This window comes from Microvirga sp. 2TAF3, assembly GCF_052114965.1.
Classification (GTDB): Bacteria; Pseudomonadota; Alphaproteobacteria; order Rhizobiales; family Beijerinckiaceae; genus Microvirga.
This window is the reverse complement of record NZ_JBFRFT010000022.1, coordinates 1-53,672: the sequence shown is the minus strand read 5'-3', so window position 1 is coordinate 53,672 and position 53,672 is coordinate 1. Positions and strand designations below refer to the sequence as shown.

At 63.0% G+C, this 53,672-nt stretch carries 61 protein-coding genes and 1 tRNA gene (1 of these 62 running past the window's edge); 32 read left to right on the top strand and 30 right to left on the bottom strand.

Annotated elements, in window-relative coordinates; all coding sequences use genetic code 11:
- The 3 genes from thrS to AB4Y97_RS18560 all read right to left on the bottom strand — a co-directional run.
- Window positions 1-1,800, bottom strand: partial view of a threonine--tRNA ligase gene (gene thrS, locus AB4Y97_RS18570; RefSeq protein ID WP_442000535.1) — the 5' portion only. It extends 213 nt beyond the left edge of the window; 1,800 of the gene's 2,013 nt are visible here — the first part of the coding sequence; its start codon is at window positions 1,798-1,800; its stop codon lies off the left edge, out of view.
- 74 nt (window positions 1,801-1,874) lie between these two features.
- Window positions 1,875-2,204 (bottom strand): membrane protein insertion efficiency factor YidD, encoded by a 330-nt coding sequence (yidD, locus tag AB4Y97_RS18565; protein WP_442000534.1) that lies wholly within the window; start codon window positions 2,202-2,204, stop codon window positions 1,875-1,877.
- Window positions 2,205-2,651 (bottom strand): iron-sulfur cluster assembly scaffold protein, encoded by a 447-nt coding sequence (locus tag AB4Y97_RS18560; RefSeq protein ID WP_442000533.1) that lies wholly within the window; start codon window positions 2,649-2,651, stop codon window positions 2,205-2,207.
- A 153-nt stretch (window positions 2,652-2,804) separates the two neighbouring features.
- On the opposite strand from AB4Y97_RS18560, the gene folE reads away from it, so the two are divergent.
- The 4 genes from folE to AB4Y97_RS18540 all read left to right on the top strand — a co-directional run bounded on the left by folE (window position 2,805) and on the right by AB4Y97_RS18540 (window position 6,465).
- The gene (folE, locus tag AB4Y97_RS18555; RefSeq protein ID WP_442000532.1) at window positions 2,805-3,437 is read left to right on the top strand and encodes a GTP cyclohydrolase I FolE; all 633 of its coding nucleotides are present in this window, start codon (window positions 2,805-2,807) and stop codon (window positions 3,435-3,437) included.
- Window positions 3,438-3,645: 208 nt separating this feature from the next.
- Window positions 3,646-4,056: a phosphoribosyl-AMP cyclohydrolase gene (gene hisI / locus AB4Y97_RS18550; RefSeq protein WP_442000531.1), complete on the top strand. Its 411-nt coding sequence runs from the start codon at window positions 3,646-3,648 to the stop codon at window positions 4,054-4,056.
- A gap of 180 nt (window positions 4,057-4,236) precedes the next feature.
- Entirely contained in the window at window positions 4,237-5,361 is a 1,125-nt protein-coding gene (locus AB4Y97_RS18545; protein WP_442000530.1) for an MFS transporter, read from the top strand.
- A 96-nt stretch (window positions 5,362-5,457) separates the two neighbouring features.
- Complete coding sequence (locus AB4Y97_RS18540) at window positions 5,458-6,465, top strand: patatin-like phospholipase family protein (protein WP_442000529.1); 1,008 nt, start codon at window positions 5,458-5,460, stop codon at window positions 6,463-6,465.
- Here the strand turns inward: AB4Y97_RS18540 and AB4Y97_RS18535 are convergent, their stop codons facing one another.
- Together AB4Y97_RS18535 and AB4Y97_RS18530 are read right to left on the bottom strand one after the other, a co-directional pair.
- The gene (locus AB4Y97_RS18535; RefSeq protein WP_442000528.1) at window positions 6,466-6,897 is read right to left on the bottom strand and encodes a CBS domain-containing protein; all 432 of its coding nucleotides are present in this window, start codon (window positions 6,895-6,897) and stop codon (window positions 6,466-6,468) included.
- 134 nt (window positions 6,898-7,031) lie between these two features.
- The gene (locus AB4Y97_RS18530; protein ID WP_442000527.1) at window positions 7,032-7,850 is read right to left on the bottom strand and encodes a rhomboid family intramembrane serine protease; all 819 of its coding nucleotides are present in this window, start codon (window positions 7,848-7,850) and stop codon (window positions 7,032-7,034) included.
- Between the two features lie 310 nt (window positions 7,851-8,160).
- Here AB4Y97_RS18530 and AB4Y97_RS18525 point away from each other — a divergent pair, with 310 nt between their 5' ends.
- The gene (locus tag AB4Y97_RS18525; protein ID WP_442000526.1) at window positions 8,161-8,838 is read left to right on the top strand and encodes a transglutaminase-like cysteine peptidase; all 678 of its coding nucleotides are present in this window, start codon (window positions 8,161-8,163) and stop codon (window positions 8,836-8,838) included.
- Window positions 8,839-8,905: 67 nt separating this feature from the next.
- Here the strand turns inward: AB4Y97_RS18525 and AB4Y97_RS18520 are convergent, their stop codons facing one another.
- From AB4Y97_RS18520 to cysE, 3 genes are all read right to left on the bottom strand, one after another.
- Window positions 8,906-9,436 (bottom strand): gamma carbonic anhydrase family protein, encoded by a 531-nt coding sequence (locus tag AB4Y97_RS18520; protein WP_442000525.1) that lies wholly within the window; start codon window positions 9,434-9,436, stop codon window positions 8,906-8,908.
- A 179-nt stretch (window positions 9,437-9,615) separates the two neighbouring features.
- The gene (locus AB4Y97_RS18515) at window positions 9,616-9,828 is read right to left on the bottom strand and encodes a DUF3126 family protein (protein ID WP_442000556.1); all 213 of its coding nucleotides are present in this window, start codon (window positions 9,826-9,828) and stop codon (window positions 9,616-9,618) included.
- A 93-nt stretch (window positions 9,829-9,921) separates the two neighbouring features.
- Window positions 9,922-10,758 carry a serine O-acetyltransferase gene (gene cysE, locus AB4Y97_RS18510; RefSeq protein WP_442000524.1) on the bottom strand — a complete coding sequence of 279 codons (837 nt, stop codon included), beginning with the start codon at window positions 10,756-10,758 and terminating at the stop codon, window positions 9,922-9,924.
- A gap of 79 nt (window positions 10,759-10,837) precedes the next feature.
- Here cysE and AB4Y97_RS18505 point away from each other — a divergent pair, with 79 nt between their 5' ends.
- Window positions 10,838-11,638: an enoyl-CoA hydratase gene (locus tag AB4Y97_RS18505; protein WP_442000523.1), complete on the top strand. Its 801-nt coding sequence runs from the start codon at window positions 10,838-10,840 to the stop codon at window positions 11,636-11,638.
- Here the strand turns inward: AB4Y97_RS18505 and AB4Y97_RS18500 are convergent.
- Window positions 11,625-12,158: a class I SAM-dependent methyltransferase gene (locus AB4Y97_RS18500; RefSeq protein WP_442000522.1), complete on the bottom strand. Its 534-nt coding sequence runs from the start codon at window positions 12,156-12,158 to the stop codon at window positions 11,625-11,627. The genes AB4Y97_RS18505 and AB4Y97_RS18500 overlap by 14 nt on opposite strands.
- A gap of 145 nt (window positions 12,159-12,303) precedes the next feature.
- On the bottom strand, window positions 12,304-13,098 hold the full coding sequence (locus AB4Y97_RS18495) for an alpha/beta fold hydrolase (protein WP_442000521.1): 795 nt from the start codon (window positions 13,096-13,098) through the stop codon (window positions 12,304-12,306).
- 324 nt (window positions 13,099-13,422) lie between these two features.
- On the opposite strand from AB4Y97_RS18495, the gene AB4Y97_RS18490 reads away from it, so the two are divergent.
- The 3 genes from AB4Y97_RS18490 to AB4Y97_RS18480 all read left to right on the top strand — a co-directional run bounded on the left by AB4Y97_RS18490 (window position 13,423) and on the right by AB4Y97_RS18480 (window position 14,998).
- The gene (locus AB4Y97_RS18490; protein WP_442000520.1) at window positions 13,423-13,680 is read left to right on the top strand and encodes a zinc-finger domain-containing protein; all 258 of its coding nucleotides are present in this window, start codon (window positions 13,423-13,425) and stop codon (window positions 13,678-13,680) included.
- A 4-nt stretch (window positions 13,681-13,684) separates the two neighbouring features.
- Window positions 13,685-14,866, top strand: coding sequence for an FAD-dependent oxidoreductase (locus AB4Y97_RS18485; RefSeq protein ID WP_442000519.1), 1,182 nt, complete (start codon window positions 13,685-13,687; stop codon window positions 14,864-14,866).
- A 46-nt stretch (window positions 14,867-14,912) separates the two neighbouring features.
- A tRNA-Leu gene (locus AB4Y97_RS18480) sits at window positions 14,913-14,998 on the top strand.
- A gap of 257 nt (window positions 14,999-15,255) precedes the next feature.
- On the opposite strand, the gene AB4Y97_RS18475 is transcribed toward AB4Y97_RS18480, so the two are convergent.
- The 4 genes from AB4Y97_RS18475 to AB4Y97_RS18460 all read right to left on the bottom strand — a co-directional run bounded on the left by AB4Y97_RS18475 (window position 15,256) and on the right by AB4Y97_RS18460 (window position 16,947).
- Window positions 15,256-15,504, bottom strand: coding sequence for a DUF6894 family protein (locus AB4Y97_RS18475; protein ID WP_442000518.1), 249 nt, complete (start codon window positions 15,502-15,504; stop codon window positions 15,256-15,258).
- A gap of 257 nt (window positions 15,505-15,761) precedes the next feature.
- Window positions 15,762-15,989 (bottom strand): DUF6894 family protein, encoded by a 228-nt coding sequence (locus AB4Y97_RS18470; protein ID WP_442000517.1) that lies wholly within the window; start codon window positions 15,987-15,989, stop codon window positions 15,762-15,764.
- A 90-nt stretch (window positions 15,990-16,079) separates the two neighbouring features.
- Window positions 16,080-16,514 carry a hypothetical protein gene (locus tag AB4Y97_RS18465; RefSeq protein WP_442000516.1) on the bottom strand — a complete coding sequence of 145 codons (435 nt, stop codon included), beginning with the start codon at window positions 16,512-16,514 and terminating at the stop codon, window positions 16,080-16,082.
- A 178-nt stretch (window positions 16,515-16,692) separates the two neighbouring features.
- Window positions 16,693-16,947, bottom strand: a complete 255-nt coding sequence (locus AB4Y97_RS18460) for a hypothetical protein (RefSeq protein WP_442000515.1) — start codon at window positions 16,945-16,947, stop codon at window positions 16,693-16,695.
- Window positions 16,948-17,248: 301 nt separating this feature from the next.
- On the opposite strand from AB4Y97_RS18460, the gene AB4Y97_RS18455 reads away from it, so the two are divergent.
- Both AB4Y97_RS18455 and AB4Y97_RS18450 read left to right on the top strand, forming a co-directional pair.
- Entirely contained in the window at window positions 17,249-17,500 is a 252-nt protein-coding gene (locus tag AB4Y97_RS18455) for a hypothetical protein (protein WP_442000514.1), read from the top strand.
- 217 nt (window positions 17,501-17,717) lie between these two features.
- Window positions 17,718-18,095: a COG4315 family predicted lipoprotein gene (locus AB4Y97_RS18450; protein ID WP_442000513.1), complete on the top strand. Its 378-nt coding sequence runs from the start codon at window positions 17,718-17,720 to the stop codon at window positions 18,093-18,095.
- Between the two features lie 96 nt (window positions 18,096-18,191).
- On the opposite strand, the gene AB4Y97_RS18445 is transcribed toward AB4Y97_RS18450, so the two are convergent.
- The 6 genes from AB4Y97_RS18445 to AB4Y97_RS18420 form a co-directional block, all read right to left on the bottom strand.
- Window positions 18,192-19,499 (bottom strand): porin, encoded by a 1,308-nt coding sequence (locus tag AB4Y97_RS18445; protein ID WP_442000512.1) that lies wholly within the window; start codon window positions 19,497-19,499, stop codon window positions 18,192-18,194.
- A 335-nt stretch (window positions 19,500-19,834) separates the two neighbouring features.
- Window positions 19,835-21,190 carry a porin gene (locus tag AB4Y97_RS18440; protein ID WP_442000511.1) on the bottom strand — a complete coding sequence of 452 codons (1,356 nt, stop codon included), beginning with the start codon at window positions 21,188-21,190 and terminating at the stop codon, window positions 19,835-19,837.
- A gap of 333 nt (window positions 21,191-21,523) precedes the next feature.
- Entirely contained in the window at window positions 21,524-21,817 is a 294-nt protein-coding gene (locus AB4Y97_RS18435; protein WP_442000510.1) for a hypothetical protein, read from the bottom strand.
- Window positions 21,818-21,945: 128 nt separating this feature from the next.
- Window positions 21,946-23,505, bottom strand: a complete 1,560-nt coding sequence (locus AB4Y97_RS18430; RefSeq protein ID WP_442000509.1) for an AMP-binding protein — start codon at window positions 23,503-23,505, stop codon at window positions 21,946-21,948.
- Window positions 23,506-23,526: 21 nt separating this feature from the next.
- Entirely contained in the window at window positions 23,527-24,033 is a 507-nt protein-coding gene (gene gpt, locus AB4Y97_RS18425; RefSeq protein WP_442000508.1) for a xanthine phosphoribosyltransferase, read from the bottom strand.
- 36 nt (window positions 24,034-24,069) lie between these two features.
- Window positions 24,070-24,816, bottom strand: a complete 747-nt coding sequence (locus AB4Y97_RS18420; protein WP_442000507.1) for a competence/damage-inducible protein A — start codon at window positions 24,814-24,816, stop codon at window positions 24,070-24,072.
- A 301-nt stretch (window positions 24,817-25,117) separates the two neighbouring features.
- Here AB4Y97_RS18420 and AB4Y97_RS18415 point away from each other — a divergent pair, with 301 nt between their 5' ends.
- The 5 genes from AB4Y97_RS18415 (at window position 25,118) to queE (ending at window position 28,799) form a co-directional block, all read left to right on the top strand.
- A complete protein-coding gene (locus AB4Y97_RS18415; RefSeq protein ID WP_442000506.1) occupies window positions 25,118-26,020 on the top strand; it encodes an alpha/beta hydrolase in 903 nt (300 codons plus the stop codon).
- A gap of 81 nt (window positions 26,021-26,101) precedes the next feature.
- Complete coding sequence (sfsA, locus tag AB4Y97_RS18410; RefSeq protein ID WP_442000505.1) at window positions 26,102-26,827, top strand: DNA/RNA nuclease SfsA; 726 nt, start codon at window positions 26,102-26,104, stop codon at window positions 26,825-26,827.
- A gap of 168 nt (window positions 26,828-26,995) precedes the next feature.
- Window positions 26,996-27,706: a 7-cyano-7-deazaguanine synthase QueC gene (gene queC / locus AB4Y97_RS18405; protein WP_442000504.1), complete on the top strand. Its 711-nt coding sequence runs from the start codon at window positions 26,996-26,998 to the stop codon at window positions 27,704-27,706.
- A gap of 8 nt (window positions 27,707-27,714) precedes the next feature.
- Window positions 27,715-28,071 carry a 6-carboxytetrahydropterin synthase QueD gene (queD, locus tag AB4Y97_RS18400; RefSeq protein ID WP_442000555.1) on the top strand — a complete coding sequence of 119 codons (357 nt, stop codon included), beginning with the start codon at window positions 27,715-27,717 and terminating at the stop codon, window positions 28,069-28,071.
- Window positions 28,068-28,799, top strand: a complete 732-nt coding sequence (gene queE, locus AB4Y97_RS18395) for a 7-carboxy-7-deazaguanine synthase QueE (protein WP_442000503.1) — start codon at window positions 28,068-28,070, stop codon at window positions 28,797-28,799. Before queD ends, queE begins: the two co-directional genes overlap by 4 nt.
- 26 nt (window positions 28,800-28,825) lie before the next feature.
- On the opposite strand, the gene AB4Y97_RS18390 is transcribed toward queE, so the two are convergent.
- The gene (locus AB4Y97_RS18390; RefSeq protein WP_442000502.1) at window positions 28,826-29,650 is read right to left on the bottom strand and encodes an FkbM family methyltransferase; all 825 of its coding nucleotides are present in this window, start codon (window positions 29,648-29,650) and stop codon (window positions 28,826-28,828) included.
- A 195-nt stretch (window positions 29,651-29,845) separates the two neighbouring features.
- Here AB4Y97_RS18390 and map point away from each other — a divergent pair, with 195 nt between their 5' ends.
- Window positions 29,846-30,667, top strand: a complete 822-nt coding sequence (gene map / locus AB4Y97_RS18385; RefSeq protein WP_442000501.1) for a type I methionyl aminopeptidase — start codon at window positions 29,846-29,848, stop codon at window positions 30,665-30,667.
- Window positions 30,664-31,353, top strand: a complete 690-nt coding sequence (gene radC, locus AB4Y97_RS18380; protein ID WP_442000500.1) for a RadC family protein — start codon at window positions 30,664-30,666, stop codon at window positions 31,351-31,353. The genes map and radC overlap by 4 nt, the downstream gene beginning before the upstream one ends.
- Before the next feature lie 25 nt (window positions 31,354-31,378).
- Here the strand turns inward: radC and AB4Y97_RS18375 are convergent, their stop codons facing one another.
- Together AB4Y97_RS18375 and AB4Y97_RS18370 are read right to left on the bottom strand one after the other, a co-directional pair.
- Window positions 31,379-31,975, bottom strand: coding sequence for an exopolysaccharide biosynthesis protein (locus AB4Y97_RS18375; RefSeq protein WP_442000499.1), 597 nt, complete (start codon window positions 31,973-31,975; stop codon window positions 31,379-31,381).
- Between the two features lie 109 nt (window positions 31,976-32,084).
- Complete coding sequence (locus tag AB4Y97_RS18370; protein WP_442000498.1) at window positions 32,085-32,354, bottom strand: usg protein; 270 nt, start codon at window positions 32,352-32,354, stop codon at window positions 32,085-32,087.
- A 218-nt stretch (window positions 32,355-32,572) separates the two neighbouring features.
- Between AB4Y97_RS18370 and AB4Y97_RS18365 the strand changes: the two genes are divergently transcribed.
- Window positions 32,573-34,033, top strand: coding sequence for a patatin-like phospholipase family protein (locus AB4Y97_RS18365; protein ID WP_442000497.1), 1,461 nt, complete (start codon window positions 32,573-32,575; stop codon window positions 34,031-34,033).
- A gap of 109 nt (window positions 34,034-34,142) precedes the next feature.
- On the top strand, window positions 34,143-34,994 hold the full coding sequence (locus AB4Y97_RS18360) for a methionyl-tRNA formyltransferase (protein ID WP_442000496.1): 852 nt from the start codon (window positions 34,143-34,145) through the stop codon (window positions 34,992-34,994).
- 13 nt (window positions 34,995-35,007) lie between these two features.
- On the opposite strand, the gene AB4Y97_RS18355 is transcribed toward AB4Y97_RS18360, so the two are convergent.
- Window positions 35,008-35,535 (bottom strand): flavin reductase, encoded by a 528-nt coding sequence (locus tag AB4Y97_RS18355; RefSeq protein WP_442000495.1) that lies wholly within the window; start codon window positions 35,533-35,535, stop codon window positions 35,008-35,010.
- 272 nt (window positions 35,536-35,807) lie between these two features.
- On the opposite strand from AB4Y97_RS18355, the gene AB4Y97_RS18350 reads away from it, so the two are divergent.
- The 7 genes from AB4Y97_RS18350 to AB4Y97_RS18320 all read left to right on the top strand — a co-directional run bounded on the left by AB4Y97_RS18350 (window position 35,808) and on the right by AB4Y97_RS18320 (window position 41,957).
- Complete coding sequence (locus AB4Y97_RS18350) at window positions 35,808-36,728, top strand: branched-chain amino acid ABC transporter permease (protein WP_442000494.1); 921 nt, start codon at window positions 35,808-35,810, stop codon at window positions 36,726-36,728.
- A gap of 11 nt (window positions 36,729-36,739) precedes the next feature.
- On the top strand, window positions 36,740-38,155 hold the full coding sequence (gene livM, locus AB4Y97_RS18345) for a high-affinity branched-chain amino acid ABC transporter permease LivM (RefSeq protein ID WP_442000493.1): 1,416 nt from the start codon (window positions 36,740-36,742) through the stop codon (window positions 38,153-38,155).
- Window positions 38,155-38,997, top strand: coding sequence for an ABC transporter ATP-binding protein (locus AB4Y97_RS18340; protein ID WP_442000492.1), 843 nt, complete (start codon window positions 38,155-38,157; stop codon window positions 38,995-38,997). The genes livM and AB4Y97_RS18340 overlap by 1 nt, the downstream gene beginning before the upstream one ends.
- Window positions 38,994-39,767, top strand: coding sequence for an ABC transporter ATP-binding protein (locus AB4Y97_RS18335; protein ID WP_442000491.1), 774 nt, complete (start codon window positions 38,994-38,996; stop codon window positions 39,765-39,767). The genes AB4Y97_RS18340 and AB4Y97_RS18335 overlap by 4 nt, the downstream gene beginning before the upstream one ends.
- Entirely contained in the window at window positions 39,767-40,129 is a 363-nt protein-coding gene (locus AB4Y97_RS18330) for a DUF6867 family protein (RefSeq protein ID WP_442000554.1), read from the top strand. Before AB4Y97_RS18335 ends, AB4Y97_RS18330 begins: the two co-directional genes overlap by 1 nt.
- A gap of 126 nt (window positions 40,130-40,255) precedes the next feature.
- Entirely contained in the window at window positions 40,256-41,383 is a 1,128-nt protein-coding gene (locus AB4Y97_RS18325; RefSeq protein ID WP_442000490.1) for an ABC transporter substrate-binding protein, read from the top strand.
- A gap of 124 nt (window positions 41,384-41,507) precedes the next feature.
- Complete coding sequence (locus AB4Y97_RS18320; protein ID WP_442000489.1) at window positions 41,508-41,957, top strand: NUDIX hydrolase; 450 nt, start codon at window positions 41,508-41,510, stop codon at window positions 41,955-41,957.
- Window positions 41,958-42,003: 46 nt separating this feature from the next.
- Here the strand turns inward: AB4Y97_RS18320 and AB4Y97_RS18315 are convergent, their stop codons facing one another.
- Both AB4Y97_RS18315 and AB4Y97_RS18310 read right to left on the bottom strand, forming a co-directional pair.
- The gene (locus AB4Y97_RS18315) at window positions 42,004-42,348 is read right to left on the bottom strand and encodes a DUF1203 domain-containing protein (protein ID WP_442000488.1); all 345 of its coding nucleotides are present in this window, start codon (window positions 42,346-42,348) and stop codon (window positions 42,004-42,006) included.
- Window positions 42,349-42,542: 194 nt separating this feature from the next.
- Window positions 42,543-43,268, bottom strand: a complete 726-nt coding sequence (locus AB4Y97_RS18310; RefSeq protein ID WP_442000487.1) for a cytochrome c biogenesis CcdA family protein — start codon at window positions 43,266-43,268, stop codon at window positions 42,543-42,545.
- 227 nt (window positions 43,269-43,495) lie between these two features.
- Here AB4Y97_RS18310 and AB4Y97_RS18305 point away from each other — a divergent pair, with 227 nt between their 5' ends.
- Complete coding sequence (locus AB4Y97_RS18305; RefSeq protein ID WP_442000486.1) at window positions 43,496-44,506, top strand: P1 family peptidase; 1,011 nt, start codon at window positions 43,496-43,498, stop codon at window positions 44,504-44,506.
- Here AB4Y97_RS18305 and AB4Y97_RS18300 read toward each other — a convergent pair.
- The 4 genes from AB4Y97_RS18300 to AB4Y97_RS18285 form a co-directional block, all read right to left on the bottom strand.
- Window positions 44,503-45,627, bottom strand: a complete 1,125-nt coding sequence (locus tag AB4Y97_RS18300; RefSeq protein ID WP_442000485.1) for a hypothetical protein — start codon at window positions 45,625-45,627, stop codon at window positions 44,503-44,505. The two genes, AB4Y97_RS18305 and AB4Y97_RS18300, sit on opposite strands and share 4 nt — an antisense overlap.
- Window positions 45,628-45,753: 126 nt before the next feature.
- The gene (locus tag AB4Y97_RS18295) at window positions 45,754-46,995 is read right to left on the bottom strand and encodes an NAD(P)/FAD-dependent oxidoreductase (RefSeq protein WP_442000484.1); all 1,242 of its coding nucleotides are present in this window, start codon (window positions 46,993-46,995) and stop codon (window positions 45,754-45,756) included.
- Window positions 46,996-47,369: 374 nt separating this feature from the next.
- Window positions 47,370-48,614: a cytochrome-c peroxidase gene (locus AB4Y97_RS18290; protein ID WP_442000483.1), complete on the bottom strand. Its 1,245-nt coding sequence runs from the start codon at window positions 48,612-48,614 to the stop codon at window positions 47,370-47,372.
- 10 nt (window positions 48,615-48,624) lie between these two features.
- Window positions 48,625-49,071 carry a FixH family protein gene (locus tag AB4Y97_RS18285; protein WP_442000482.1) on the bottom strand — a complete coding sequence of 149 codons (447 nt, stop codon included), beginning with the start codon at window positions 49,069-49,071 and terminating at the stop codon, window positions 48,625-48,627.
- 142 nt (window positions 49,072-49,213) lie between these two features.
- Between AB4Y97_RS18285 and AB4Y97_RS18280 the strand changes: the two genes are divergently transcribed.
- From AB4Y97_RS18280 to AB4Y97_RS18265, 4 genes are all read left to right on the top strand, one after another.
- A complete protein-coding gene (locus AB4Y97_RS18280) occupies window positions 49,214-49,978 on the top strand; it encodes a helix-turn-helix domain-containing protein (protein ID WP_442000481.1) in 765 nt (254 codons plus the stop codon).
- Between the two features lie 133 nt (window positions 49,979-50,111).
- Window positions 50,112-50,783 carry a ribulose-phosphate 3-epimerase gene (gene rpe / locus AB4Y97_RS18275; RefSeq protein ID WP_442000480.1) on the top strand — a complete coding sequence of 224 codons (672 nt, stop codon included), beginning with the start codon at window positions 50,112-50,114 and terminating at the stop codon, window positions 50,781-50,783.
- Window positions 50,784-50,844: 61 nt separating this feature from the next.
- Complete coding sequence (purB, locus tag AB4Y97_RS18270) at window positions 50,845-52,152, top strand: adenylosuccinate lyase (protein ID WP_442000479.1); 1,308 nt, start codon at window positions 50,845-50,847, stop codon at window positions 52,150-52,152.
- 78 nt (window positions 52,153-52,230) lie between these two features.
- Entirely contained in the window at window positions 52,231-53,481 is a 1,251-nt protein-coding gene (locus AB4Y97_RS18265) for a class I SAM-dependent methyltransferase (RefSeq protein WP_442000478.1), read from the top strand.
- Window positions 53,482-53,672: the final 191 nt, after the last annotated feature.

Sequence of the window (53,672 nt, the reverse complement as noted above, 5' to 3'; positions counted from 1 at the left end):
GAGAAGCACCGGCACCTTGGCGAGCGAATGCTCGCGCACCTTGTAGGTGATCTTCTCGTTGCGCAGATCCGCCTCGACGCGCAGGCCCGCGCGCTCAGCTGCCTTCACGACTTCCGTCGCATAGGCATCGCCGTCCGAGGTGATGGTTGCGACCACCACCTGAACCGGCGCGAGCCAGAGCGGGAAATGCCCGGCGAAGTGCTCGATCAGGATGCCGGCGAAGCGCTCCATGGAGCCGCAGATGGCGCGGTGAACCATGACCGGCGTCTTCTTCTGACCGTCATGATCCACATAGAAGGCGCCGAAGCGCTCCGGCAGGTTGAAGTCGACCTGCGTGGTGCCGCATTGCCAATCGCGGCCGATGGCATCGCGCAGCACGTATTCGAACTTCGGCCCGTAGAAGGCGCCCTCGCCCGGGTTGATCGCGGTCTTGATACGCCCGCCCGATTGCTCCTCGATCTGCTTGAGGACACGCATCATCACGTCCTCCGCATGATCCCACATCTCATCCGTGCCGACGCGCTTCTCCGGCCGGGTGGAGAGCTTCACGACGATATTGTCGAAGCCGAAATCGCCGTAAGTGGAGAGGATCAGATCGTTGATCTTCAGGCATTCCGCGGCGAGCTGATCCTCGGTGCAGAACACATGCGCATCGTCCTGCGTGAAGGCGCGCACGCGCATCAGCCCGTGCAGGGCACCCGACGGCTCGTAGCGCGACACCGCGCCGAACTCGGCGAGCCGAAGCGGCAGGTCGCGGTACGACTTCAAGCCGTGTTTGAAGATCTGCACATGGCCGGGGCAGTTCATCGGCTTGATCGCGAAGACACGCTCGTCCTCGGTCTTGGTGACGAACATGTTCTCCCGATACCAGCCCCAGTGACCGGAGGTTTCCCATAGCGCCTTGTCGAGGATCTGCGGCGCGTTGACCTCCTGGTAGTCGCCCTTGAGGCGGCGGCGCATGTAGGAGATCAGCTCCTGGAACACGGTCCAGCCCTTGGGGTGCCAGAACACGACGCCCGGCCCCTCCTCCTGGAAATGGAACAGGTCCATCTCCCGGCCGAGGCGGCGATGATCGCGCTTCTCGGCTTCCTCGAGCTGCTTCAGGTAAGCATCGAGATCCTCCTGGGAGGTCCAGGCGGTGCCGTAGATGCGGGTCAGCATCGGGTTGTTGGAATCGCCGCGCCAATAGGCGCCCGCCACCTTCATGAGCTTGAAGGCGGTGCCGATCTTGCCCGTCGAGGTCATGTGCGGACCACGGCAGAGATCGAACCAGTCGCCCTGCGCGTAGATCTTGAGATCCTGGCCCTCCGGGATCGCATCGATCAGCTGGAGCTTATAGGTCTCACCCTTATCCTTGAAGACCTGTTTGGCCTTGTCGCGGCTCCACACTTCCTTCGTGAAAGGCTTATCGCGCGCGATGATCTCGCGCATCTTCGCCTCGATGGCGGGGAAGTCCTCCGGCGTGAAGGGCTCGTTGCGAGCGAAGTCGTAATAGAAGCCGTTCTCGATCACGGGACCGATAGTCACCTGCGTTCCCGGGAAAAGCTCCTGCACCGCTTCAGAAAGCACGTGCGCGGCATCGTGCCGGATCAATTCCAGCGCGCGCGGGTCTTCGCGGTTCAGGAACTCGATCTTCGCGTCTTTCGTGATCGGATCGGAGAGATCGGTGACCGTGCCGTCAAGGGCCATGGCGACGGTGCGCTTGGCGAGCGACTTGGCAATGCCCTCCACGATCTCACGGCCGGTGGTGCCGGGGGCGTATTGGCGCTGAGCACCATCGGGAAATGTCAGAGTAATCATAAGGTTCTCCTTGCTCACTCCTGCCAACGGAGCAGGTAAGCGGGGGCCGACGGATGGGTTGATACGAAGAGAAGTCAGCCGCCGTCAGGTTCGACCGACTCGCAGGTGATCGCCGGGGCATTCACGCCTCTCCAGCGACCATAGGACCAGGGCTTATACCAGGCGGAACCATCGGGCAATATTTCGGGCACAAGATCGAGCCCCGACGTGCCGAAAGGACCGCAGCGGCAGATCCGCGCGAAGCCGATCCAGCCGCCGGCCCAGAAGCCGTGCCTTTGGATCGCCTCGTCCGTATATTCGGAGCAGGACGGCAGATGGCGGCACTGGCGGCCGATCAGGCCCGACAAGGTCAGCTGATAGCCCCTGATCGCAAGATGCGCCGCCTGCTGGACGGGGCTTGGCATTTATCTCGCGTCCCTGACGCGCCGGGCCTCGATTTGATTGAGCGCATCGACGACCGCATCGAACGTCAGCAGGATCGAGGCATGGCGGGCCTTGTAATCCCGCACCGGCTCCAGAACCTCGAGATCGGCCCATTTGCCGATGGGCGGCGCGCCGTTGGCCTTCAGCATGAGCCTCGCCGTCTCCTGGATCGCGCGCAATTCCCCGGCCGTTGAGCCGAGCACGCAGCGGCCCATGATCGACGAGGAAGCCTGGCCGAGGGCGCAGGCCTTAACGTCATGGGCGAAATCCGTCACCACGTCACCGTCGAGCTTCAGATCGACGGTGACGGTCGAGCCGCACAGCTTGGAATGGACTGTCGCGCTGGCATCCGCACTCTTCAGCCGCCCGAGATGGGGGATATCGGCGGCGAGTTCGAGGATGCGCCTGTTATATATTTCGTTCAGCATGAGCCATATCGGTCGACATGGAGGATTTTGCCCCAATATAAGCATGGTGGTCAACTTCTGCGACCCAGGCCTTGTCACCCTGCAAGCGGAATGGGATGAAATGGTGGAAGCAGCCAAGCTTCCCAAGGTAAAGAGTTCAAGGAGAGGCTCCACATGGATGTGGTTAAGTCCTTGTCCACGCGTATGGACACAGTCGCCGACAAGCATGCCGATCGCCCGAGCAGGGAGGAAGCCGAAGCCGCCGTTCGCACCCTGATCCGCTGGGCAGGCGACGATCCGCAGCGGGAGGGATTGGTCGATCCCCCCAAACGGGTCGCCAAGGCCTTCAAGGAGTTCTACTCCGGCTACAAGGACGATCCGCACGCGGTTCTCAACAAGATCTTCGCCGAGGTCGAGGGCTACGACGATATCGTACTCGTGCGCGACATCCCCTTCTATTCCCATTGCGAGCACCACATGGTGCCGTTCTACGGCATGGCCCATATCGGCTATTACCCCACGAAGGGCGTGGTCGGCCTGTCTAAGCTCGCCCGCCTCGTGGAGGTCTATGCAAGGCGGCTCCAGACCCAGGAGACCATGACGTCGCAGATCGCCACGGCCATCGAGGAAGCTCTCGAACCCCGCGGCGTGGCGGTGATGATCGAGGCCGAGCATATGTGCATGTCCATGCGCGGCGTGCAGAAGGCGGGCGCGGTGACCCTGACGAGCCAGTTCACCGGTGCGTTCAAGGACGATCCGGCGGAACAGGTGCGCTTCCTCACCCTGGTACGGCACGGTAAGGCTTGAGGGCGTTCTCCGCTCCGGGCTATTCCTTGAAGGACTTGGCTTAACTCCGTTCCCTCATCCTGAGGAGGTCGCGCAGCGACCGTCTCGAAGGAGATTCCAGCACACACTGGAATCTCCTTCGAGACGCAGCCTGACGGCTGCTCCTCAGGATGAGGGTTTTGCAAAGTTGATCGGGGCATGACGTCCCGCTTCCCGTTGAGGCTTTCCCATGTGCGCGTCCCACCCCTTCCCCGCCCCCGGCTCCAAGGCTGATCTGGAGGAAGGAGAAGCCCTTACGCCCCGTTTCGGAGCGGATGGCCTGATCACCTGCGTCACGACCGATGCCGGGACCGGCGAGCTTCTGATGGTCGCGCATATGAATGCCGAGGCCTTCGCGAAAACCATCGAGACCGGGGAAGCCTGGTACTGGTCGCGCTCCCGGCAGGAGCTCTGGCACAAGGGTGCGACGAGCGGGCAGATTCAAACGGTCGTGGAGATGCGCATCGACTGCGACCAGGACGCCCTGTGGCTCAAGGTCGATGTCGCAGGCGACGGCGGCTGCTGCCATACGGGCCGCCGCTCCTGCTTCTACCGCAAGGTCGTGGCCTCGGACGGCAAGGCCCGTCTCGCTTTCGGGTGAGGGCGCGCGGCTCTTCCCTCCCCCTTGCGGGGAGGAGAGCAAGGCAGCACCAAACACCTCCCCCCAGGGCAGAGGTGAAGATTGCTCTCCGGTATCGGCAGGCTGTCATCCATTTCTGGGGAGGTGATCGTTCAGGATCGGTCTGCTATGGGCCACGGAATGACACGACATGACCTCCTCATGGCCCGGATAGCCACGAGCGCCATCTTTTTCGGCAACGGGTTCGGCATCGGAACCTGGGCTGCCCAACTGCCCCGCTTCAAGGCGACCCTCCGCCTGTCCGATGGCGAACTGAGCTTCGCGCTTCTTGCCTTCGGGCTCGGCGCCGTCATTCTCATGCCGGTCATCGGTTGGCTCGCGGCCTTCATCGGGAGCGGAAGGGTCGTTCTGATCTCGGCCTTCGCCTTTGCGGGGACGCTCCTCCTTCCCGGCCTTGCCCCGACGCTCGCCACGCTCATCGCCGCCTCCCTCCTCGCCGGCGCCTGCAATGGGGCCATGGACGTGTCCATGAACACGAATGCCACCGTGGTCGAGCGGGCCTGGAACAAGCCGATCATGTCTTCCTTCCATGCGTTTTTCAGCCTCGGCGGCCTGATGGGGGCATCGGCTTCCGGAGCCTTGATCGCAGCGGGATTCGACATTGTCCCCACCCTGCTTCTGTCTTGCTCCGGCATGGGCCTGCTGTTCCTGACGGCGTTCTTCTTCACGATCAATGAGGAGGAGCGGTCAACCGGCGGGCATGGTCTCGCCCTGCCGCGAGGCGCCATCATGGGGCTGGCCGTCCTAACGCTTCTCTGCTTTCTCGTGGAAGGCGCCATGGTCGACTGGTCGGCGATCTACCTCCAGACCGTCGCCGGCGCGACCCTTGAGACGGCAGTGACCGGCTTTGCCGCCTTCTCCCTGACCATGACGATATGCCGCTTCATGGGCGATTTCGCCGTCCGCAGCCTCGGCCGCGTCCGTACCGTCACGCTGGGTGGAGTGCTGGCCGCCTCCGGCCTCGTGTTGGCCATCGCCGTTCCCCTGCCCCTGATCGCCTCCAGCGGCTTTGCCCTCGTCGGGCTGGGTTTGGCGAATGTGGTGCCGGTGCTCTTCAGCACAGCGGGCGAAACGCCCGGAATCCCGCCGAGCATGGGTGTCGCAATGGTCGCAACGCTCGGCTATGCAGGCCTTCTCTTCGGCCCGCCTCTCATCGGTTTCGGAGGCGACATCATCGGGCTGCGCGCCATGCTGGGGCTGCTCGTTCTCTGCGCCTTGACCATCATTCTCGTGTCCCGGCGTGTGCTCCAGCCCGCGCCCCGTTAGCCTTTGTGACGAGCGACCCGATAAGCTTGTCGTGCGTTATTCATAGGACCTTCATGGGGGTCATGGCATAGAGAAGGCTGGTCTGGGAGTTCGGCCATGTTGTGGGACAACATCGCCCGGCGGAGCGCCGGGTCAGGGGGCGGGGGCACCACCGACATGCATGCACCGGTTGAGCGGGATTCCCGCACGAGGATCAAGATCGGACTGGCTCTCGGCGGCGGAGCGGCGCGTGGCTGGTCCCATATCGGTGTCATGCGCGCCCTGAGCGATGCCGGCATCGTGCCAGACGTCATCGCCGGATGCTCCATCGGCGCCGTGGTCGGCGGCTGCTATGCGGCGGGCAAGCTCGACGAGCTGGAAGCCTTCGCCCTCTCCCTGACGAAACGCCGGGTCATGGGCCTGCTCGACTTTCATATCAGCGGATCGGGCCTGATCGCGGGAGGGCGCCTGCAGCGCCTGCTCGATCAGGATCTCACGAATCAGAAGGTCGAAACGCTTCCGATCAAATTTTGCACGATCGCGACCGAACTCGTGTCCGGCCATGAAATCTGGCTGACCCGCGGCCCTCTGGTTCAGGCCATGCGCGCATCCTACGCCCTGCCGGGCGTGTTCGACCCCGTGCTGGTCGGCGGGCGCTGGCTGATGGATGGCGCGCTGGTGAACCCCATCCCGATCACCGCCGCCCGCGCCCTCGGGGCCGATCTGGTCATCTGCGTGAATCTGAACGGCGAAATCCGCATTCGCGGCACCGTCATTCAATCCTACGATACCGAAGAGGCCAGCGACGAGCGGGAGATCGAGGAGGCGATGGTCGAGCCCAAACGCTGGGGCATCTTCTCGGCGTCGCTTGCGAGCAAGCCGCGCAAGCCCAATGCGCCAGGCATTGCAACGGTCATGGTCGACGCCTTCAATATCACGCAGGACCGGATCGCCCGGTCGCGGTTGGCGGGCGATCCGCCCGACATCATGATCGCCCCCAAGCTCGCCAAGATGGGCCTGTTCGAATTCCACCGGGCGGAGGAATCCATCGCCTTGGGGCGGCAGGCAACCGAGCGCGCCGTGCCGGATATCCTGGAGTTGATCCGGGAGTCGCAGGTCGTCTGATCAGCCGGTGGTGATGTAATCCTTTATCGCCTGGGTCTCGGCCTCGATCTCGGCCAGCCGGAACTTCACCACGTCGCCGATCGAGATGATCCCCACGAGCGCTCCGTTCTCGACGACCGGGACATGGCGGAATTTCCCGTTCGTCATGGATTCCATCACTTCTTTGATGGCGGTGCGGCTCGTGCAGGTGACGACCTTCTCGGTCATGAAACGGGAAAGCGGCTCATCGAGAGCTTTGGCCCCATGGGCGGAAACGGCTCGGACAATATCCCGCTCCGAGATGATTCCCGAGACGGGCCGCGTTCCGTCGCTGACCAGAAGCGCACCGATTTTCCTCTCCGAGAGGATATGGGCAGCCTCGCCCAAAGTACTCTTCGGATCGATCGTGGCGACGTTGCGGCCCTTGGTCGAAAGGATACGATTGACGGACATACTCGCCTCCGTTGAGCGGATGCGGCGCCTCATTCCTTCCCCGCACCCGCAAGGCCGATGGCAACCGCTATCCATAAGGGATGAGAGCGAACTCAGCCTCGGCAGAAGGATGATCCGGCGAAACCTCGTCCTTTTCAAGCAGAGATACGGGTTTGGCGGGCCGGAAGCGGGTCGATCAAGGGAAAAAGCACCAATCCGACGACAAATCCGCCGATATGGGCCTCCCAGGCGATGCTCGCATCCGTGACGCCGAAGGGCTGGACGAAGCCGAAGAGGTAATTGGCGGCGAACCAGACCGCGAGGAAGATCAAAACCTGGCGGTTGCGGACGATGTCGAACAGGCTCTCGCGCGGCCTCTCATGCGGATGCGGCAGACGCCCCTCGGCAAGCCAATCGGCAGGAGCGAACATGAACCATGAAGCCGCGGCCATCATGCCGGATACGGCCGCCGAGGCGCCGATCATCGGCAGGGTCTGAAGAGGATTCATGTAGGTATAGAAGATGGCCCCGCCGATCGCCGAGGCGGCGGACAGCAGGAAGAAGCGCCCCGCCCCGCATCGTCTTGCGATAGGCGTCCCGAAAGCGGCGAGCCAGACGCTGTTGATGAGCACATGGGCCCAGGAGCCGTGCAGCAAGGCGTAGGTCAATCCCGTCCAGGGTCTGCCTTCTCCATCCTGCAAGACGAACTGCGCCAAGGCGAAAAGCGCGGAGGCTTCGCCTTCCGGTGTCGCTCGCCGCAACGCGTCCAGAACCTCCTGCGGCTCAACCCCGCCATAGGCGACCGACCAGCGCGCCGGAATCACGGCCCAATCGATGATGAGCCTGAAGTCCGTATCCTCCGGCAGAAACTGTCTCAGCGCGTGAATGGCGATCAGGCCGCCAATACTCAAGGCAACAACGGCAGGGATGTTGAGGATCGGTTCACGGGCCGGCCGGGCGAGGTTCTGAGACATGAGGGAAGCTTTGCATAAAGCGGCCACGTGACCAACGGCCCGGCGGACCGTTCCGCGGCGCAAATGACTAATATCAACTTTTGTGCTGTTCGACACGAAAGAAGGAGTTGCCCTAACGTTCCTCACATGTAAGTTCGAAAGCGAGCCGTTACAAAGGCTTAGCTGCCGTCGCAACCTTGGTTGATATTTTTGTTAACCATAATGGAACCGATGGGGGGCGCGACGCGTTAACTCACCTTTTACTTTCTGCTTGAGCCTCGAATCCGACCGTGTCAGTTTGGTTAAAAGAACATTAACCGGCTGGTGGGGCATGAGGCAGAGCCTTTTTAAGAATTTCTTCTTCGGCAAGACTGCGAAATCTGTTATTTCATCTCAAATCGTCCACGCTGCCGTTCTCAGCCTCTCCCTGCTGATCCCGGCATCCTTGGCCGAGGCGCAGACTCTGGCCTCTCTTCCACCGGCGGGTCAATCGATCGGCGACGCAGGCAAAGCGAAGCCGATCCTGGGCTGGGTGAAGTTCTGTGAACGCTACCCGTCGGAATGCGCTGTCAATACGGCCGAGGCGCAGACCATCGAACTCACGCCCCAGGTCTGGAAGCTGATCACCTCCGTCAATCAGCGCGTGAACTCGACCATCAGGGCCGTGACCGACATAGATCACTGGGGCGTCGTCGACATCTGGAGCTTTCCCGACGACGGCAAGGGCGATTGCGAGGACTTTCAGCTTCTCAAGCGCCGCATCCTGGCCGAGAACGGCCTGCCCCGCCGCGCCATGCGCATGACCGTCGTGATCGACGAGCTGGGCGAAGGCCATGCTGTGCTGACGATTCGCACCAGCCAGGGCGATTACGTCCTCGACAACAAGACCTCCGCGGTCCTGCCGTGGGATCGGACCGGCTACGTCTATATCAAGCGGGAAAGCCAGAACGTGGCCGGCTGGGTCTCGCTCGGCGGAGTCACCTCGCCGACGACGACGGCGAACCGTTAAGGCATCTTGCGGAGAAGCGGATCCCAGTTCTTCGCAAGAACGATGCGTCGATAAAAAGCGAAGCGGGTCAGTCGATCCGCTTCAAGCCCTTCGCGAAGCGCCTCCAATTTTCCACATAGCCCTGCGCGGCAGCGCGCAGCCGCTCGATGGCGGCCTCGTCGAGAACCCTGATCGCCCGCGCCGGAGCGCCGACGATCAGCGAATTGTCCGGAAATTCCTTGCCTTCCGTCACGAGCGCATTGGCGCCCACGATGGAATTCGCGCCGATGCGCGCGCGGTTGAGAATCGTCGCCCCCATCCCGATCAACGAGTTCCCGCCGATTGTGCAGCCATGCAGGATGGCATGGTGGCCGATCGTGCAGCCGGCGCCGATACTCAGAGGCGCGCCCGGATCCGTATGCAGGAGGGCCCCTTCCTGGATATTCGTGGCATCGCCGATATCGATCAGCTCGTTGTCGCCCCTCAATACGGCTCCGAACCAGATGCCCACATCGCATCCGAGGCGCACGCTGCCGATCACATGGGCATCCGGCGCAATCCAGAACCGGTCCGGCTCAGGCAGGACGGGAACGCGTTCGTCGAGGCTGTAGATCGGCATCTTCAGATCCGGAAGGGGAAACGGGCTGACGTTTCAGATTAAAGCTTTTTCAGCAGAAGTGACCACCGGCCTTTGGGGTGGAAAATGCGTCTCTTCAATAATCTTAAAAAGAAAGAGCATTTTTCATGAGCCGAAATTCATGAAAAATGCTCTGGCTTATTTGAAGCGCATTCCGCCGATCAATCCTCGATGTCCGTATCGAGAATCGCCATGGTGAAGTTGAAAGAGCGATCCCCGTCTTCGTCATCCACGAAGAGAACGCCCAGGAATTCCTCACCGACATAGACTTCCGCCGAATCGGTCTTCTTGGGACGACCGACCACGCGGATCGAGTGGTTTGCAAAAGTCTGGCGCAGATACCGCTCGACTTTCGCCATCTCAGTTTTATCCACCGCGAACCCTTTCTTCGATTGCATGGGTGCAGCACTTGCCATGTCGGGCCAACGCGGGCAAGCCGCGTTAGGTCCTCTCGAAGGAAAAGCGCTTCAGATGCCTTCCATTTCGGACAGGAAATGATCCATGGAGCGGGCGGGCTCGGCGCATCCGGCGCTGCCGATGACCTTCGCCGGAACGCCGGCCACCGTCGCATTGTGCGGCACGGGCTTGAGCACGACGGAACCGGCGGCGACCCGGGCGCAATGGCCGACCTCGATATTGCCGAGGATCTTCGCGCCCGCGCCGATCAGCACGCCGTGCCGGATCTTCGGGTGGCGGTCCCCCCTCTCCTTGCCCGTTCCGCCGAGCGTCACGTTCTGGAGCATGGACACATTGTCCTCCACGACGGCGGTGGAGCCGACCACCAGGCCCGTGGCATGGTCGAGGAAGATGCCGCGGCCGATCCGGGCGGCGGGATGGATGTCGGTCTGGAAGACTTCCGAGGAGCGGCTCTGAAGATAAAGCGCGAAATCCTGCCGGTCGTGATGCCAGAGCCAATGGGCCAGACGATGGGTCTGGATCGCATGGAAGCCCTTGAAATAGAGCACGGGCTCGATCACCCGCGTCGTGGCCGGATCCCGGTCGAGCACGGCGCGGATATCCGCCCGGAACGCCTCTCCGATCGCAGGCTCCTGCGCCACGGCCTCAAGATAGGTCTGTTCGATGATATCGGCCCCGACCGCCGCATGGCTCAAACGCGACGCGACTCGGTGGATAATGGCGGATTCGAGATTCGGCTGCTGGAGAATCGCGCTCAAGGCGAATCCGGCGAGAGCCGGTTCCTCGTGCACGACGCTCTCCGCTTCCGAGCGGAGCCGATTCCAGAGAGGATCGACGGTCCCGGCAATCCGATCCGGCGCTCCCGGCTTCATCCGTGTCTGTGTCATGATCTACTCCCTGCCGGACCAGGATCTGGACTAGCATAAATAAGCACCTGTTCCCCATTCCCATAGGTCAGAATTTTCCATGAGCGTCTTTTTTTCGTCGCCCACGCCCAAGCTTGTGGTTTCCCTCGACGGCGCCGTCGCCACGGTCTCCATCGACAACCCCGCCAAGCGCAATGCGCTCGATCTCGACATGTGGAAGACCTTGCCGACGATCGTGGCGGCGCTCGACCGGGACGAGCGTGTCCATGTGATCGTCCTGCGCGGAGCGGGTCGCAACGCCTTCGCATCGGGGGCCGATATCGCCGAGTTCGAGACGGCGCGGGCTGACGCAGCCGGCGGGCGACTTTATGAAGCGGCGAACGAAGCCGCCTTCCGGGCCGTGGCCCATTGCTCGAAACCGGTGATCGCCATGATCCGAAGCTTCTGCCTCGGCGGCGGGTTCGGCCTCGCACTGGCCTGCGACCTGCGCGTCGCGTCGGACAATGCGGAGTTCGGCATTCCGGCGGCAAGGCTTGGAATCGGCTATCCGCCCGGCGCGATGAGGCTAGTGACGGCGGCTGTCGGCGGCCCCGCGGCTCGCGATCTGTTCTATACGGCGCGGCGGATCGGAGCCCAGGAGGCTGAACGGCTCGGAATCGTCCAGCGCGTCTTTGCCGACGAGGCGCTGGAGGCGGAAACCCTGTCGCTTGCCCAGGACATCGCGCGGAATGCGCCTCTCACGATCAGGGCGGCCAAGGCCGCGATCAACGACGCTCTCGGCATCGTCCGGCCCGGCGCGGATCCGGTCGCCTTGGCCGATGCCTGTTTCGACAGCGCTGATGCCGTCGAGGGGCGAAAGGCGTTCCTGGAGAAGCGCGCGCCGGTCTTTACCGGGCGTTAGCCTGGAGCCCATGCGGCACGGAGTGGCGCTCCCGTTTCCGCCTGTAGACGAAATAGCGCCCCTTCGGGATACCGGTCCGCGCAGTGATGTCACTGCAATGGGGCAGTTGGAAACTCCGGTCCCCAAGCAGAAGCCCGCTGGGCTTGAGGAGATCGTCGAGCATGGGCGAGAGCCTCGAGGCAAGCTCGCTGTTTACCTCCTCGTCGCCCGTACCGATATCCGCATGGATCAGCGCGGCCGAGTGCGGGCCGAAGCGCTCGATGAACGAAGGCAGCGTTTCGAAGATATCGCCGACGATCAGATATTCTTCCGGCGGCATGCAATCCGGATGGGCCGCGGGGGCCCGTTCGAAGACGTAGATCTCCCGATCCGGCAGGCGCGTTCTCAAATGGTCGTAGGTGCGGCCGTTGCCCAGGCCAAGCTCGAGCACGAGGCCGGACGGATCGATGGCGCGGCTGGCCCAATCCAGAAGATCGCGCTGCGCCGTCAATCGCCGAATGGCGCTGTCGAGCCGGGTCATGCACCCTTTCCCTTCTCTCAGGGAAATGGACCGGGGCGCCTCTCAAATCAACGGGCTAGTCCGGAAGACCTGAATCGGAATGTGAAGTCGCGCGGGCGCAGACCATCCCGACTTTATTTTCCAGGCCAAGATCCGGCGCTAAGCGTTACATATATGAGGCTTTTCGACTATCCGGATCAGGGCGCTGGGCGAGAAACTCAAGCACGCCCTGCTTGTGAACCCGGTCGCCGACGGCGAGGTTGTGGTCCCGGCCCGGGATGTCGAGGGCGACCGCATTCGGCATCAATGCTGCGAGTTCCTGGCCCGACCCCGCCACATCGTCCTTCGTTCCGACGGCGATCAGGGTGGGCAGCTTGATCGAAGCCACTTCCTCTTTCGTCAGGGACTGGCGCGTGCCGCGAATGCAGGCGGCGAGCGCCTTGAGGTCGCTCTTCGTCTGCTCGGCGAAGGCGCGGAACATGCGCTGCATGGGATCCGTCAGATCGTCGAGAGAGGGTGCTTCCATGGCATCGGCAATGCCGAGCGGCAGGCCGACGCCTTCGACGAGGTGGATGCCAAGACCACCGAGGATAGCAGAGCGCATCCGCTCGGGAGAGGCCAGTGCGAGATGGGCGGTGATCCGCGCTCCCATCGAATAGCCCATCACATCCGCGCGCTCGATTTCGAGGTGATCGAGAAGCCTGCGGGCATCCTCGGCCATCAGATGGGAATGATAATCCTCGGGCCGGTAAAGCTTCTCGCTGTGCCCATGCCCCCGGTTGTCGAAGGCGATGACGCGGTAACCCGCCCGGCTCAAGGTCTTGACCCAGAGCGTGTTCACCCAGTTCACGGTGTGGTTGGACGCGAAGCCGTGGATCAGCAGGACCGGCTCGCCCTGCCCCCCTTCAGGGGCGACGTCGATATAGGCGATGCTGACGCCATTGGAATTGAAGTAGCGCATGGGTCCCGGACATGTCGGAATTTGTATCGAGTGGGGCGCACCCTAAGGCACGCTTCGTGTCGGGTGCAATCTCCGAATGGGAGTGAGTCCGACTTCTGCCTCATTCTCCATCCCCATCCTGAGGAGGTCACGCAGTGACCATCTCGAAGGAGGGTCCAGTGCACGCTGGAAACGCCTGATCCTTCGAGACGCTTCGCTCCTCAGGATGAGGCTGCGGAGGGGTGCCACTCCGCAATGACGGAAGCGAGCTTGGAAAAGACTCTAGGCGCACGACAAATCCGACATTATGGTGCGCGCAAATTCCTCAGGTTCAGAGCAAAGACGATGGCTGAAAAAGTCACCCCCCACTTTCACAACGAGCCCGGCGTTCCCGTCATTCACGTGGGCGCGAAGGAGTTCATGTGCATAGGGGCCAAGCCTCCCTTCGATCACCCGCATATCTTCCTGGATATGGGCCGGGAGGACGAGATCGTCTGCTCTTATTGCTCGACCCTCTACAAATACGAGCCCTCCCTGAAGCCCAACGAGGCCCGTCCGGCCGAGTGCATGTGGGAAGTGGACGTCGAGCCCGAGACGCCGTAGCCCGGTGGCCGGCTTCTCGATTGCCGTCGTCGGGGCTGGAATCGGCGGTCTCACGGCGGCCCTCGCGCTCGCCCGGCAAGGTCATGCCATTACCCTGATCGAGCGGCGGACCGGCTTCAGCGAGGTGGGCGCGGGTCTCCAGCTCTCGCCCAATGCAAGCCGCATCCTGATCGACTGGGGCCTCGGCCCAGCCCTGCGCCGGGTCGTCACGGAGCCCGAGCGGGTAATCATCCGCAGCATCCGCTCCGGCCGCCAGATCGGCCAGATCGCGCTCGGCGCCTTCATGCGCGAGCGATTCGGCGCGCCTTACTGGGTGGTACACCGGGCGGACCTTCAGACGATCCTCCTCGATGCCGTCAGGTCCGAGCCGACCATCCGGATGGTCATGGGACGCAAGGTCGAGGATATCGCCGACGGGCCGGACCGGGCATCTCTCACGACGGTCACGGCCAGTCATGTCCGCGAGACCCTGACGGCCGATGCGATCATCGGCGCAGACGGGGTCTGGTCGAGAGTACGGCAGGCTCTGGGCGACACCCAGGCTCCGACTTTCCGCGGCTACATCGCCTGGCGGACGACGATCGACCGCAGCGCGGCGCCTCCGGAGCTTGCAGGCAACGAGACCGGCCTCTGGCTCGGCTCCCGCGGCCATGTGGTGCATTATCCCATCGCGGGCGGGAAGCTGATCAATATCGTGGCCATCGAGAAAAGCGCCACGCCCGTCGAAGGCTGGTCCGCGCCAGGGAATCGTGAGGACCTGCTCGCTCAATACCGCACGGCGGCCCCTGCCCTGCGCAAGCTCTTGGCGGAGCCGCAGGAATGGCTGCGCTGGTCCCTGTTCGACCACCCGGTCGGGCGGCTCGCGCAAGGACGCATCGCGCTCCTGGGCGACGCGGCGCATCCCGTCCTGCCCTTCCTGGCGCAGGGAGCGGCCCTGGCCATCGAGGACGCGGCCACCCTCAGCGCCCTGTTGGGACAGGCCCCGTCCGATATCCAACCGGCTTTCGCAGCTTACGAAGCCCGGCGCCACGAGCGGGCAAGGCAGGTTCAGGAGCATGCCCGGCGCAACGGCCGGATCTATCACGCGGGCGGCCTGATCGCCTTCGGCCGCGACCAGGTCATGCGCCACCTCGGACCGGCCGGCATGACGGACCGCTATGCGTGGCTCTACGGCTTTCGCCCCTGATGGACTTGCGCTCTCCCGCGTGGCCCGATAACCGTCATCTTCAGATGCGGACGTGGCGAAACCGGTAGACGCAAGGGACTTAAAATCCCTCGGGCTATGCCCGTGCGGGTTCGACCCCCGCCGTCCGCACCACGACATCTTACGAGCTCTCGTTCCTTGTGCCTGAAGAAGTAATTGCCGCTGCAGGCCGAAGCTTCCTTGCATCGTAAAGAAAGGAGCCCGATGGGGCTGCCATCGGGCTCAAGGTACCTTGGAGGAGAAAAGACGAAGCTCACCCTGCCAACGGCCAAGCCTCCTGCCGGTTCCCTCATGAAAGAGATTTTGCAGGGATCGCAGCCTCGCCGCCTGAATCTGCGGGCGCCTATGAGCAAGCCGAACTTGCATGCCTCTCAATGCAGCTGCCGTGTCATGTCGACGGCTTCAAGGAACGGAAACTCCAGGATGATCTCACCCGCTTCGTTCTTCACCTCGATATAGCACGAGGCCCAGTTTACCGGCTGTGAGAACTCTGCCTTCATGAGATCAAGTGCGGTTGCCCGCGTTGCTTCCCAGGCTTCATCCGCATCGCGGAATTCCTGTCCCTCCGGATCCTCGAGAACGTCTTCACCGAGATGCACGTTGAAGAAGTAGCGTGGCATGGCTTCACCTTGGATTGTCGGTTCCGCTATCAGGGCAACCGAGCCGAGGGATATCCGTTCCGGCCTTTACGCCGTGTTCCGTATCCGCTTGCTGCCTAGCCCTGTCCGCACGGCCGCATCGGAGCGCATTTGGTCGCGGATCATATCAATGAGGTGAGGCGTCTTCCTGCGCTGCGGTCACGGTTGCCCGGGCGAAGCAGCGGATAAGCAAACGGCGGGCGAAACACAGGCCAAGCTTACGCACCTGATCTCTCCGTTCAGTGCAGAGTCGCGTTGAGATCAAGGGAGTAAAGAAGGTTTCCTGCGGGACAAACGACATCGAGATGCCAGCCGCTCCACTCCTCGGCTATGCCGTCCTGCTCCTCCTGCAATTCTCGAATGGCGCTCAGCGCCTCATGCCATGCGGCCTCAAGGTCAGGAACCTCGACGCCTGTTTCATCCAGGATTGCTTCGTGGCCATTCACAAGATGAAAGAAGCAGCGCATCTGAAACCAGCGTAACGAGAATCCCTGGACGACGATTTCTATAGGGCTCCTGCAAACACCGCAAGATAAGCAAACCTTCCTGCCTCCCGATCAGCCGTTCCGCTTGTGGGTATCCTCAGGGTTCACCGGCGAGAGCTCATCCAGGGATACCCAACCGACATCGGGTTTGGGACAAGGGATCAGATAGGCACGGCCGCCTTCTATTTTATCGATCATGCAGGAGATCGCCCTCTGGTCGCCCGGAGGACGATACACCACGATGATCCCAGCCCGGAGCTGGTCGTCAGGCCCCGAGGCTGGGCTCTCATCGGCGGCGGGACTTTCCGTGATGGAGCCTTGTGACGCGGCAACGCCTTCCTTGCTCGCCCTGAAACGCTCGAGGGCCGCGATAGCGACACGGGCCCGATCCCTGTAGCGCTCACTCACCGCCCTTAGGATTGGGCCACGGCCGCGCCCTGGATACCAGGCAACACCCCCGACCTTTGCCAGTTCTGCCGCTACGACCTCAATCTCTTCTTCGGTCATTGCGTTCCTCATCATGGCTACATGAGCGCCATGCAAACGATTACATCGCAGATAATGACAGAAACGTTAATCCAGCAAAGCTTACGCAAAGAATAAAATCAACAATAACGTTTCATCGCATAATTGTTACGCTGCAAGTGCAAAGCAGGAGATCTCCGGCTTCGCATCCCTCCCGCCATTACCGACTGCCCAATGCACGCCAGACGAAGAAGGGGGCGATCAGCGGCCAGCCGAAGGTGGCCATGAGAATGGTCTTGAGGTTGTACTTATCCTTGAGCGGAGTCTTCGTGACAATCATCAGCAGCACGATCACGATGCCCATATAGCCTGCGAGGAATACCTTCCAGTCGCCGTAGGCCAGAAGTTCCCGCAGCTGGCCGTCATTGAACAACACCTGCGTGTCGCCCCGCAGCAAAACCTCCCAATCGTGCATGTCGCCCCCATAGGTTCGGTTGTCATGTTATGGACCCTTGACCTCGCATATGGCCGAGCTGGCCCCTATGCGTCCGGGGGTCGCGCGGCGGACTGACCTGTCACCACAAGGCGAATCAGGAACAACCGCCTACAACATCGGATTGATCCCAAAAGTGGACTTCACTTTTGGGATCAATCCGATGCTTTCTCCTTATCAAGAGTGCATCGTTCCGTGCGGAAAACCGGGTCCACTTTTCCGCACGGAACGATGCGCTAGGCGAGGACGTTCGCTCCGCGTAACCGCTTCATGGAGCTGCAAGATGAAGAAACTGGCGTTTGTTCTTGCCGCAAGCATCCTCAGCACTGCCGCCTTCGCTCAGGATACGACCACCACGATCAAGAAGGAGGACGGGCTTTTCGGCAACAAGACCACCATCGAGCGAAAGGCCGAGCCGAGCGAGCCCTCATCCACCTCCGTGACGACCACGGGCAGCGTCGGATGCAACACGGAGGTCAAGCAGAAAACCAACGAGCTCGGCGATACCAAGACCACGAAGAAGACCGAGTGCTGATCGCGCGATGCGGCTCCATTCGCAGGACCCGGTCCGGCACCGGGTCTTTCCCTTTGCCGGGCCGCGCACCGAATCCTGATATCCCGGACAGCGATTCCCGCCGCGCACTCCCACATCGCCCGTCACGATAGAGCCCCTGCCCTTAAGCATTAGGCCCGGAACGATCATGCCTTGCTCAGGTCGTCTTATGCAGGCGAACCGCTCAAGGAGACCTCTCATGCTCAAGCATCGCGTTGTTGCCTTGCTTACCGGGTTCCTCCTGATAGCCCCCGCGGCTCTCGCGCAGCCGGCCAAGATTGGCGAGACGAGCAAGGGTCCGGTGCTGGTCGATGCGAGAGGGATGACCCTTTATGTCTTCGATCGCGACACCCTAGGAAAATCAAACTGCAGCGGACTATGCGCCCAGACTTGGCCGCCCTTGCTGGCCGCTGCGGGAGCGAGATCGTCCGGCCAATGGACGGTGGTGGCGCGTGGCGACGGATCCCGGCAATGGGCCCATAGGGGCAAACCGCTCTATACGTGGTGGAAAGACCTCAAACCCGGCGATGCGACGGGTGATGGCGTCGACAATACCTGGCACGTGGCCAAGCCGTGATGACGATGCATCGCTCGGTTTTCCCTCGTCCAGGGCCCCCCGAAACAAAAAGCCCCGGCGTTTCCACCGGGGCTTTCATTATCGGAACGGAGCCGGTCAGAAGTCGCGCTGGACGCGCAGACGGCCTTCCCAGGCACTGTCGGAGCCGATAGAAGATCCATCGGGAAGAGCGACGCGGCTACGGGGATCGAGGCGCACATAGATCACCTCGGCGCCGAACTCGAGGCCGGAGACCGGCTGCCAGATCACGTTGGTGCCGACGCGCCATTCGTTGAAGTCCGTCAGGCCGACCAGGTCTGCGGCGGCCGTATAGTCGAAGCGCGCGTACGAACCGAAAACCGATTGACGAACGGTCGGGGCCCAGAAGTGACGCAGACCGCCGGCGACCGACCAGCCACGGCCCATGCTGATGCTGCCCGAGATCGGGTTCACATAAGCATCGGCCAGGAGGACGTTGAGAATGCCCGCGCTGAGGCCATCGGTCGAACCACCGGTGATGTAGCCGAGAGCGCCGTTCGCATAGGCCGCGTTGAGCCACAGGGCGTCGCCGGGTGCGATCATCGGCAGATTCACGCCGACATTGCCCTGCACGGCGAAGCCGTACTCGGTATCGGGGAAGGTCGCGAAGGTCGTGCCGAACGGCGTCACGAGGTTGGCGCTGCGGATCTGGTGAACCGCGCCGGAGAGCTGAGCGGAACCCCAGGTGCCGTCATATTTCAGGTTGGCGACGAGATCCGGAGCGCGCTGGCCGCCATAACGCAGGGCCGTCGCAGCTGGTCCGCCCACATCCGGGAAGCCGTTGTCGCGACGCTCGAGGCCGTCCTCGATCGACAGGGTGGCCGAGAAGCCGTTGCCGAACGTGAAGGTATAGGCCAACAGGGCCACGTCGGGAGCATCCGAGAAGCGCAGCGTACCGAAATGCTCGGTCGGCAGGTCGCCATTGTCGAAGAAGGTCGTCACGCGACCGGCGGTCAGGCCGCCGAACTGGATGAATGCTTGTGCGATCTCGGGGTTCGTGCTGATCGTACCAATGCCCGCGGAATTTACCGAGCCGAACGGTGCGCCCGAACTGCGGGTGATTTCCATGCGCACGACCGAGCGCAGGAGCCCGTAAGCGGTCGCGGTGCGGGCGTCGAGCTGGACGCGGCCGCGAGCGCGGAAGCCGATGGCATCATCGCGCCGGGTGAGCGGTTCGGCATACAGATAATCGGCGCGGACGCGGCCACCGACGCGCAGGCAGGTTTCCGTGCCGGGGATGTAGAAGAAGCCCTCGCCATACGTGGTGCAGACGCGGACATACTCGACAGGAGCCGCCTTCTTCGCGGGAAGATCGGCAGCTTGAACGCCGGCAACGGCGGCGAGACCCGCAACCGATCCGAACAGAATGCTCTGGATGAGCTTCATCAAAGTTCTCCGAATGAGCGAGGTCGGATGACCACGGCTAATGTAGGAATGTTACATTAGCGAGCTCGTTTCCGGAGGCAATCGCAGGCGGAGGCAGAGTCAGCTCAACAATGTTGCTTTCTGCCCAAAGAGAGATCATCGCGGCGGGGGTTCCGGCAGTTTCGTGCCAGGTGTGGCAGAAACTCCACACCCTTGGAGCCTGGACCGGCACTCGAACAGGTCTCCCTGGAATCAAAAAGCCCCGGTGCTTCCACCGGGGCTTCTAATATCAACAGGGTGATTTCCTAGAGCCTCGCCCCCAAAAGTGGAGTCCACTTTTGGAATCCTCCTATGCGCTAGAAGTCACGCTGGACGCGCAGACGGCCTTCCACTCCACTCTCCTGACCGAAAACCAGGCCCGTGGCCGGGATGAAGACGCGGCCGCGCGGATCGACCCGGGCATAGATCACCTCGAGGCCGAGATCCAAACCGCTCACAGGGCTCCAGATGATGTTGGAGCCGAGACGCCATTCGTTGAAGTCCGTCAGGCCGACAACGAAGCCTGCGGGAGTGACCGACGAAGCGCCCCTGCCATACTCGACACGCATATAGGATCCGAAGACGGATTGACGGATGGAGGGGGTCCAGTAGTGACGAAAACCGCCGGCAATCGACCAGCCATGGCCGCGCTTGATGTCACCCGTGATCGGATTGATGAAAGCGTCGACCAATCCCAGCCCGCCATTCACGACGAGTGCGTTGAACGGATCGACGTTCAGCGCCGAGTTGCCGCCGTTCATATAGGCGAGAGCGCCATTGGTATAGGTCGCGGCGAGCCACATCGCATCGCCCGGCGCAATCGTCGGCAGGTTGGCGTGGAGGTAAGCCGCGGCTGCGAAGCCATAGTCCGTATCGGGAACGGTACCGGCTATGCCCGGACCGAAGATGACCGGACCGGTCGCCGGATTGATGAGAGCGACGCTGCGAATCTGGTGAACGGCGCCGGAGAGCTGAGCTCCGCCCCAGGTCCCCTCATATTTCAGGTTACCGACGAGATCCGGAGCGCGCTGGCCGGCAAAAGCAAGAGGTACCGCAGCGAAACCACCGGCGATGAAATCGTTCTGGCGGCGCTCGAGGCCGTCTTCGATCGAGAGGGTGGCCGAGAAGCCGTTGCCGAACGTGAAGGTATAGGCCAACAGGTCGACGTCGGGCGCGTCGTCGAAGCGGAGCGTGCCGAAATGCTCCGTCGGCAGATCGCCGTCCGAGAAGAACGAGATCACGCGACCGGCGGTCAAACCGCCGAACTGGACGAACGCTTCGGCAACCTGCGGCGAGGTCGTGATCGTACCGTCGACGCCATTGAGCGGCGTGCCCGATCTGCGAGTGATCTCGAAGCGGACGACCGAACGCAGGAGACCGTAAGCGGTCGCCGTACGGGCGTCGAGTTGCACACGGCCGCGAACATAGAAACCGACGGCATCATCGGTACGCTCGATCGGCTCGCTGTACAGGTACTCGGCGCGGACGCGGCCACCGACGCGCAGGCAGGTTTCGGTGCCCGGAATGTAGAAGAAGCCCGTCCCATAAGTGGAGCAGACACGGACATAATCGATAGGAGCCGCCTTTTTGGCGGGAAGGTCGGCAGCTTGAGCGCCGGCAATAAAGGTCAAACCGGCAACCGAACCAAGAAGAAGACTCTGAACGAGCTTCATAGGTGTCTCCGAAATGTCGAACCCTCAGGGCGAAGTCCCTAAGCGTGACGCAACGATAGTTAGAGGGGACACGGAAACAACTATCTGAAAGAGGTAAGAATGGCTCAAAAAGGTAGTTTTTCCTAATAATTTGATAATTAAGAAGTACTTGAGTTTGCTATTCAAACAGCTGTGTCAAATTGAACACAATAGATTCAGCAGTCGACATGCCGGGCGAATCTCATCGATCGCATTGAATACAAGTAGCGTCGTATTCTCCCTACTGTCACAGCACTTGATAGTTGTTATTGCTGCGCCAAGCAGGCCCGGCGGCAGTATTTCCCCTTGGGAGCGTCAGGGATTGAAGAAGTCGTAGGGGCCGCTGCGGCAGCGATAACCAACCGGGCATTGCGGAGCATCCCGCGTCGGCACCCATGCCGGCTCGATATACTCGTCGATCTGGCAAAAACCGCGATCGCGGACATAGCGGTCGTATGTATATGTTCCGGTCCCGAGCACCGCAGCTCCATTCGCGGCGACGATCGCTTGGGCTTGCCGACAGGGCATCGCAGGCGTGAAGGGGCGCTGCTGCGCCTGGGCAGCAGAAGCCAGCGCCGTTAAAGCCAGGACGAGGGCGAGCTTCTTCATGGTGCCGATCCAACAAAATATTGCCGTCCAAGAGAAATTAGACCGGACACCGGAACGGCAAAGCGGGTAACACAGATTTGTGACCGGCCAACGTCTCTCGGCCAGCGCCTTGGATGGCTTTTACGTAGCTAAAGCATCGCCTGCAGCCGCCGGGCCATCTCGACGGCGGCAGGGTAATCCGTCTTGCCCGAACCGAGCACGGGAATGCTGGAGACGAGAATCGCTTTCGGCACCCAGAGCTCCGGAAAGCCCTGCTCCCGCGCATGGGCCAGAAGGGCATCGCGGTCCGCATCCGGCTTGTCGGTGATCAGCACGATCTGCTCGCCCTTGCGGGGATCCGGCAAGGCGACGACCACATGGTTGAAGGCGGGCCAGAGGCTCTGCGCCACGGTCTCGATGGCGGCAAGCGACACCATCTCCCCGGCGACCTTGGCGAAACGCTTCGCCCGGCCGAGAATCGTCACCATCCCATCGTCACCGATGGAGACGATATCGCCCGTGTCATGCCAGCCCTCGGGCGGCGGATCGACCTTTCCGGGATGATCCGGATCGAGATAGCCCTTCATCACATTGGGCCCGCGCACGCTCAGCCGTCCGCCCTCGTGGATACCCTCCACCGGGTCGAGGCGCCAGGCGATTCCCGGCAGCAACGGACCGACCGAGCCGGTGCGGTTGCGGTCCGGAAGGCTGACGGCAATCACCGGCGCGCATTCGGTCGCGCCATAGCCTTCCAGGATGACCGTGCCGTGCGCGCTCCAGAGCTTGCGGGTTTCATCCTTCACGCGCTCTGCCCCGGCGATCACGTAGCGCACGCTGGCGAGATCGTTCTCTCCCGCCGCCCGGGCGTAGCCCTGAAGGAAAGTATCGGTCGCAAGCACGATCGTGGCGCGCGTCCCGGCGATGAGCTTGGGGATTTGCCGGTAATGCAGCGGGCTCGGATAGAGCACCGTCTTCATGCCGTTGAGGACGGCCGTCAGGAGCCCCGCCGTCAGCCCGAAGGAATGGAAGATCGGCAGCGGATTGAAGAAGACGTCGTCCGGGGTCAGCACGTCGCCCGCATGCGCCTTCACCTGATAGGCGTTGGCGACGAGATTGGCATTCGACAGCACGACGCCTTTCGGCCTGCCTTCAGAGCCGGAAGTGAACAGCACGACGCCCGGATCGTCCGGATCGACACTGGCCTTCGCATGGACCCGGCGCGCCATCCAGCTGTCGACGAGCGCGCGAAGCTTGTCGAGACTGGTGATCGTGGCGCGGACATCCTCCAGCCAGACGATCTCGCGCCCCTCCCCCAACGCCGCGATCACGTCGTCGAGCTTGCCCTGCTCGATGAAGCGGCGGGAGGTGACGATGGTACGGATCGGCCCGATCTCGCAGGCGGCTTTCAAATTCTTGATGCCGGCCGTGAAATTCAGGAAGGCGGGAACACGCCCGAAGGCGTTGAGGCCGAACAGCGTGACGGCGATGCCCTGCACATTGGGCAAAAGCACGCCGACCGTCTCGCGCGGTGCCGTCAGTCCCGCCAGCTTGCGGCCGAGCACGAGGGCGGCAAGGACGAGGCGGCCATAGGTGACCGGCTGGCGCTCCAGATCCTCCAGGGCCACCTTGTTGCGCCCGAAGCGATCCCGCGCATCGAGAAGGGCGCCGAACAGGCTTTTTCGCGTACTCGCGATATCGAACTCGGCCACGGCGCTCTCCTATAGGCGATGTTACCCGGCCGAGCCTTCACGGATCGGCGCCTGATAGGCGAGGCCCATATCCCACGGAAAATAGATCCAGGTGTCCTGGCTTACTTCCGTCACGAAGGTTTCGACCATCGGCCGTCCAGCGGGCTTGGCATAGACTGTTGCGAAATGGGCGTCGGGCAGCATGTCGCGCACCATCTTGGCGGTCTTGCCCGTATCCGTCAGGTCGTCGATCACGAGGACACCCTTGCCCGTGCCGCCGCCGATGGCCTTGATCGAGGGTGCGATGTCCTTGAGGATCTGCAGCTCGCCCTGGTTCTTGTAGTCGTGATAGCTCGCGATGCAGACGCTCTCGATCAGCCGCACGTCGAGTTCGCGCGCGACAATGGCGGCGGGCACGAGGCCGCCGCGGGTGATGCAGACGATCGCCTCGAAGGGGCCTGCGGCGGTAAGGCGCCAGGCGAGCGCGCGGGCATCGCGGTGGAACTGATCCCAGGAGACGGGGAAGGCTTTGGGGGACGTAGGTGACATCGGCTCACTCGTAGGGCTGCAGGATTTAAGGCAAACTCAAAGGGGGTTGCGATCGCCTTTGAGGCGACCGAGCAATTCGTGGATAGCGGCGGCGGCGGCAGTAACCGCGGCGGGATCCTTGCCCCGCACGACGATCTGGTTGCGAAAACCGCTCGCGGAGAAGGACGGATAGGAGCCGATCGACACGCCGTCATGGGCGGCGGCGACAGCCGCGAGACCCTCGGCATAGATGCCCTCGGCCAACCCCTCCGCCTCGATCATTTCGGAAATCATCCGCGCGCCGGTTTGGAGACCGGGCGCGATGGAATCGAGCATGTTCTGCATGATGGCCGGGACACCGGCCATGACATAGACATTGCCGATCCTGAAGCCCGGGGCCTTGGAGATCGGGTTCTCGATCAGATCGGCCCCATCCGGAATACGGGCCATGCGCATCCGCGCTTCGTTCAACTCATGCGGCTGGTAGCGTTCCCGCAGCATGGCGACCGCGCGCGGATCGTGATCGATCCCGACACCGAACGCCTTGGCGACGCTGTCGGCCGTGATGTCGTCATGGGTCGGACCGATGCCGCCGGTGGTGAAGAGATAGGTATAGCGGCTCCGCAGAGCATTGACCGCCGCGACGATCTCCTCCTCCACATCGGGCACGATCCGCACCTCGCGCAGATCGATGCCGATGCCGGTCAGGTACTCGGCGATATAGCCGATATTCTTATCTTTCGTGCGGCCGGTCAGAATCTCATCGCCGATGATGAGAAGGGCGGCTGTGACGGAAACGGCCATGGAAACGGTCCTTTTAGGGGCGTTTAGCGCCTGAAGCGCCAATTCTCAAGCGAAGGCCTCGGCTGAGGCCGGGGCCTCTCCCCTCGAAAGAGGCGTCTGGCGCTTGAAAGCCCCTCCCGTCTTTGGCATCAAGTCCCGCCGAGCTTGAGTTTCAAGGACCTTCTTCGTGCCCCTCATCCGTTAGCGACGCTGTTCGAGCAAATCCGCGGCACCGCGCCCCGATTCATCGGGCCCTTTGTTGCGTCTTTTTGCATGCCGGAACAACGGTTTCGGCCAAATAATCTCTGCTAAGGTAAAATCGATGTCCCAACTCGAAAGCACTGAAGATAAGGTCGTGCGCGGAACCTTTCGTTCCGGAAGCTTCGATCTCCAATATTCCGTAGAAGGTCATGGAAAGCCTGCCATCGTGATCGGCAGCGCGATCTACTACCCGCGAACCTTCTCGGCCGAGCTGCGGCGAAAGCTGAAGCTCGTCTTCGTCGATCATCGAGGCTTTGCCCGCTCCTCCGAAAAGGCGGCAATGTCCGAGTACACCCTCGATATCATCCTCGACGATATCGAGCGCATCCGTGAACATTTGGGCCTCGGAGAGATCGCCATCGTCGGCCATTCCGGCCATGGTTACATGGCCCTCGAATACGCCAAGAAATATCCGCAGCATGTCTCGCACGCGGTCCTGATCGGCACCGGGCCGAGTCATAGCCCGGCCCATGCGGCGCTGACGGAGCAGCATTGGCGGGAAGCGGTTTGCCCTGAACGGAAAGCGCAGTTCGAAAGCGACATGCAACGGCTCCCCGCCGAGCTGGCCGCATCGCCGGAGAAGAGGTTCGTCACCTATTGCGTCAGGATGGGCGCACGAAGCTGGTATGACCACACCTTCGATGCATCTCCCCTCTGGGAGAATGTCCATGTGAACATGGAGATGTTCGACTTCATGTGGGGCGAGGTCTTCCGCGACATCGACGTCACGAAGGGGCTGGCCGATCTGGATGTTCCCGTCTTCATCGCCATGGGCCGGTTCGATTATCTGGTGGCACCGCATGCCTCGTGGGAGCCCTTCCGCCCTTCGTTCCGGGACCTGACGATGAGAGTGTTCGACCGGAGCGGCCATACGCCCCAATTGGAGGAGAGCTCCCTGTTCGATACCGAACTCCTCAACTGGATCGCCGCCCGTGAGAAAACGGGCAGGCGGTACCCTTCATAACCACCATATTGCGGGAGGCCGTCCCTTGACGGCCTCCCGCAAGCCGTTCCCCTTGAAGCCCTCCCCTCATAACGGATCGCCATGCGTTTTCAGGAATCTCTGCTCGAGGGCCGCCTCATCGAGCGTTACAAGCGTTTTCTGGCCGATGTGACCCTTGCCGACGGCGAGCGGGTCACGGCCCATTGCGCCAATCCGGGGGCGATGCTGGGGCTGAAGGAGCCCGGCTCCCGGGTGCTGCTCTCCCGCGCTTCGAACCCGAAACGCAAGCTCGGCTATAACTGGGAATTCGTGGAAGTCGCCGCGGGCGGCGGCCCGAGCCAGCTCGTCGGCATCAATACCTCGCGCCCCAACCTTCTCGTGGCGGAGGCCCTGCGCGAGGGCCGGCTCGAGCCCTTTTCCGGCTATGACCGCGTGCGGCCGGAGGTCAAATACGGTCGCAACAGCCGGATCGACTTCCTGCTCGAAAAGGACGGCGAGCCGCCCTGCTATCTCGAGGTGAAGAACTGCCACCTCATGCGCGAGGCGGGCTTTGCGGAGTTTCCCGATTGCATCGCGGCCCGCAGCGCCAAGCATCTCTATGAGCTCGCCGACATGGTGGCCACGGGCGCCCGCGCCGCACTGGTCTATGTCATCCAGATGCGGGCGGAGCGTTTCGATGTCGCCCGCGACATCGATCCCGCCTACGATAAAGCCTTCCGCCATGCCCTGGCGGCCGGGGTCGAATCCTACGCCTATATCTGCCGCCTGACCCCGGAAGAGGTGACGATCGACCACCCCATCGAGATCGTCACGCCGCGAGCGAAATGATCTACGACTGCCTCGGAGCCTGCCGGCGATGTCTTTGTTGACATCCACACGCGAAGGGTCTTTGTACCCCGCGAAAGCGGAGGCACCTTTAAGGCGGCCCCGCTTCAACGTCCATCGGCACGTGAGCCGATCCGGTCGCAGCCTACCCGGTAAAAACAAGGAGCCCTCGTGAAGACCATCGTTATCTGTTCCGGCGGATTGGATTCCGTCACGCTCGCCCACGAAGTCGCCACTGAGCGAACCCTCACCCGCCTCGTGTCGTTCGATTACGGTCAACGCCACAAGAAGGAGCTGGGCTATGCGCGGGACTGCGCATCGCGCCTCGGCGTGCCCCACGACATCGTCGATATCTCGGCGGTCGGACGCCTTCTGACCGGATCGGCGCTGACCGACAACAATCCGGTTCCCGAGGGGCATTATGCGGAAGACACGATGCGGGTCACCGTCGTGCCCAACCGCAACGCCATCATGCTCGCCATCGCTTTCGGCGTCGCCGCGGCGGAAAAGGCCGATGCCGTGGCGGCGGCGGTCCATGGCGGCGACCACTTCATCTACCCGGATTGCCGACCGGATTTCATCGAAGCCTTCGAGACCATGCAGCGCCACGCGCTGGATGGGTACGCGGAAATCGCCCTCTACACGCCGTTCGTACGGCTGAGCAAAGCGGATATCGTGCGCGAAGGCGCCCGGCTCGGCGTTCCCTTCGCCCAGACCTGGTCCTGCTACCAGGGCGAAACTCTGCATTGCGGCCGCTGCGGCACCTGCGTCGAGCGGCGCGAGGCCTTTCATCTCGCGGGCCAGGACGATCCGACACCTTACGAAGACCCGGATTTCTGGATCGAGGCGTGCCGGGAGCATGTGGCAAGGCACGGGTCATAGGCGCGGCCATGTACATCATCGCCAAGCGGTTCACGTTCTCGGCCTCGCATGTGATCGGCGGCCTGCCGGAGCAGCACCCTTGCGCCCGCCTCCACGGACACAACTATGAGGTCGAGGTCGTGCTGGAATCGGCAGAACTCGATCCGGTCGGCTTCGTGCGCGACTACCGCGAACTCTCGGAACTGAAGGAGTTCATCGACGAGAAGCTCGACCACCGTCACCTCAACGATGTCCTCGGGCACGACCGGACGACCAGCGAGGTGCTCGCCAAATGGCTCTATGACTGGTGCCGCGCGCGCTGGCACGAAGTTGCCGCAATCCGCGTCAGCGAGACCCCGAGAACCTGGGCGGAATATCGTCCATGAAGGGAAAGATCCGCATCAGCGAAATCTTCGGCCCGACGATCCAGGGCGAAGGCCCTTTGATCGGACGCCCGACCGTCTTCGTGCGCACGGGCGGCTGCGACTATCGCTGCAGCTGGTGCGATACGCTCTATGCGGTGCTGCCCGAATTCCGTGAGGAATGGACGCTGATGGCGCCGGCCGAGATCATGGCGCAGGTCGAGGATCTGGCCGGCTCCACGCCTGTGCTCGTGTCCCTGTCGGGAGGAAACCCGGCTCTTCAGCCTCTGGCGCCGCTGATCGCGCTGGGGCGCGAGAAGGGATACACCTTCGCTCTGGAAACCCAGGGCAGCGTGCCGCAACCCTGGTTCGCGGCGCTCGAATGGCTCCTTCTCAGCCCCAAGCCGCCATCCTCGGGAATGGAGACCGACTGGCAGGCCCTAGACGATTGCGTCATGGCGGCGGAAGGCGGGCCGCAACGCGTCGTGAAGGTGGTGGTGTTCGACGAGGCCGATTATGCCTATGCCCGGCTCGTGGCGAACCGTTACCCGTCTCTGCCGATCTACCTTCAGGTCGGAAATCCTGACCCGCTGAAAACCCATGAGGGCCAGGGCGGCGAAGCGGCCGATATCGACGGGCTGATGAGCCGCTACCGCTGGCTCATCGACAGGGTCGCGGCGGACCGGTGGTTCACGGCGACGGTCCTGCCGCAACTGCACGTCCTGATCTGGGGCAACAAACGCGGCGTCTGATTGCCGCGTTTCAACCAAGCGCGAACCTATCCCCGCTCGAAGACCAGGTTCATCCGGGTCTGAAGGATCAGGCGATAGCCCTTGCCTTCCAGGAGCTGCGGCAGGTCGATCTGCCAGCGGTCCCGGCCATCCTCGATAATGAAGAGCGAGGGATAGAGCGAGGCCGGCGCGTCCCGGAAGAACGGGTCGAGGATCAGGTCCTCCGCCCCCTCCACGTCGAGCTTCACCGCGTCGACATGGGTGAAGCCCTCCTGGTCGAGAAGGTCGAGCAGAGTGATGGCTGGCACCCGGATCGCGTCGGTCTGGCTGGAGCTGACGATCTTCACGCTCGATTCGCCCCGGTTGTTGGGGTCGAGGAACAGGGTGAGCTCTCCGGTCTTGTCCGCCACCGCGCAGGCCACGCCCTTCACCGTGCCGAAGGGGTTCTGGCGGATGTTGTAGGCCAGCCGGTCGAAGATCTCCGGCTGCGGCTCGACGGCCAGGATGCGGCCGGAAGCCCCGGCGCGGGCCGCGACAAAAAGGGCGTACCAACCCACATTCGAGCCGATATCGACGAAGGTGAACCCCTCCGTGATCCGGCTGCCGAGAAGTTCCAGCTCGACCGGATCGAAGTATTGCGGGGTGAAGAGGATGCGCTTCTCGCAGACATTGTTGTAGGGATGAAGCCGCATGCGCACACCAAAGGTCTCGATGTCGAGCGGGGCGCCCTTCAGGGATTGCAGGACGAGCCGGCGGAGCATCAGGGCGATGCGGCGCGTGGCCCAGCGCTGGGGCAGACGGCGCGTGCCGGTAATCGCCAGGTCAACCAGACCGGAGGGCGCATAGGCGCCGTAGGGGCGTGGATCGTTCATGTCACCTAGAAACCAGAAAGCCGGACTCCGGCAAAAAGTTGGGGTGCTCATGACACCCTCGCGCTACAATCGCAAGCCGGCCGGGAGCCCGATCTTTCGGCAACCTCGTTTCCATTTTGCCGTATCATGCTTTAGGACTTCGCTTGCGTCGGGCGTGCCAATCCCTACATTCTGGCTTGAGTTTAAGGACCGAGAATGACCGAGACAGATCTCATCGAACGCAAGCGGGCCAGCGAGATTCCACTTCATGGCCCGGAAGCCTTCGAGGCCATGCGGCGTGCAGGCCGCCTGACCGCCGAGGCGCTGGACATGCTCGTCGACAAGGTGAAACCCGGCGTGACGACGGACGCCCTCGACAAGCTTTCCTTCGAATTCATCCGGGATCATGGCGCCTATCCGGCCTGCCTGCATTACCGCGGCTATACCAAGACCATCTGCACCTCGATCAACCACGTGGTCTGCCACGGCATCCCGAACGACAAGCCCCTGCGCGACGGCGATATCGTCAATATCGACATGACCCTCATCCTCGACGGATGGCACGGGGATTCGAGCCGCATGTTCTATGTCGGCGACGTGCCCCGGCGGGCCCAACGGCTCTGCGAGATCACCTACGAGGCCATGATGCGCGGCATCGCGGCGGTTCGCCCCGGGGCGACCACCAACGATATCGGCGCGGCCATCCAGACTTATGCGGAAGCCGAGCGCTGCTCCGTGGTGCGCGATTTCTGCGGCCACGGCCTCGGCCGGGTCTTCCACGATTCCCCGACGATCCTCCACTATGTGGAGCCGGCCTATAACGTTGAGCTGAAGCCGGGCATGCTGTTCACCATCGAGCCCATGATCAATCTGGGCCGCCCGCAGGTGAAGGTGCTCTCGGACGGCTGGACCGCCGTGACCCGCGACCGGTCCCTCTCCGCCCAGTTCGAGCATACGGTGGGTGTGACGGAGACCGGCGTCGAGATCTTCACCCTGTCGCCCAAGGGCTACGACAAGCCGCCTTACGCCGCCGCATGAGCGACGCCGACGATACGCCCCATTACCACGGCCACCGCGACCGGCTGCGCGCCCGCTTCTCGGAAGTCGGGGGCGATGCCATGCCGGATTACGAGCTCTTGGAGCTGGTCCTGTTCCGCTCCATCCCGCGCCGGGACGTAAAGCCGATCGCCAAGGAGCTGCTGAAGCGTTTCGGCACCTTCGCCGAGGTGCTGGCCGCCTCCCCCGCCCGGCTGATGGAGGTGGAAGGCATCGGCGAGAGCGTCGTCACCGACCTGAAGATCGTTGAAGCCTCCGCCCGCCGCCTGACCAGGGGCGAGGTGGCGAAACGGCCCGTCCTGTCCTCCTGGACTTCCGTGCTCGATTATTGCCGCGCGGCCATGGCCTTCATGGACAAGGAGCAGTTCCGCCTGCTCTTCCTCGACAAGCGCAACGCCCTGATCGCCGACGAGGTGCAGCAATCGGGCACCGTCGACCACACGCCGGTCTATCCGCGCGAGGTGGTGAAGCGGGCGCTCGAACTCTCCGCCTCCGCCTTGATCCTCGTCCACAATCATCCGAGCGGAGACCCGACCCCATCCACTGCGGACGTCAAGATGACACGCGACATCATCGACGTCGCCAAGCCTCTCGGTATCATCGTCCACGACCACATCATCGTCGGGCGCGAGGGGCATGCGAGTTTGAAGGGATTGAAGCTGATCTGAGGCCCGTGCTCACGAGCCCGTCTCCTTAAAACAGCGACTCGATCCCCGAAAAGATCGCATAGATGAAGCCGAGGCTGAGCATCAGGCCGATGGCGCCGATGACAAGGCCGCTCAAGATGACCACCCCATCCCGCTCGACCAGCCCCAGACCGACCAGGCACACCGCCAGCCCCATGGGGATCTGCCCGACGAAGGGCGGCGCGAAAAGCAGTCCCAAGGCCATCACCAGAATGACCACGCCCATGAGGCGCATGGTGAGGGGCGTATCGAGGAAGGTCATCCGGGGACGCGAGAAGCGCTCGAGCCGGCGGAAGGCCGGCAGTGCCCGGGCAACCGCCCGCTCGACATCCACACTGGCGATGGAACGGTTCAGGAGTGCGTTCGGCAGCCACGGCGTCGAGCGGCCGAAGATGATCTGGACCGCGACGAACGCCAGCAGAAGGCCGCAGACGAGCGGGATCGGGGGCGGCATGGGAAGGCAGTTCGGTAGCGCCAGCAGAACGATCAGGAGGGCGAAGGCACGGTCCTGTAGCACGCCCATGATATCACGGACGGTAAGACGTTCGCCTGGCTGGGAAGCCAGAGCAGCCAGGATCTGGGAGGTACGCGCGTTGGAGAACAAGGAGCCCTGGTCAGTTCGAGGATGCTCGGACAGGCTTCTCTACCCGAGTTGACCCTGCGGGCCAAGTGCGCAAGTCCGTCACGACCTTGTTTTGATTGAGGTCCTCCCCTCAATGCAGGGAGATCTCACCCTCGATTGCCCGGAACTCCGCCGGGCGGATCAGGCGCGAATGGCTCACCGTGACGGAATGAAGCGGCCCGGCCAGTTCCCGCTGCCAGAAATCCAGGAACTCGAGGAGAACCGGAAACCTGGGCGCCAGGTCGTATTCCTGCCAGATGAAGGTCTGCAGAAGATGCGGATGATCGGGCATGCGATAGAGGATGTTGGCGGTCGTGAGGCCATAGCCCTCGAGCTGGCGGATAAAATCCTTGGAGACCATGCGAACTCCTTGCCTGAAATGATGCAGGGCGTCGGGGGCCCATGCTCAAGGTTAAATCGCGCGCGAACTTTCGGGTTCCCATCCCGAAAGTCGCATCCCCGCAGGTCCTTGCGCACGAGCCTTTCGCGAGAGGCAAATCCTGCCAAAAGGGAATGCCTGCCTATTGAGACTTCCCCTCCGTCATCGTATTCCGTTACGCTGTCGGCTGTGGGGGTACGATGACGATGGTTCGGAGTTTGTGGAGCCGCGGGCTTATTGCGGGCGCTCTGGCGCTGGCGGTGTCGGCCTGTGCCGGAGGAGCCCTCAACACGCCGATCAACGGGCCCATCGCCAGCATGGCGGATCAGGGCGGCTGGCCGCTCGGCCCGGACCAGTTCGGATCGACCGTCGTCGGCGTGGCCTTTTCCGGCGGCGGCATGCGGGCATCCGCCTTCTCCTATGGCGTCCTGAACGAACTCGACCGCTATCAACTGGCCACCGATCAGGGCCCTCAGCGGATGACGGATATGATCGACCTCGTGTCCGGCGTGTCGGGCGGTTCGGTCACCGCCGCCTATTTCGGCCTCAAGGGTCGCGACGGCCTGCCCACCTTCCGCTCCCGCTTCCTGGAGCGCAATGCGGAACAGGGCTTCGACACGGATGTCTCGCTGGCGAACGTCCTTCGGATCGTCAGCGACGGCGGCGTCAACGACCGTTCCAAGTTCCCGAACTGGCTCGACGAGAACCTGTTCGACGGCGCGACCTATGCCGATCTCTTCGCCAGGAAGCGTCCGCTCGTGTGGATTGCCGCATCGGATATCTACAGCCGCGTCCCCTTCGTCTTCGAGCCGGTCACCTTCAATGTGCTCTGCAGCGATCTCGGCCGCGTCCGCCTGTCAGAGGCGGTGGCGGCGTCAGCTGCCGTACCCGGCCTCTTCATTCCCATGAATGTCGAGAATTTCGGCTCGTCTTGCGGCGGCCATGTGCCGCAATGGTACCAGCGCGGCGTCGAGGACCGGACGGCTCCCGCCACCCTGCGCGCCAGCGCCGCTGCCATGGTGCGATACCGCAACAACCCGGAACGCTTCCGCTATGTGAAGCTTCTGGACGGCGGCCTGACCGACAATTTCGGTATCCATTCCCTTGCCATCGCACGGACCAACCGCGACCGGCCCTATATGCCGATGACGGCCGAGCAGGCCGTGCGGGTGAAGAACTTCCTGTTCCTGGTGGTCGATGCGGGCCGAGGCCCTGCCGGCAACTGGCCGGAGCACCTCGCCTCGCCCTCGGGCATGGAGCTCGCCGGCATCGTCACGGACGTCGCCATCGATTCCGGGGTCTACAAGGGCTATGACTATTTCAACGCCACCATGACCGGCTGGCAGAACGACCTGAAGCGCTGGCGCTGCTCGCTTTCCAGCGACGAGATCGTGAAGCTGCGCGGCACGCCGGACGGCTGGAAATGCGGCGATGTGACCTTCACCGTCGGCCGGGTCTCCTCGGAGGATGCGGGACCGGAATTGCGCAAGCGCATGGACGAGGTCCCGACCCGCTTCCAGCTCGATCCGCAGACGCTCGATACGGTCATCGGCGCCGGCGAAATCGCCCTGCGCAACAACGCGACCTTCCGCAAATTCATCCGCGGAGGTTCCAGGCGGATGTTGACGGCGTCGCTTACCGAAACTGAAGATTCGCCCTAGCCACGCGGAGCGAAAGTGAAGCAACTTTATCGGGTGGCTTGAGGAACGACTTTTCAGGCATCGAGAGGCAACCCTCGATTCTTCAGCCTTTCGGAGGCTCAAGCAGGATATGCGTTTCGCCTTTGCCGGTATCGATTTTCTCGGGGACGTTTTCGAGACTTTTCTCAGCAAGGGCTGGGAGCCCGTGAAACTCTTCAGCCGCCCCTGCGACGGCATTTACGACTTCAACGACGTGACGGTTGCCCGCGCCCGCGCCTTGCGGGTGCCGGTTCAGTTCACGCGCCTGCGCCAAGCCGACCTCGCCCATCTGAAGGCCCTCCGTTGCGAGGCGCTCGTCGTTGCAGGATACCCCTGGCTGATCAAGGACTGGGAGACCTACCTCCCCTATGCGATCAACTTCCACCCTTCCCCGCTCCCCGTCGGGCGCGGACCCTATCCGCTCTTTCAGGCCATCCTCGATCGGGTTCCGGACTGGGGCGTGAGCGTCCATGCCCTCGACCCGACTTTCGACACGGGCCCTATCCTCGCGCAGGATCGCTTCACGCTCGATCCGGACGAGAATCACGACAGGCTGCTCGCCAAATGCCAGATGGCAGCAAAGCGCATCGCAGCCCATTTGGCCGAAGACCTGCCCCGGCTCTGGCCCCAGGCGACGCCGCAGGGAACGGGAAGCTACTGGCCGCGCATGACACAGGCCCAACGCACACTCGATTGGACGAAAGGCGTCGGCGATGTGCTGCGCACCATCCGCGCCTTCGGATCCATCGAGACCTTCGCCCAGGTCAATTCACGCTACATCTATGTCTGGGAAGGATCAGGCTGGGAGGAGGAGCACTTCCACAAGCCCGGCACGCTGGTCCACAGGCACAGGAGCCATCTCGTCATCGCTACCCCCGACGGCTTCGTGCAACTGACCGGCTGGAGTTCCTATGCGCCTCAGGGACCTCGGAACAAAGGGTAGAACCCCGGGTCCTTCAAAGACGATGATAGAGTCGGCCCTGATAGACCAGCGCGGGTTTCGGCTCGCCGAGCCGGATCGCGACGATCTCGCCGACGATCACGTAATGGGTGGCGACGAGCCGTGCGTCCGTGAGGCGGCAGTCGAAGGAAACGAGGCTGGACTTGAGGAGCGGCGCGCCTGTGGCGAGCGTGTCCCATTGTCCCAGGGTGAAGCGGTCCTGGCCGTGCAGATTGGCCCGACCGGCGAAGGCATCGGCGACAGGGATATCGTCGGCGCCGAGCGTATTGATGCAGAACACCTCGTTCGAAATCAGCGCCTGAGCCGTCCGGCCCGCCGCATTGACGCAGATCAGCAACGAGGCCGGATCGTCGGTGACGGGCGTGACGGCGGTCGCGGTGAAGCCGGCGCGCCCCGCGGAGCCGTCGGTCGTGACGATGTGAACGGCAGCGGCGACACGGCTCATTCCCTCGCGAAAGAGAGCCGAATCGAGGCCGGGGGTGCCGGCGTCGGCGGAATTGGGGACGGGCTGAGTCTTCAACATTTGAATCCGTAAAAGCCTCTCCCACCCTTTTTGGCAAAGCACAAGGCCATGGAGGGATATGGTCGCGATCCGAAGATTTTGAAAGCTTCGTGAAAAACCTCAAGTTTCACTGTTCCATCAGCCAAATTTATGGGAAACTTAACAGATTGTTGTCGAGGGGCTCTCGCTTTGCTACAGACCCCCGCCTTATGTCCGGCTTGGCCTTGCCATTGCATCGTGCTTTGCTGGGACAGCTCCAAGAATGACCCCTTCCAGAGGGGCAAGGGTAGGATATGGAAATTTTTGTGCAGCAGCTCATAAACGGGCTGACGCTGGGGTCGATCTACGGCCTCATCGCAATCGGCTATACGATGGTGTTCGGCATCATCGGCATGGTGAACTTCGCCCATGGCGACGTGTTCATGCTCTCGGCCTTCATCGCTCTCATCTTCTTTCTGATTCTGACCACATGGCTCGGAATTTCCTCCATCGCGCTGGCGCTGCTCATCGTGCTGGTCATCGCGATGGCGCTCACCTCCCTGTGGGGCTGGGCCATCGAGCGGATCGCCTATCGGCCCCTGCGTGGCTCCTTCCGCCTCGCGCCGCTGATCTCAGCCATCGGCGTCTCGATCTTCCTGTCAAACTTCGTCCAGGTGGCTCAGGGCGCCCGCAACAAGCCGACGCCTCCCATGATCGGCGACGTGATCGTGCTGTTCCAGGGCGCGAGCGGCTACAATGTCGCCCTGTCCTACAAGCAGATCATCATCATGGTCTCCACTGCGGTGCTTCTGACCATCTTCTGGTACATCGTCCAGAAGACCTCGCTCGGACGCGCCCAGCGCGCCTGCGAGCAGGATCGCAAGATGGCGGCGCTGCTCGGCATCAACGTGGACCGGACGATTTCCCTCACTTTCGTGATAGGCGCCGCCCTCGCGGCGGTCGCGGGCACCATGTACCTCCTGTATTATGGCGTCGTGAGCTTCAATGACGGCTTCGTGCCGGGCGTGAAAGCCTTCACGGCGGCGGTTCTCGGCGGCATCGGCTCGCTTCCGGGCGCCGTTCTCGGCGGGCTGATCATCGGCCTCATCGAGACCTTCTGGTCGGCTTACTTCTCCATCGAGTACAAGGACGTGGCCGCGTTCTCGATCCTCGCCATCGTCCTCATCTTCATGCCCTCCGGTATCCTGGGGCGGCCTGAAGTCGAGAAGGTTTAAGGAGCCTGCCCATGAACGCTCCTCCGATTACCACCACCTCGGCCGAGGACATGGCCGCACCGAGCCGTTTCGATTTCCCGACGGCGCTCAAGGACTCCGCGATCACCGCGCTGATCGCGCTCGGCCTCTCCATCCCGATCCTGGCCTACAAGACGGACCAGAACGGCGCCGATCTCTTCCTGACGCCGCGCTGGGGACTGGTCGCGATCTTCTGCGCCATCATCTTCGGGCTTCGCCTGCTGCAGCACGCCTTCATGGCGACGCGGGCCGCGCGCAAGGCCCTGCCCGACCCCCATCAGGCGACGGAGCTGGTTCATGCCGAGCCGAGCGCCTTCCAGCATATATCCAAGTTCGCCATCCCCTTCTTCCTGGGGGCCGCCCTCTCCTTTCCGTTCCTGGTCTATCTGATCCAGGGCGGGCTGAACGAGTCGCGCTACTGGGTCGATCTGGGCATCCTGATCCTCACCTACGTGATGCTCGGATGGGGCTTGAACATCGTGGTCGGCCTCGCGGGCCTTCTGGATCTCGGCTATGTCGCCTTCTACGCGGTCGGGGCCTATTCCTATGCCCTGCTCTCGACCACCTTCGGCCTGTCGTTCTGGATCTGCCTGCCTCTCGCCGGCATCCTCGCCGCCTTCTGGGGGATGATCCTCGGCTTCCCGGTGCTGCGCCTGCGGGGCGACTATCTTGCCATCGTCACCCTCGCCTTCGGTGAGATCGTCCGTCTCGTCCTCATCAACTGGACGGACCTGACCAATGGCGGCGCCGGTATCTCCTCGATCCCGCGCGCGACCTTCTTCGGCCTGCCCTTCACGGCGGGCGAAGGCGGGTTCGCGAGCACCTTCGGGCTCGAGTTCAACGGCATGCACAGGATGATCTTCCTGTATTACCTCATCCTGGTTCTGGCCCTGATCACCAATTTCGTGACCATGCGCCTGCGCAGGCTGCCTATCGGCCGCGCGTGGGAGGCCCTGCGCGAGGACGAGATCGCCTGCCGTTCGCTCGGCATCAACACCACGAACACCAAGCTGACGGCATTCGCCATCGGCGCCATGTTCGGCGGCTTCGCGGGTTCGTTCTTCGCGGTCCGCCAGGGCTTCGTCTCTCCGGAAAGCTTCAACTTCCTGGAATCGGCGATCATCCTGGCCATCGTGGTCATGGGCGGCATGGGATCGCAGATCGGCGTCGCCATCGCGGCCATCGTGCTTGTCGGCGGCCCCGAGATGCTGCGCAACCTCAACTTCCTTCAGTCCATCTTCGGTGCGGGTTTCGACCCTAACGAATATCGCCTGCTGCTCTTCGGCATGGGCATGGTCGCCATGATGGTCTGGCGTCCGCGCGGCCTCATCTCGGAGCGTGAACCCTCAGTGATCCTGAAAGAACGCAAGGCCATTTCAGGTTCCCTCGTCAAAGAAGGACACGGCTAATGCGCTGGCAGCAGGATCCCATTCTCGATGTTCAGCATCTGACGATGCGCTTCGGCGGCCTCGTCGCCATCAACGATCTGTCCTTCCAGGCCGGGCGCGGCGACATCACCGCGCTGATCGGGCCGAACGGCGCAGGCAAGACCACGGTCTTCAACTGCATCACCGGCTTCTACAAGCCGACGGAAGGCATGATTGCGTTGCGGAAGCCTGACGGCTCGCATCTGCTTCTGGAGCGGCTGCCGGGCTACGACATCAACTGGAAGGGCAAGGTCGCCCGCACATTCCAGAACATCCGCCTGTTCTCCGGCATGACCGTGCTCGAGAACCTGCTGGTGGCCCAGCACAACCCGCTCATGATCGCTTCGGGCTTCACCTTCCTGGGCGTTCTCGGAATCGGCGGCTATCGCAAGGCCGAGAAGGAGGCGATCGAGCGTGCCAAGTTCTGGCTGGAAAAGACCCGGCTCATCCACCGGGCTGATGACCCCGCCGGCGACCTGCCCTACGGCGACCAGCGCCGGCTGGAAATCGCCCGCGCCATGTGCACGGACCCGCTCCTGCTCTGCCTCGACGAGCCGGCGGCCGGCCTCAACCCGCGCGAGTCGCACGAGCTCAACGAGCTTCTGATGTCGATCCGCAAGGATCACGGCACCTCGATCCTCTTGATCGAGCACGACATGTCGGTGGTGATGGAAATCTCGGATCACGTGGTGGTGCTCGATTACGGCACCAAGATCTCGGATGGCACCCCGGCCGAGGTGAAGAACGACCCCCGTGTCATCGCCGCCTATCTCGGCGTCGCCGACGAGGAGATTGAAAAAGTCGAAGCGGAGATCGGCGCATGAGCACCGCTGCAGCAAACCCGTCAACGGCGCCCCAGAGCAAGGCGGCGCGTCAGCCGCTGCTCAGCGTCCGTGGCATCAAGACCTATTACGGCAACATCATCGCCCTCAAGGGCGTGGACATGGATGTGCACGAGGGCGAGATCGTGACGCTGATCGGCGCCAACGGCGCCGGCAAGTCCACCCTGATGATGACGATCTTCGGCAATCCGAGGGCGCGGGAAGGCACGATCACCTATGCGGGGCGGGACATCACCCAGATGCCGACCCACGAGATCGCCCGCCTGTCGATCGCCCAATCCCCCGAGGGACGGCGCATCTTCCCGCGCATGACCGTGTTCGAGAACCTGCAGATGGGCGCGTCCATGAATGGGCTGGCCCATTTCAACGAGGATCTGGAGCGCGTCTGCGCCCTGTTCCCGCGCCTGAAGGAGCGCCTCCAGCAGCGTGGCGGCACCCTTTCGGGCGGCGAGCAACAGATGCTCGCCATCGCCCGGGCACTCATGAGTCGCCCGAAGCTCCTGCTCCTTGACGAGCCGTCGCTGGGTCTCGCACCTCTGATCGTGAAGCAGATCTTCACGATCATCAAGGAACTGAACGAGCGGGACGGCATGACCGTCTTCCTCGTCGAGCAGAATGCCTATCATGCCCTCAAGCTGGCCCATCGGGGCTATGTGATGGTGACGGGCAACATCACCATGAGCGGCACCGGCAAGGAATTGCTCGCCAATCCCCAGGTTCAGGCCGCCTATCTCGAAGGAGGGCACAAGTGATGCAGGGTATCCTGTACGAAGAGCCCTCGATATGGCTCTTTCTTTTCGTCACCGTAATCATGGGCGGCGCCGCCGCCTGGATGACCGGCCGCGCCATGGCGATCACCTGGCGCCCCTACTGGCAACTTCTGGTCTATCTGCTGATCCTGGCAGCCGCAGTGCGCTTCATCCACTTCGCGCTGTTCGGGGGCACACTCCGATCGATCCATTATTATGCCGTCGACGCGATCGTGGTTCTGATCATCGGTTCCCTGGGTTTCCAATACAACCGCGCCCGCCAGATGACGTCCCAATATCGCTGGCTCTACGAGCGCACCGGGCCGTTCGGCTGGAAGGAAAAGACCTCTCATACGAATGGCTAAGCCTAAGAAATTCCAGCGTGACTTCCGCTCAAAAAGAGTCATGATGTCACGCGGAAGGCGGGTTTTGACCTGCTGACACCGGCCCCGAGGAAGGGGGCCTATAAAACCACCCAGAGGAGTGACCTCATGAAGAAATTGCTGTTGACCGGCGTCGCGCTCGGTCTTGGCCTCGCCTTCTCCGGCGCGGCCAACGCGCAGATCAAGATCGGCGTTGCCGGCCCCATCACGGGCCCGAATGCCGCTTTCGGCGCGCAGCTGAAGAACGGCGTCGAGCAGGCGGTCGAGGACATCAACGCAGCTGGCGGCATCAACGGCCAGAAGCTGCAGGTTGTCATCGGCGACGACGTGTCCGACCCCAAGCAGGGCGTTTCGGTAGCGAACAAGTTCGCGGCCGAAGGCGTGAAGTTCGTCGTCGGCCACTTCAACTCCGGCGTGTCGATCCCAGCCTCGCAAGTCTATGAAGAAGCCGGCATCGTCCAGGTCACTCCGGCCTCGACGAACCCGCAATTCACCGAGCGCGGCATGTGGAACACCTTCCGCACCTGCGGTCGCGACGATCAGCAGGGCCTCGTTGCTGGCGGCTATCTCGCCGACAAGTTCAAGGGCAAGAAGGTCGCCGTCGTCCACGACAAGACTCCCTACGGAAAGGGCCTTGCCGACGAAACCATGAAGGCTATGAACGCCAAGGGCCTCAAGGAAGTCGTCTATGAAGGCGTCAACCCGGGTGAGAAGGACTATTCGGCTCTCGTCTCGAAGCTGAAGCAGGCCGGCGTCGACGTGGTCTATTTCGGCGGCCTCCACACGGAAGCCGGCCTCATCATCCGCCAGATGCGCGACCAGGGTCTCAACGCCCCGCTCATGTCGGGTGACGGCATCGTCTCGGCCGAGTTCACCTCGATCGCCGGTCCGGGCGCCGAAGGCACCCTGATGACCTTCTCGCCGGATCCGCGCAAGAACCCGAACGCCAAGGACGTGGTGGCCAAGTTCAAGGCCAAGAACTTCGACCCCGAGGCCTACACGCTCTACAGCTACGCCGCGACCCAGATCCTGGCGGAAGCCGCGAAGCAGGCCGGCAGCACGGACGGCAAGAAGGTCGCCGACATCATGCACTCGGGCAAGCCCTTCAAGACCGTGATCGGCGATATCTCCTACGACAAGAAGGGCGATATCACCCGTCCGGACTACATCATGTACGTCTGGAAGAAGGGCGCCGACGGCAAGATCGACTATTCCGGCAACGAGATCGGCATGTAATCGATCGGCCCACGCCGAGATTTAAGGAACCCGCCCTGGCAACAGGGCGGGTTTTGTTTTGCCCCGGACTTGAGCCTGAAATCAAAGGCGTTTTCCCAAAAGATACTCTCGTGAGAAGCCCCCAATGAGTGCACATCATCGCCATCAGCTCACCGCATCCGTCTTTGTCGTTCTCAGACGCAGTAACGAGATCTGCCTGCTTCGCCGCGCCCATACCGGCTGGATGGACGGATATATGAGCATCCCCGCAGGCGGTCTGGATGCGAATGAAACCATACTGGAAGCGGCAATCCGCGAAGCCAGGGAAGAGGTTGGCATCACGCTTGAGCCGAGCGCGCTGCGCCACGCCCATACACTGCACAGCCTTACCGAGAGCCGCGACTGGCTCGGCCATTTCTTCATGGCTACCGAATGGGCGGGGGAGCCGCAGATCTGTGAGCCTGATAAGCACGACACCTTGATATGGGCGCCTGTCTCAGCACTCCCTCACAACATGATCCCCTACATACGCCAAGGCCTCCTTGGCATCGAAGAGCGTCAAACCTACTCGGAATACGGCTGGGAGCGGCCGTAGAGGTCCAACCAACCCGCCTGTTAATCCCAATAACCGCCTCCTTGTCCTATTCGCGCTCGATCCGCGCCCCAAAACATCCGCGCCGGGCGAAATGGGCATCCACATGGGCCACATTTGGATTGCCGAGAAATCGCTCGATGACATCCAGAACCGCCCGCCCCTCGGCGACGTCCGCATCCACGATGAGGGCGTTTGAATCATAGGCCCGCAGGGACAAAAACCGATCCCGCAGCATGGGCGGCAACTCGTTCCTGTAATGCCCCGTACCGGCCGAGCGGCTGACGAAGATCGGGCCGCTGGCGCGATAGGGCGAGCTCGGCATCGGCTGGTGGACATGATTGACGAGCAGAAGCTCCTCCCCTTCTCCACCCGCGTCAGCGACACGCGGCACGGATAGGCATCCGATTCGTCGGCCACGACCTTGATCGCGCCGATGGCCGAAAGCTCCGCCTCGGACAGGTTGAAGAGGGGTGAGAAAAGCGCGGCGTCGAGCCCGCGAACATGAAACGACATGGACGATCTCCTTGATGGGACCGTCAGGATCGCAGGCTCTCCGGTGAGGAACGACCCGATTCCTGTCGTGGATTATCCAAGCCGCCCCAGGACCGGGAAAGTCTCCAACAGCCAGAACGACATGTCGGTGATCCAGCCGGTCAGGAAGGCGATGCCCGTCAGGATAAGAAGTACGCCCATGGTCTTCTCGACGATGGAGAAGTGCGAGCGCATGCGCTTGATGAGGGCGACGAAGGGTTTCATGGCGAAGGCGGCGAGCAGGAAGGGGATTCCTAAGCCCGCTGAATAGGCGGCAAGCAGAAGCGCCCCGCGGGAAACGCTCGCTTCCGATCCCGCCACGGCGAGAATGGCGGCGAGAACCGGGCCGATGCAGGGCGTCCAGCCGAAGGCGAAGGCGAGCCCCATCACATAGGCGCCCCACAGGCCGATGGGCCGGTTCACGTTGAACCGCGCCTCCCGGTAGAGAAACCCGATCCGGAACGCCCCTAGGAAATGCAGGCCCATCACGATGATGGCGAGGCCCGCGAGCGTGCTCAGAACGTCGAGATATTGCCGGATCGCCTGCCCCAGCGCGGACGCCGTCGCACCGAGCAGCACGAACACCGTCGAGAACCCGGCCACGAACAGAAGGGAGGCCAGAACTGCCCGCCGCCGCACGGCGCTGTCGCCCTCATTCAGGCGGTCGAAGGTCGTACCGGCGAGAAAGGAAAGATAAGGCGGCACCAGCGGCAGGACGCAGGGGCTCAGGAAGCTAATGAGGCCGCCGAGCGCGGCAGCAGGGAGGGAGACGTTAAGCATGAGGCCTTCTAACCTTTCGCTCGCGCACAAGAAAGCCGGCGGCCGGCGGACTCGCCAGCTTGTGATCCCGCGCATTTTGGGCTTGCCTTAGCGCATCGTGCGGAAAAGTGGGTTCGGTTTTCCGCCCGGAACGATGCGCTCTTTAAAGGAGGTGAGCATCGGATTGATGCCAAATGTGCAAGTCCACTTTTGGGTCCGATGCTCTAGCCCATGACGGATTCTCGACCATGACAGTTTCCCGCAATCTCATCACCGATATCGCAGGCCTGCGCGTCGGCAACATCCACGATGCCGCCCTCGGATCGGGCGTTACCGCCGTCCTGTTCGATGAACCCGCCGTCGCCTCGTGCTTCGTCATGGGCGGCGCACCCGGCACGCGCGAGACCGACCTGCTCGACCCCGACAAGCTCGCTCCCGCCATCCACTCCGTCGTGCTCTCCGGCGGCTCGGCCTTCGGCCTTGATGCGGCGAGCGGCGTCCAGGCTGCGTTGCGGGAAAAGGGCATCGGCTTCGCCGTGAGGGATGCCCGCGTGCCGCTGGTGTCGCAGGCGGTGATCTTTGACCTGCTCAACGGCGGCGACAAGGATTGGGGCCGCTATCCGCCCTATCGCGAACTGGGTTACGAAGCCGTGCAGAATGCGGGGCTCGACTTCCCGCTTGGCACCGTCGGCGGCGGCTACGGCGCGACGACAGCGAACCTGAAGGGCGGCCTCGGCTCTGCCAGCGCCGTCACCTCGACAGGACATACGGTCGGCGCGCTGGTGATCGTGAATTCCGTCGCCTCCGCCGTCATCGGCACCGGCCCGCATTTCTGGGCGGGCGGGTTCGAGGAAAACGGCGAGTTCGGCGGCGTCGGCCTGCCGCAAAGGATCGAGCCGGAAAAGCGCAAACTGATCTGGAAAGGCGGCCCGCAGCCGGCGACCACAATCGCGCTTGTCGCCACCGACGCTGTGCTGACGAAGGGCCAGGCCAAGCGCCTCGCCATCGCCACCCACGGAGGCATCGCGCGGGGCCTCCGCTTCGCCCATGCCCTCTTCGACGGCGATACGATCTTTGCCGCCTCCACGGGTCGCCGGCCGCTGAAGGACGAACCCGCCGAGTTCACGGAAATCACCGCCATCGCCACCGACTGCCTGACCCGCGCCATCGCACGCGGAGTCTATGAGGCCACCGCACTGCCCTATCCGGGCGCACAGCCCGCGTGGCGGGATCGCTTCGGCAAAGAGCGGCAGGGTTAGAGCGAGAGTACAGCCTGTCTTCCGGCGGAACTGTATTCCGGATCGTCGCCGAGCCGCCATAAGAAGTTCGCCATGCGAGCTTCCAATCCATTTTGCGTGCTTCCGAGCGCACGGTCGAGGGTGGCTTGAACGTTCTCGGTCGAGGCCAGGAGCATCGCAGCCAGGCGTGGAGAGGCAGCCGCAATCAGTCCTCCCCAGCGTTGAGCCTCACCGGCACTAATGGCGAACCGAGTCCGCACCAGATCCATGAGGCGGTTTTCTGAATCAGTGGGCCGGATCATGAGCAACGTGCTCTCGCAGCCGAACAGATCCTGGGCAGCCCCGCGCATCGGGATCAGATAAGCGACCGCTGGCCCGTGCTCTTCAGTGGCCGGGAGAGGAATGGGGCCGCGCAACTGATCGAACAAGCCGGCCATCATCCGTTCGAGGCTCTCGCTCAAGTCCCGTTGAGCATCTTCATTCGTAAAAACGACCCGATCACCGGCTCTCACATTGACCTGAGAAAGCCGGGTCTCCATGGCTTGATTGCAAGCCAGAACGCGGCCGTTCCGGGTGAGCACCGCAGCGGGGATATCCATGAATTGGAGAGCGGAAACCGCCGACCGGGCCTGCCGCGCAGGGAACTTCGTAAACAGGAAGGACGCACGCGCAAGGTGCGACCGGAGAAGATTGAGATTCGCCTTGCCCTCCCGCTCCACCGGCCCCTGGTCATAGCGACGTTCGAAGCGCATACAGACAAGGCCGCCACCGGGGATCTGCATGATGGCACCAGCGGACCACCCGCCGCCACGGGGACGGTGGAAATCCCGATACATGGGAATTGAATCGACTTCGCCGGGGGCGAAAATATCGTTCTCGTCGAAGAACTTCAGGCGTTTGCGCTGGAGGCCGCGCTTGATCCAGGTATTTTGCAAATGCCAGCCGTCGGCATACCATTCAGCCAGAATGGGCTGATAATAATCCGTAGCGACCCAGGATCTCTCGCCTCGTCCGCTGACGGCGGCGACGAAGCCTCCCTCAGCTCCTGCAATGGCGGAAATCCGGTTGAGAACCTCGAACCATCGCTCAGGAATGACCGCAGCTTCGTAGATGCCGCTGATCAGCGACCGGTCCCCCAGCATCCGCCCCCCCCTGTAATGTTGGAGCCGATCATAAACGCTTCACCTCCCCATTCAAGCATTTCCCTCCAATAGGATAGGGTTGCTGTATTATGAAGAGCGCTCTTAAAGGTCCGGAAGGCAGGCGGCTTAGAACCGTCCTGGCCGATAAGGCTTCGGGTCGATCACGGGCGTTTCGCCGGTCATCATCTCTGCCATGATGCGGCCCGTGATGGGGCCGAGCGTCATGCCGTGATGGGCGTGGCCGAAGCTGAACCACAGGTTCTTGTGGCGGGGCGCCTGTCCGATGATCGGCATCATGTCCGGGGTGCAGGGGCGCATGCCCATCCAGGGCTCCGGATCGACCCGCTCGCCGAGGGGGAAGAAGGCCTTCGCGATGGGCTCGGCGCGCTGGAGCTGTACCGGGGTTTTCGGCGCGTCGCGGTCGGCGAATTCCGCGCCCGTGGTAAGCCGGATGCCCCTGGACATGGGCGCGAGGAAGTAGCCGCGCTCGAAATCGAGGGTCGGGCGGTTGAGAACCGCATTGCCCTCGGGCTTGTAGTGCATGTGGTAACCGCGCTTGACGGCGAGCGGGAAGTGATAGCCGAGACGCTTCGTCACCACGTCGGCCCAGGGACCGAGCGCGACGACGACGGCACCGGCGTCAACCGGCCCCTTCTCGGTCTGGATGCGCCAGCCATCCTGCGTCTGCTCCAGGGTCTTGGCATCGCCCGCAGCCAGCTCGCCGCCGAGGCGTTCGAACAGCCTCACATAGGACAGGGTCAGTTCATAAGGGTCGTAGATCGCGGCCGGATCGGTCCAGTGGATGCCGCCGGTGACGGAAGCCTTGATATGCGGCTCGCGCTCGGCCACGTCCTTCGGCTTCAGCGCATCGAAATTGACGCCGAAGTCGCGCTTCACCTGCTCGGCATCGCGCAGCTGCGTCTCGAGGGCTTTCTCGGTGCGGAAAACCTTCATCCAGCCGGTCGGGCGGATGAGCTGGGTCGAGCCGGCTTCTTCCGCCAGCGCCAGGTGCTCGATAACGCTGTGCTCGATCAGCGGCGCATAGAGGCGCGCGATCGCCTTATGCTCTTCCGGCCGCGAATGCATCCAGTACCGGAACAGGAAGGGCGCGAGCTTCGGCAACGCGGCCAGGTGGTAATGGGCATCGATGGTGTTGTTCAGCGCATAGCGCGCCAGCGCACCGAAATCGTGCGGAAAACCGTAGGGATAGACGCCTTCGCGCTGGATCAGGCCCGCATTGCCGTAGGAGGTCTCCTCTCCGGGCCCGCGCCTGTCCACCAGCAGCACGGAGCGGTCCCGCTTCTGCAAATGCAAGGCAACAGATACGCCGACGATGCCGGCACCAAGAACAACCACATCCTTACGCATGGAAACCCCTGCCCGTTTCAGTTCTCTCGGTCCCGAGAGTCGAGGGACATCCAGCCCCTCGCGCGACCGCTTCTTTACTCCGGTTCGTTCCGGGCCGTCCATGTCTTTCCTGTGGCATAAGACCCGCTTCTCCGGATGACTCGCAGATATTTCGACTACGGAGAACGCTCACAAAGGTTGGCCGATTAGATCTATAGTGCGACCGCAAAGAAAGTAAGCCGAAGTCCGCCTCATCTCCCTGGGCGGACTTTTTGCTTCAAAGGCAGTTTTTGGCGTGTCCGTGATGGCGACGATCACCCGGCATGCGCTACCTCCGGCCGGCACCGTGATCGGTATGTGATCATGATGGACGCGGATCAACGCGAGTTGGGTGTTCAGAAGCCCTTGCGGCCGCCTCCTTCCGCCAATGGATTCAAGGTCGCGAGGAAGGCGATGAGTTGCCGCCGCTCCGTCTCGTTCAGGGTCAGGGCGCGCAGCTCGCTGTGCCCTGCCGGAGCCGCCGGGGCGGCGCTGTAGTGCGCCACAACATCCGCCAGGGTGGCGATCTGGCCTGCATGCATGTAAGGCGGCCGACCAGCGGCGCCGCGCAACGACGGTGTCTTGAAGGCGCGCAGGAACTCATGCCCCTCCGCCATCATGAAGCGCAGCTCGGAGCAGTCGCCCTCACCCGCATCGCTGTACTTGCCGAGGCAGTTGAACGGATCCTCGCGCACCAGTTTGGCACCGGCCTCCCGACCCCGATCCTCCGGCAGTCCGGGAGCCTCAGCGACGCCGGTGTTGTGGAAGTGGTTGTCGGTCAGGAGCGGGCCGCTGTGGCAGTTCACGCATTCACCCTTGCCGATGAACAGGCGCAATCCGGCTACTTCATCCTCGGCGAGAATTCCGGCACCGCTGCCGGAGTCGAGGGCTGACGCATAGGCATCGAACCGCGTGCGAGCCGGGAGGATCGTACGCTCGTAGGCCGCGATGGCCTTGCCCATGTTGGCGAACACCCGGTTCACCGCCTCCCGGTCTGTCTCCGACATTGCGGCCCAAGCCACCGCAGCATCCGGATCGGCGACGGGACCGGCATGCGGCGGCAGATGCCCCATATCGGGCAGCGCCCCGAACAATCCCTCATAGGGTTCTCGGTACTGCTCGGCGACGAGATGCGCGTACTGCGTGCGGCTTCCACCGTGCTCGACGGCGCTCTCCAGCGGGCCCAGCGCCTGCGACCAGAGGCTGTCCTTGCGCCCGTCCCAGAACAGGAAGGGGCTGTGCGCCGTTCCGGCAATGGGCATGGTGCGCCGGGCGGTCGTGCCGACGCCACGCGCCAGCGGCACGTCATCCTGGAACTGGCGCTCGGGAACATGGCAGGAGGCACAGGCGACTTGGCCGTTGGCGCTGAGGCGTGTGTCGAAGAAAAGCGCGCGGCCGAACTCCGCCGCCCGGGGGTCGTCAACCACCCTGTTCGATGGATCCTTGGGCAACGGCGGCAAGGCATCCAGCGCGAGCGACCGGATGGTCGCGCGCTCCTCCTCCGTCCAGCGTGCGGCCGGCGCGGAGGCGGCATGAAGCCCGGCCGCCAGGATGCCGGCGGCGAGCAGGATCGAAGAAATGATGGCGGCCGACCTGCGCATCGCAGCCCCCTCAGAGCATGAGGTTGAAGGTGACGGTGTCGGTGCCCTTGGGACCGTCGATGGCGAGATCGAGCGTCCACCAGCCGCGCATGTTGAATTTCATGCCCTCGATCCGGTAACGGCCGTCGCCCAGGTCCGCCGTCATCCGGGGCGCCGTCGGCAAGCCATGACCGTGCTGCGGCATACCGCCGTTGATCCCGATCCGGGCGACCTTCACGGGAGCGCCGGACTGATTCCGGACGGTCACGGTCCAGGCATGCATCGACCCGATGACGATCGGCATGGCATCCGGCGCAATGGCGGCACGATAGAGGCCCGCCGCCGTGGGCTTGTCGAGCGCGAGATCGAGGTCATCGGGAACGGAGCGCATCATTGCGCCAACCGTGACGCCGCCAGCGGTAAGCGCGATGGCAGGGATGCCGAGCAGGAGCGCCCGGCGTGAGGTGAGTATCGGCATATCTGTTCCTTTCCGGTGCGGTTGCGGCACCGATTTGAAAGGGCACAGCTAAGCGCCAGGAGGACGCGGCGCTTGAACGAAGCTGCTGACTTTCTGCGGAGCGCCACTTATCCTGATGCGAGCGGAGAGACCGAGGGAACGCATGAGGATCGTCGGGCGGATCGTGCTGTGGGAGGGTGGCAGTCTCTGGGCCTTCGATGTACCGCCCGCGCGCGACCGTGCGCAGACCACTCGGCTGCATGCCCATCACGCCATCCAGTTGACCTTCTCGGCCGGCGGAAGTTTTGCCATTTGCACGGAGAATGGACACACGGAAGGTCCTGCCGTTCTCATCGCGCCGGACGTGCCCCACGCATTCGAGCCCGAGGGCAGGATCGCGCTGATCTTCGTGGAACCCGAAAGCCAAGCCGGCCAGGTGCTGATGCAACGGATGGCCGGGGCACCCGTGACCCGCCTCGATGCTCCGTTCCTGGAGGACACGCCGACCAGGCTCTCAGGCATCTGGGCGGACCCACGGCCGGATGATGGAGTAATCGCCGCGCTCGGTCAGGTTGTCCTGGAGAAAGCCGTCGGCAAGGCCTTGCCCCCTCGCCCGCTCGACCCGCGGATCGTGCGCGCCCTCGACTGGCTCGCCCCGCGCCTCGGCGGCCATGTCAGCCTCCCCGAGGCCGCAGCCGTCGCCTGCCTCTCGGACAGCCGGTTCAGCCATCTTTTCGCCGCCCAGGTCGGCCTGCCCTTCCGGACTTACCTGCTTTGGCGGCGTCTCATGCTCGCCGTCGATCGGACCGCCGCCGGGTCGTCCCTCACGGCGGCGGCGCACGAGGCGGGATTCGCGGATTCCGCACATCTCAGCCGGACGTTCCGCCGGATGTTCGGCATTCCGGCAGCATCGCTGCACCTGATGTAGCCGCCGTCAAGCCATGGCGGTCCCTCGCTGCGGCATCCTTTGTGAGTTCTAAAAACGACGGTGCCGGAGAAACGCCCCGAGGAAACACTTTGTCCCGTTGCCGTTCGGAAACGCCCGTGCTACCGGCGCGGCCATGACACGCCCCCTGCTTATCGCCCCTTCCATCCTCTCGGCCGACTTCGCCAAGCTCGGCGAGGAGGTCCGCGCCGTCGACGCCGCAGGCGGCGACTGGATCCACATTGACGTGATGGACGGGCATTTCGTGCCCAACATCACCCTAGGCCCGGACATCGTGAAGGCCATTCGCCCCTATTCGGCGAAGGTGTTCGACGTCCATCTGATGATCGCTCCGGTCGACCCCTATCTCGAGGCCTTCGCCAAGGCAGGGGCGGATGTGATCAGCATTCATGCGGAGGCGGGCCCGCACCTGCACCGCTCGCTGCAGACCATCCGCAAGCTCGGCAAGAAGGCGGGCATCGTGCTCAATCCGGGCACCCATGAAACCTCCATCGAGCCCGTGCTCGACGATGTGGACCTCATCCTCGTGATGACCATCAATCCCGGTTTCGGCGGCCAGGCCTTCATTCCCTCCGTCTGCCCCAAGCTGCGGCGGATCAAGGAGATGGTCGGCGACAGGAACATCGACATCGAGATCGACGGCGGCGTAACGCCTGAAACCGCGCCGCTGGTGGCAGAAGCCGGAGCCAACGTGCTCGTCGCCGGCTCCGCCACTTTCAAGGGCGGTCCCTCGGCTTATGCCGCGAATATGGCTGCCATTCGCGAGGCTGCCGAGAAGGCGCGTTGAGATCGACGGCCTATCGTGCTACCGCGCGGGGCATATCCCCCCGCGCGAAAGTGTTGAGCCCATGATCCCTCGTTACAGCCGTCCCGAGATGGTGGCCATCTGGTCGCCCGAAACCAAGTTCCGCATCTGGTTCGAGATCGAGGCCCACGCCACCACGGCACTCGCCAATCTCGGCGTCGTCCCGAAGGAAGCGGCCGAGATCGTCTGGGAGAAAGGCTCCAAGGTCAGCTTCGACGTCGAGCGCATCGACGAGATCGAACGCGAGGTGAAGCACGACGTCATCGCCTTCCTGACCCATCTCTCCGAGATCGTCGGGCCCGAGGCTCGCTTCGTGCATCAGGGCATGACCTCCTCGGACGTGCTCGACACCACCTTCAACGTGCAGCTGGTGCGCGCCTCCGACCTGCTCCTGCGCGATATCGATGCCCTGCTCGCCGCCCTCAAGCGCCGCGCCTTCGAGCACAAGATGACGCCGACCATCGGCCGGTCTCACGGCATCCATGCGGAGCCGACCACCTTCGGCCTCAAGCTCGCTCAGGCCTATGCGGAATTCGAGCGCTGCAAGCTGCGCCTCATCGAGGCCCAGCGCGAGGTCGCGACCTGCGCGATTTCGGGCGCGGTCGGCACCTTCGCCAATATCGATCCGAGCGTGGAAGAATACGTGGCCGAGAAGATGGGGCTCTCCGTCGAGCCCGTCTCGACCCAGGTCATTCCGCGCGACCGGCACGCCATGTATTTCGCGACGCTGGCGGTGGTGGCATCCTCCATCGAGCGTCTCGCGACCGAGATCCGTCACCTGCAGCGCAGCGAGGTGCTGGAGGCCGAGGAGTATTTCTCGGCCGGCCAGAAGGGCTCTTCGGCCATGCCGCACAAGCGCAACCCCGTGCTGACGGAAAACCTTACCGGGCTTGCCCGCATGGTCCGCGCCTATGCCCTGCCCGCCATGGAAAACGTGGCGCTCTGGCACGAGCGCGACATCTCCCATTCCTCGGTCGAGCGGATGATCGGGCCCGACGCCACCGTGACGCTCGACTTCGCCCTGGCGCGTCTCACCAACGTCATCGACAAGCTCGTAGTCTATCCTGAGAACATGCAGAAGAACCTGGACCGCCTTGGCGGCCTCGTGCATTCGCAGCGCGTGCTTCTCGCCCTGACCCAGAAGGGCGCCTCCCGCGAGGACGCCTACCGGCTCGTCCAGCGCAACGCCATGCCGGTCTGGCGCGGCGAGGGCGACTTCCTGACCCTACTAAAGAATGATTCCGACGTAACGAAGTATCTTTCTCCTGCTGAAATCGAAGCCTGCTTTGATCTCGGCTACCATTTCAAGCAGGTCGATACGATTTTCACGCGGGTCTTCGGCGCAAGCTGAGCATAACTCAAGGGCTGGAAATATTTTCGCAACGCGCGACAATCCCCGTGCAGGAGACGAACGACGACTGGGGTTGTCATGCTGTCGGAGAAACTTCTCGCCACCGCTTTTTCCCGTGCCGTAAAGCACGGGACCCTGACAATGACCACCGCCAGAGGTAAGAACTTCACCTTTGGCGATGGCAAGGAGCCGCGGGTCGCGATCCGTTTCACAGATGCGGCGGCCCAGCTCGCGCTCTGCCTTCACCCCGAGCTGAGGCTGGGCGAGCTGTTCATGGATGGGCGGCTCGTCATCGAGACCGGCACGATCTACGACCTGCTCCAGCTTCTTCTGCAGGACACCCACGGGGAGCTCGATGAGCTTCCCCTCCGCCGCCTGCGCAGGATCCGGACCTGGATGCAGCGGCGCAGCGAGAACGATGCGACCCGCTCCAAGCGGAACGTCGCTCATCATTACGATCTCGACGGACGTCTCTACGCTCTCTTTCTCGACAGCGACCGGCAATATTCCTGTGCCTATTTCGATCATCCGGACGCCACCCTCGAAGAGGCGCAGATGGCCAAGAAGCGGCACATCGCGGCAAAGCTCATGGTCGAGCGGGGACAGAGCGTGCTCGATATCGGATCCGGCTGGGGCGGCCTCGGCCTCTACATGGCGCAGGTCGCGGGCGCGGGCTCGGTCAAGGGCGTGACCCTGTCGGAGGAACAGCTCGCAGTCTCCCGCAAGCGTGCCGTCGCCGCGGGCATCCCGGATCGGGTGCGTTTCGAGCTCGAGGATTATCGGTCGACCAAGGGCACCTTCGACCGCATCGTCTCGGTCGGCATGTTCGAGCATGTGGGCCTGCCGTCCTACGACACCTATTTCCAGACCTGCCACCGGCTTCTCAAGGACGATGGGGTGATGCTTCTTCACACCATCGGCCGGACCGGGATGCCCTATCCGACCAATCCCTGGATCGCCCGCTACATTTTTCCCGGCGGGCATCTTCCGGTCCTCTCGGAGATCATGCCGGCGGTGGAGTGCGCGGGCCTTGTCGTGACGGATATCGAGATCCTGCGCCTGCATTACGCCTTCACCCTGGAGAAGTGGCGCGAGCGCTTCCTGGCCCATCGCGAAGAGGTGCTGCGCCTTTACGACGAGCGCTTCTGCCGGATGTGGGAGTGCTATCTCGCCATGTCGGAATCCGCCTTCCGCTTCCAGGATGCGGTGGTGTTCCAGCTCCAACTCGCCAAGCGCAACGACACCGTGCCTCTCACCCGCGATTACATCGCCAAGCGCGAGGCGGCCTTGAAGCTCGCCGAGAATACGGAACTGAGAAGAAGCGCCTAGGGTTGAAGCCCAACTGAGGCGGCCATGGCGATTACGCTCGGATTAAAGCGCTTTTGGTTTCAGTGTAGGACATAGCCGGCGTGCCTGATCCAGCCTCGGGCATCTTTTGCAGTGATGGCGTCGAGGGCTGGTTTGAGTTCTGCTTCCAAGGCTTCGAGGCTGCGGGCAGCTCTCGCCTTGAGCCGCTCTTT

Bases quoted from the DNA above. Each gene is read 5' to 3' on its own strand.
- AB4Y97_RS18450 (WP_442000513.1), top strand. From the start codon at position 17,718: ATGCTCAAGCATCGCGTTGTTGCCTTGCTTACCGGGTTCCTCCTGATA.
- AB4Y97_RS18355 (WP_442000495.1), bottom strand. From the start codon at position 35,535: ATGTTGAAGACTCAGCCCGTCCCCAATTCCGCCGACGCCGGCACCCCC.
- hisI (WP_442000531.1), top strand. From the start codon at position 3,646: ATGTGCGCGTCCCACCCCTTCCCCGCCCCCGGCTCCAAGGCTGATCTG.
- AB4Y97_RS18300 (WP_442000485.1), bottom strand. From the start codon at position 45,627: ATGCTGGGGGACCGGTCGCTGATCAGCGGCATCTACGAAGCTGCGGTC.
- AB4Y97_RS18490 (WP_442000520.1), top strand. From the start codon at position 13,423: ATGGCTGAAAAAGTCACCCCCCACTTTCACAACGAGCCCGGCGTTCCC.
- AB4Y97_RS18290 (WP_442000483.1), bottom strand. From the start codon at position 48,614: ATGCGCAGGTCGGCCGCCATCATTTCTTCGATCCTGCTCGCCGCCGGC.
- AB4Y97_RS18280 (WP_442000481.1), top strand. From the start codon at position 49,214: ATGAGGATCGTCGGGCGGATCGTGCTGTGGGAGGGTGGCAGTCTCTGG.
- AB4Y97_RS18365 (WP_442000497.1), top strand. From the start codon at position 32,573: ATGACGATGGTTCGGAGTTTGTGGAGCCGCGGGCTTATTGCGGGCGCT.
- AB4Y97_RS18330 (WP_442000554.1), top strand. From the start codon at position 39,767: ATGCAGGGTATCCTGTACGAAGAGCCCTCGATATGGCTCTTTCTTTTC.
- AB4Y97_RS18545 (WP_442000530.1), top strand. From the start codon at position 4,237: ATGGCCCGGATAGCCACGAGCGCCATCTTTTTCGGCAACGGGTTCGGC.
- AB4Y97_RS18320 (WP_442000489.1), top strand. From the start codon at position 41,508: ATGAGTGCACATCATCGCCATCAGCTCACCGCATCCGTCTTTGTCGTT.
- AB4Y97_RS18325 (WP_442000490.1), top strand. From the start codon at position 40,256: ATGAAGAAATTGCTGTTGACCGGCGTCGCGCTCGGTCTTGGCCTCGCC.
- AB4Y97_RS18310 (WP_442000487.1), bottom strand. From the start codon at position 43,268: ATGCTTAACGTCTCCCTCCCTGCTGCCGCGCTCGGCGGCCTCATTAGC.
- AB4Y97_RS18525 (WP_442000526.1), top strand. From the start codon at position 8,161: ATGAGGCAGAGCCTTTTTAAGAATTTCTTCTTCGGCAAGACTGCGAAA.
- rpe (WP_442000480.1), top strand. From the start codon at position 50,112: ATGACACGCCCCCTGCTTATCGCCCCTTCCATCCTCTCGGCCGACTTC.
- AB4Y97_RS18305 (WP_442000486.1), top strand. From the start codon at position 43,496: ATGACAGTTTCCCGCAATCTCATCACCGATATCGCAGGCCTGCGCGTC.
- AB4Y97_RS18460 (WP_442000515.1), bottom strand. From the start codon at position 16,947: ATGCACGATTGGGAGGTTTTGCTGCGGGGCGACACGCAGGTGTTGTTC.
- AB4Y97_RS18390 (WP_442000502.1), bottom strand. From the start codon at position 29,650: ATGAACGATCCACGCCCCTACGGCGCCTATGCGCCCTCCGGTCTGGTT.
- AB4Y97_RS18435 (WP_442000510.1), bottom strand. From the start codon at position 21,817: ATGAAGAAGCTCGCCCTCGTCCTGGCTTTAACGGCGCTGGCTTCTGCT.
- sfsA (WP_442000505.1), top strand. From the start codon at position 26,102: ATGCGTTTTCAGGAATCTCTGCTCGAGGGCCGCCTCATCGAGCGTTAC.
- AB4Y97_RS18445 (WP_442000512.1), bottom strand. From the start codon at position 19,499: ATGAAGCTCATCCAGAGCATTCTGTTCGGATCGGTTGCGGGTCTCGCC.
- AB4Y97_RS18415 (WP_442000506.1), top strand. From the start codon at position 25,118: ATGTCCCAACTCGAAAGCACTGAAGATAAGGTCGTGCGCGGAACCTTT.
- AB4Y97_RS18500 (WP_442000522.1), bottom strand. From the start codon at position 12,158: ATGACCCGGCTCGACAGCGCCATTCGGCGATTGACGGCGCAGCGCGAT.
- purB (WP_442000479.1), top strand. From the start codon at position 50,845: ATGATCCCTCGTTACAGCCGTCCCGAGATGGTGGCCATCTGGTCGCCC.
- AB4Y97_RS18440 (WP_442000511.1), bottom strand. From the start codon at position 21,190: ATGAAGCTCGTTCAGAGTCTTCTTCTTGGTTCGGTTGCCGGTTTGACC.
- AB4Y97_RS18495 (WP_442000521.1), bottom strand. From the start codon at position 13,098: ATGCGCTACTTCAATTCCAATGGCGTCAGCATCGCCTATATCGACGTC.
- AB4Y97_RS18420 (WP_442000507.1), bottom strand. From the start codon at position 24,816: ATGGCCGTTTCCGTCACAGCCGCCCTTCTCATCATCGGCGATGAGATT.
- AB4Y97_RS18335 (WP_442000491.1), top strand. From the start codon at position 38,994: ATGAGCACCGCTGCAGCAAACCCGTCAACGGCGCCCCAGAGCAAGGCG.
- livM (WP_442000493.1), top strand. From the start codon at position 36,740: ATGAACGCTCCTCCGATTACCACCACCTCGGCCGAGGACATGGCCGCA.
- cysE (WP_442000524.1), bottom strand. From the start codon at position 10,758: ATGACACAGACACGGATGAAGCCGGGAGCGCCGGATCGGATTGCCGGG.
- queE (WP_442000503.1), top strand. From the start codon at position 28,068: ATGAAGGGAAAGATCCGCATCAGCGAAATCTTCGGCCCGACGATCCAG.
- AB4Y97_RS18560 (WP_442000533.1), bottom strand. From the start codon at position 2,651: ATGCTGAACGAAATATATAACAGGCGCATCCTCGAACTCGCCGCCGAT.
- map (WP_442000501.1), top strand. From the start codon at position 29,846: ATGACCGAGACAGATCTCATCGAACGCAAGCGGGCCAGCGAGATTCCA.
- AB4Y97_RS18455 (WP_442000514.1), top strand. From the start codon at position 17,249: ATGAAGAAACTGGCGTTTGTTCTTGCCGCAAGCATCCTCAGCACTGCC.
- folE (WP_442000532.1), top strand. From the start codon at position 2,805: ATGGATGTGGTTAAGTCCTTGTCCACGCGTATGGACACAGTCGCCGAC.
- AB4Y97_RS18360 (WP_442000496.1), top strand. From the start codon at position 34,143: ATGCGTTTCGCCTTTGCCGGTATCGATTTTCTCGGGGACGTTTTCGAG.
- AB4Y97_RS18285 (WP_442000482.1), bottom strand. From the start codon at position 49,071: ATGCCGATACTCACCTCACGCCGGGCGCTCCTGCTCGGCATCCCTGCC.
- AB4Y97_RS18475 (WP_442000518.1), bottom strand. From the start codon at position 15,504: ATGCCACGCTACTTCTTCAACGTGCATCTCGGTGAAGACGTTCTCGAG.
- AB4Y97_RS18265 (WP_442000478.1), top strand. From the start codon at position 52,231: ATGCTGTCGGAGAAACTTCTCGCCACCGCTTTTTCCCGTGCCGTAAAG.
- AB4Y97_RS18540 (WP_442000529.1), top strand. From the start codon at position 5,458: ATGTTGTGGGACAACATCGCCCGGCGGAGCGCCGGGTCAGGGGGCGGG.
- AB4Y97_RS18340 (WP_442000492.1), top strand. From the start codon at position 38,155: ATGCGCTGGCAGCAGGATCCCATTCTCGATGTTCAGCATCTGACGATG.
- queD (WP_442000555.1), top strand. From the start codon at position 27,715: ATGTACATCATCGCCAAGCGGTTCACGTTCTCGGCCTCGCATGTGATC.
- AB4Y97_RS18505 (WP_442000523.1), top strand. From the start codon at position 10,838: ATGAGCGTCTTTTTTTCGTCGCCCACGCCCAAGCTTGTGGTTTCCCTC.
- AB4Y97_RS18295 (WP_442000484.1), bottom strand. From the start codon at position 46,995: ATGCGTAAGGATGTGGTTGTTCTTGGTGCCGGCATCGTCGGCGTATCT.
- AB4Y97_RS18530 (WP_442000527.1), bottom strand. From the start codon at position 7,850: ATGTCTCAGAACCTCGCCCGGCCGGCCCGTGAACCGATCCTCAACATC.
- yidD (WP_442000534.1), bottom strand. From the start codon at position 2,204: ATGCCAAGCCCCGTCCAGCAGGCGGCGCATCTTGCGATCAGGGGCTAT.
- AB4Y97_RS18535 (WP_442000528.1), bottom strand. From the start codon at position 6,897: ATGTCCGTCAATCGTATCCTTTCGACCAAGGGCCGCAACGTCGCCACG.
- AB4Y97_RS18465 (WP_442000516.1), bottom strand. From the start codon at position 16,514: ATGACCGAAGAAGAGATTGAGGTCGTAGCGGCAGAACTGGCAAAGGTC.
- AB4Y97_RS18350 (WP_442000494.1), top strand. From the start codon at position 35,808: ATGGAAATTTTTGTGCAGCAGCTCATAAACGGGCTGACGCTGGGGTCG.
- AB4Y97_RS18470 (WP_442000517.1), bottom strand. From the start codon at position 15,989: ATGCGCTGCTTCTTTCATCTTGTGAATGGCCACGAAGCAATCCTGGAT.
- gpt (WP_442000508.1), bottom strand. From the start codon at position 24,033: ATGTCACCTACGTCCCCCAAAGCCTTCCCCGTCTCCTGGGATCAGTTC.
- AB4Y97_RS18520 (WP_442000525.1), bottom strand. From the start codon at position 9,436: ATGCCGATCTACAGCCTCGACGAACGCGTTCCCGTCCTGCCTGAGCCG.
- radC (WP_442000500.1), top strand. From the start codon at position 30,664: ATGAGCGACGCCGACGATACGCCCCATTACCACGGCCACCGCGACCGG.
- AB4Y97_RS18370 (WP_442000498.1), bottom strand. From the start codon at position 32,354: ATGGTCTCCAAGGATTTTATCCGCCAGCTCGAGGGCTATGGCCTCACG.